The organism is Sphingomonas pruni NBRC 15498 (assembly GCF_001598455.1).
GTDB lineage: Bacteria > Pseudomonadota > Alphaproteobacteria > Sphingomonadales > Sphingomonadaceae > Sphingomonas > Sphingomonas pruni.
Window position 1 is genome coordinate 1 of the sequence record NZ_BCYZ01000039.1, and the last position, 41,296, is coordinate 41,296.

At 64.9% G+C, this 41,296-nt stretch carries 38 protein-coding genes and 1 tRNA gene; 21 read left to right on the forward strand and 18 right to left on the reverse strand.

What is annotated here, in order from left to right; translation table 11 throughout:
- Positions 1-68: 68 nt before the first annotated feature.
- Both SPR01S_RS12440 and SPR01S_RS12445 read right to left on the reverse strand, forming a co-directional pair.
- Complete coding sequence (locus SPR01S_RS12440) at positions 69-1,169, reverse strand: acyltransferase family protein (RefSeq protein WP_169803428.1); 1,101 nt, start codon at positions 1,167-1,169, stop codon at positions 69-71.
- 11 nt (positions 1,170-1,180) lie between these two features.
- Positions 1,181-2,452: a metal-dependent hydrolase family protein gene (locus SPR01S_RS12445; RefSeq protein ID WP_066590064.1), complete on the reverse strand. Its 1,272-nt coding sequence runs from the start codon at positions 2,450-2,452 to the stop codon at positions 1,181-1,183.
- A 34-nt stretch (positions 2,453-2,486) separates the two neighbouring features.
- Between SPR01S_RS12445 and SPR01S_RS12450 the strand changes: the two genes are divergently transcribed.
- Entirely contained in the window at positions 2,487-4,688 is a 2,202-nt protein-coding gene (locus SPR01S_RS12450; RefSeq protein ID WP_066590114.1) for a penicillin acylase family protein, read from the forward strand.
- 2 nt (positions 4,689-4,690) lie between these two features.
- On the opposite strand, the gene SPR01S_RS12455 is transcribed toward SPR01S_RS12450, so the two are convergent.
- Positions 4,691-5,257 carry a DUF2939 domain-containing protein gene (locus SPR01S_RS12455; RefSeq protein ID WP_066590065.1) on the reverse strand — a complete coding sequence of 189 codons (567 nt, stop codon included), beginning with the start codon at positions 5,255-5,257 and terminating at the stop codon, positions 4,691-4,693.
- A 172-nt stretch (positions 5,258-5,429) separates the two neighbouring features.
- Here SPR01S_RS12455 and ftsZ point away from each other — a divergent pair, with 172 nt between their 5' ends.
- The 3 genes from ftsZ (at position 5,430) to SPR01S_RS12470 (ending at position 10,450) form a co-directional block, all read left to right on the forward strand.
- Positions 5,430-6,989, forward strand: a complete 1,560-nt coding sequence (gene ftsZ / locus SPR01S_RS12460) for a cell division protein FtsZ (protein WP_169803429.1) — start codon at positions 5,430-5,432, stop codon at positions 6,987-6,989.
- A gap of 202 nt (positions 6,990-7,191) precedes the next feature.
- Entirely contained in the window at positions 7,192-9,855 is a 2,664-nt protein-coding gene (locus SPR01S_RS12465) for a PAS domain-containing sensor histidine kinase (protein ID WP_169803430.1), read from the forward strand.
- Positions 9,830-10,450, forward strand: a complete 621-nt coding sequence (locus SPR01S_RS12470) for a response regulator transcription factor (RefSeq protein ID WP_066590070.1) — start codon at positions 9,830-9,832, stop codon at positions 10,448-10,450. The genes SPR01S_RS12465 and SPR01S_RS12470 overlap by 26 nt, the downstream gene beginning before the upstream one ends.
- Here the strand turns inward: SPR01S_RS12470 and SPR01S_RS12475 are convergent.
- The 7 genes from SPR01S_RS12475 to infA form a co-directional block, all read right to left on the reverse strand.
- The gene (locus SPR01S_RS12475) at positions 10,434-10,775 is read right to left on the reverse strand and encodes a hypothetical protein (protein ID WP_066590071.1); all 342 of its coding nucleotides are present in this window, start codon (positions 10,773-10,775) and stop codon (positions 10,434-10,436) included. The two genes, SPR01S_RS12470 and SPR01S_RS12475, sit on opposite strands and share 17 nt — an antisense overlap.
- Before the next feature lie 269 nt (positions 10,776-11,044).
- The gene (locus SPR01S_RS12480; protein ID WP_169803431.1) at positions 11,045-12,181 is read right to left on the reverse strand and encodes a sensor domain-containing diguanylate cyclase; all 1,137 of its coding nucleotides are present in this window, start codon (positions 12,179-12,181) and stop codon (positions 11,045-11,047) included.
- 138 nt (positions 12,182-12,319) lie between these two features.
- Positions 12,320-12,395: transfer RNA gene (locus SPR01S_RS12485), tRNA-Phe, on the reverse strand.
- Positions 12,396-12,425: 30 nt separating this feature from the next.
- Positions 12,426-12,602: a DNA gyrase inhibitor YacG gene (locus tag SPR01S_RS21265; RefSeq protein WP_084251152.1), complete on the reverse strand. Its 177-nt coding sequence runs from the start codon at positions 12,600-12,602 to the stop codon at positions 12,426-12,428.
- Positions 12,599-13,537: a ribonuclease gene (locus tag SPR01S_RS12490; RefSeq protein WP_066590074.1), complete on the reverse strand. Its 939-nt coding sequence runs from the start codon at positions 13,535-13,537 to the stop codon at positions 12,599-12,601. The genes SPR01S_RS21265 and SPR01S_RS12490 overlap by 4 nt, the downstream gene beginning before the upstream one ends.
- Positions 13,538-13,833: 296 nt before the next feature.
- The gene (locus SPR01S_RS12495; RefSeq protein WP_066590078.1) at positions 13,834-14,418 is read right to left on the reverse strand and encodes a Maf family protein; all 585 of its coding nucleotides are present in this window, start codon (positions 14,416-14,418) and stop codon (positions 13,834-13,836) included.
- Positions 14,419-14,494: 76 nt separating this feature from the next.
- Positions 14,495-14,740 carry a translation initiation factor IF-1 gene (gene infA, locus SPR01S_RS12500; RefSeq protein WP_026325702.1) on the reverse strand — a complete coding sequence of 82 codons (246 nt, stop codon included), beginning with the start codon at positions 14,738-14,740 and terminating at the stop codon, positions 14,495-14,497.
- A 562-nt stretch (positions 14,741-15,302) separates the two neighbouring features.
- Here infA and SPR01S_RS21615 point away from each other — a divergent pair.
- The 4 genes from SPR01S_RS21615 to SPR01S_RS12520 all read left to right on the forward strand — a co-directional run bounded on the left by SPR01S_RS21615 (position 15,303) and on the right by SPR01S_RS12520 (position 20,518).
- On the forward strand, positions 15,303-15,932 hold the full coding sequence (locus SPR01S_RS21615; protein WP_157082227.1) for a hypothetical protein: 630 nt from the start codon (positions 15,303-15,305) through the stop codon (positions 15,930-15,932).
- A gap of 3 nt (positions 15,933-15,935) precedes the next feature.
- Positions 15,936-17,000 carry a helix-turn-helix domain-containing protein gene (locus SPR01S_RS12510; protein WP_066590084.1) on the forward strand — a complete coding sequence of 355 codons (1,065 nt, stop codon included), beginning with the start codon at positions 15,936-15,938 and terminating at the stop codon, positions 16,998-17,000.
- 692 nt (positions 17,001-17,692) lie between these two features.
- Positions 17,693-19,786: a PA5441 family protein gene (locus SPR01S_RS12515; protein WP_066590085.1), complete on the forward strand. Its 2,094-nt coding sequence runs from the start codon at positions 17,693-17,695 to the stop codon at positions 19,784-19,786.
- A 3-nt stretch (positions 19,787-19,789) separates the two neighbouring features.
- Complete coding sequence (locus SPR01S_RS12520; protein ID WP_157082229.1) at positions 19,790-20,518, forward strand: DUF3142 domain-containing protein; 729 nt, start codon at positions 19,790-19,792, stop codon at positions 20,516-20,518.
- A 111-nt stretch (positions 20,519-20,629) separates the two neighbouring features.
- On the opposite strand, the gene SPR01S_RS12525 is transcribed toward SPR01S_RS12520, so the two are convergent.
- The 3 genes from SPR01S_RS12525 to SPR01S_RS12535 form a co-directional block, all read right to left on the reverse strand.
- Positions 20,630-23,443: a hypothetical protein gene (locus SPR01S_RS12525; RefSeq protein WP_245661984.1), complete on the reverse strand. Its 2,814-nt coding sequence runs from the start codon at positions 23,441-23,443 to the stop codon at positions 20,630-20,632.
- A gap of 58 nt (positions 23,444-23,501) precedes the next feature.
- Positions 23,502-23,774 carry a DUF3297 family protein gene (locus tag SPR01S_RS12530; protein WP_066590086.1) on the reverse strand — a complete coding sequence of 91 codons (273 nt, stop codon included), beginning with the start codon at positions 23,772-23,774 and terminating at the stop codon, positions 23,502-23,504.
- A 91-nt stretch (positions 23,775-23,865) separates the two neighbouring features.
- Entirely contained in the window at positions 23,866-24,246 is a 381-nt protein-coding gene (locus SPR01S_RS12535) for a hypothetical protein (RefSeq protein ID WP_066590120.1), read from the reverse strand.
- Between the two features lie 138 nt (positions 24,247-24,384).
- Here SPR01S_RS12535 and SPR01S_RS12540 point away from each other — a divergent pair, with 138 nt between their 5' ends.
- The 4 genes from SPR01S_RS12540 to SPR01S_RS12555 all read left to right on the forward strand — a co-directional run bounded on the left by SPR01S_RS12540 (position 24,385) and on the right by SPR01S_RS12555 (position 26,825).
- Positions 24,385-24,786: an EVE domain-containing protein gene (locus SPR01S_RS12540; RefSeq protein ID WP_066590090.1), complete on the forward strand. Its 402-nt coding sequence runs from the start codon at positions 24,385-24,387 to the stop codon at positions 24,784-24,786.
- On the forward strand, positions 24,783-25,271 hold the full coding sequence (locus tag SPR01S_RS12545; protein WP_218016752.1) for a P-loop nucleotide/nucleoside kinase family protein: 489 nt from the start codon (positions 24,783-24,785) through the stop codon (positions 25,269-25,271). The genes SPR01S_RS12540 and SPR01S_RS12545 overlap by 4 nt, the downstream gene beginning before the upstream one ends.
- Before the next feature lie 64 nt (positions 25,272-25,335).
- Positions 25,336-25,935, forward strand: a complete 600-nt coding sequence (locus SPR01S_RS12550) for a sigma-70 family RNA polymerase sigma factor (RefSeq protein WP_084251153.1) — start codon at positions 25,336-25,338, stop codon at positions 25,933-25,935.
- Complete coding sequence (locus SPR01S_RS12555) at positions 25,932-26,825, forward strand: hypothetical protein (protein WP_066590093.1); 894 nt, start codon at positions 25,932-25,934, stop codon at positions 26,823-26,825. Before SPR01S_RS12550 ends, SPR01S_RS12555 begins: the two co-directional genes overlap by 4 nt.
- Positions 26,826-26,881: 56 nt before the next feature.
- On the opposite strand, the gene SPR01S_RS12560 is transcribed toward SPR01S_RS12555, so the two are convergent.
- Entirely contained in the window at positions 26,882-27,325 is a 444-nt protein-coding gene (locus SPR01S_RS12560) for a winged helix-turn-helix transcriptional regulator (protein WP_066590094.1), read from the reverse strand.
- 73 nt (positions 27,326-27,398) lie between these two features.
- On the opposite strand from SPR01S_RS12560, the gene SPR01S_RS12565 reads away from it, so the two are divergent.
- From SPR01S_RS12565 to SPR01S_RS12575, 3 genes are all read left to right on the forward strand, one after another.
- Positions 27,399-28,211, forward strand: a complete 813-nt coding sequence (locus SPR01S_RS12565; protein ID WP_066590095.1) for an SDR family NAD(P)-dependent oxidoreductase — start codon at positions 27,399-27,401, stop codon at positions 28,209-28,211.
- A gap of 113 nt (positions 28,212-28,324) precedes the next feature.
- Positions 28,325-29,752: a GH1 family beta-glucosidase gene (locus tag SPR01S_RS12570; protein ID WP_066590096.1), complete on the forward strand. Its 1,428-nt coding sequence runs from the start codon at positions 28,325-28,327 to the stop codon at positions 29,750-29,752.
- Between the two features lie 210 nt (positions 29,753-29,962).
- Positions 29,963-30,631 (forward strand): peptidylprolyl isomerase, encoded by a 669-nt coding sequence (locus SPR01S_RS12575; RefSeq protein ID WP_066590097.1) that lies wholly within the window; start codon positions 29,963-29,965, stop codon positions 30,629-30,631.
- A gap of 72 nt (positions 30,632-30,703) precedes the next feature.
- Here the strand turns inward: SPR01S_RS12575 and typA are convergent, their stop codons facing one another.
- Complete coding sequence (gene typA, locus SPR01S_RS12580) at positions 30,704-32,545, reverse strand: translational GTPase TypA (protein WP_066590098.1); 1,842 nt, start codon at positions 32,543-32,545, stop codon at positions 30,704-30,706.
- Between the two features lie 162 nt (positions 32,546-32,707).
- On the opposite strand from typA, the gene SPR01S_RS12585 reads away from it, so the two are divergent.
- The 5 genes from SPR01S_RS12585 (at position 32,708) to SPR01S_RS12605 (ending at position 37,006) form a co-directional block, all read left to right on the forward strand.
- A complete protein-coding gene (locus tag SPR01S_RS12585) occupies positions 32,708-33,418 on the forward strand; it encodes a DUF6058 family natural product biosynthesis protein (protein WP_066590099.1) in 711 nt (236 codons plus the stop codon).
- Between the two features lie 65 nt (positions 33,419-33,483).
- The gene (locus SPR01S_RS12590; RefSeq protein WP_157082231.1) at positions 33,484-34,053 is read left to right on the forward strand and encodes an NADPH-dependent FMN reductase; all 570 of its coding nucleotides are present in this window, start codon (positions 33,484-33,486) and stop codon (positions 34,051-34,053) included.
- A 19-nt stretch (positions 34,054-34,072) separates the two neighbouring features.
- On the forward strand, positions 34,073-34,963 hold the full coding sequence (locus tag SPR01S_RS12595; protein WP_157082233.1) for a motility-associated ABC transporter substrate-binding family protein: 891 nt from the start codon (positions 34,073-34,075) through the stop codon (positions 34,961-34,963).
- A 123-nt stretch (positions 34,964-35,086) separates the two neighbouring features.
- Complete coding sequence (locus SPR01S_RS12600; RefSeq protein WP_066590104.1) at positions 35,087-36,301, forward strand: toxic anion resistance protein; 1,215 nt, start codon at positions 35,087-35,089, stop codon at positions 36,299-36,301.
- Positions 36,302-37,006 (forward strand): hypothetical protein, encoded by a 705-nt coding sequence (locus SPR01S_RS12605; protein ID WP_066590105.1) that lies wholly within the window; start codon positions 36,302-36,304, stop codon positions 37,004-37,006. It abuts the gene before it with no gap.
- A 141-nt stretch (positions 37,007-37,147) separates the two neighbouring features.
- On the opposite strand, the gene trpS is transcribed toward SPR01S_RS12605, so the two are convergent.
- Genes trpS through secB form a run of 3 tightly spaced genes read right to left on the reverse strand, consistent with a single transcriptional unit; the run spans position 37,148 to position 40,313 of the window.
- Positions 37,148-38,155 (reverse strand): tryptophan--tRNA ligase, encoded by a 1,008-nt coding sequence (trpS, locus tag SPR01S_RS12610; RefSeq protein ID WP_066590107.1) that lies wholly within the window; start codon positions 38,153-38,155, stop codon positions 37,148-37,150.
- A 9-nt stretch (positions 38,156-38,164) separates the two neighbouring features.
- Entirely contained in the window at positions 38,165-39,769 is a 1,605-nt protein-coding gene (gene murJ, locus SPR01S_RS12615; RefSeq protein ID WP_066590108.1) for a murein biosynthesis integral membrane protein MurJ, read from the reverse strand.
- A 28-nt stretch (positions 39,770-39,797) separates the two neighbouring features.
- Positions 39,798-40,313, reverse strand: a complete 516-nt coding sequence (gene secB, locus SPR01S_RS12620; protein ID WP_066590110.1) for a protein-export chaperone SecB — start codon at positions 40,311-40,313, stop codon at positions 39,798-39,800.
- A 178-nt stretch (positions 40,314-40,491) separates the two neighbouring features.
- Here secB and SPR01S_RS12625 point away from each other — a divergent pair, with 178 nt between their 5' ends.
- Positions 40,492-41,139 carry a Tim44/TimA family putative adaptor protein gene (locus SPR01S_RS12625; RefSeq protein ID WP_157082234.1) on the forward strand — a complete coding sequence of 216 codons (648 nt, stop codon included), beginning with the start codon at positions 40,492-40,494 and terminating at the stop codon, positions 41,137-41,139.
- Positions 41,140-41,296: the final 157 nt, after the last annotated feature.

Consider the following 41,296-nt stretch of genomic DNA (forward strand, 5'->3'; position numbering starts at 1 on the left):
ATGTCGCGGTCGGAGCGATCAAACACGCCCTCCCCTAACCCCTCCCATAAATGGGAGGGGAATTTAGGTTAAACCCGCAACACCCACCCCCGCGCCCGCAACGCCAGCGCGATCGCGATCGATACGCCGCCCAATATAACCGCATACAGCATAGACACCCAATCGAGAGGCAAGCCGGTCGCCTCGATCGCCGCCAGCAACCTCGCACCCAGATGCGCGCCGCCCGCCGGCACCTTCATCATCACGATCGCCACGGCGTCATGGACAATATACAGCGTCAGCGACACCGCACCGAGCGCCGCCACCGTCCGCGCGACGCGCGACGCGCCGATCCGCGGCCAGACGATCTTGAGCAACGCCAGCAAGCCGAGCCCGATCGCCGCGTTGATCAGCGTGAAGGTCGGCGTCCACAAATTCTTGTTGATCGGCCAGAACCAGGCGGCGGCAAGCGTCAGGCCCAGGCACAGGACGGCAACCGCGATGATCATGATCACCGGCTTCTTGCGGCGCACCGACATGCGCTGCACCGCCATCCCGATCATCGTCGTGGCGATCGCCGACAGGGTCGACAGCGGCCCTTCGGGATCGAACGGCGGGCCGTTATCGGGATGGCCATAGAGCCGCGTGCCGCCCAGGATCGCGCGGTCGAGCCAGCCGCTCATCCCTTCGCCCGGTGCCATGCTGGCGATCAGGTCGCCGGGCGCGGGCAGATGGAGCAGCACGCCATGAACCAGCATCAGCACGCCGGCGGCGATGGCGGGCGCTTTCCAGCTCGTCGTCTGGCGGCAGGTGATCGCGCAGATCAGATAGACGATGCCGATCCTCTCAAGCACGCCGGTGAAGCGGATCTCCTCTAGCCTGAGGCTGAAATGGACGATCATGCTGATCCCGAAACCAATCAGCCACAACAGCGCCGATCGCCGCACGATCTTGGCGATCGACGGCCGCGGCATCCGCCCGTCCATCGTCAGCGGCAAGGCGAGGCCGACCGCGAGCAGGAACATCGGAAACACCAGATCGGCGAAGGTCAGGCCGTTCCATTCGGCGTGATTGATCCACCAGAAAGCGTGTTCCTCCGACCCCTGCAGGTTGGCGAGCACCATCCCGAAGATCGCAAAGCCGCGCAGCGCGTCGAGGGGTTCGTCGCGAATGCGCGTGGGTTTCGACATGTCCATTGCGATCAACCCGTTACCACCATGCCGCCCTTCATGACCATCCGTACATGGCGCACCGCGGCGATGTCGGCGGTCGGGTCGCCGTCGACCGCGATCAAATCGGCGAGCAGCCCCGGTTTGACCGCGCCCAGCTTGCCGTCGAGGTGGAACCAGCGCGCATTGCCCCAGGTCGCGGCGATCAGCACGTCGGCCGGGCTCATCCCGCTCGCCGCCATCAGCTCCATCTCACGCGCGTTCGTGCCGTGCGCGAACACGCCGACATCGCCGCCCATGCAGATACGGACGCCGGCCTTCAGCGCCATCTGGAAGCTCTTGCGGTTGATCTGCACGGCCTCGGGCGCCGGCTCGGCCCCGGTCCAGCCGCGATAGCGCGACGTCGCGTCCGACGCGGCCAGCGTCGGGCAGAGCGCGATGCCTTTCTTCGCCATCTCCGCGAAGATTTCGGGCGTGCCGCCATAGCCATGCTCGATCGTATCCACGCCCGCGGCGATCGCGCGGCGCATCCCTTCCGCGGTGGCGGCATGGACCGCGACCGGGCGGCCCGCATCGTGCGCGGCGGCGACCGCGGCCTTCATCTCTTCCAGGCTGAGGGTGGGGCGGCTGTCCTCGCCGGGGCGCCAGCGATAATCGGCATAGAGCTTCACCCAATCGGCGCCCCCCGCGATCTGCCGCCGCACCGCCGCGACGATCGAGTCCACGCCCGACACTTCCTCGGCGCCTTGCGGAATGGCGACGCCGGGCTCGAACCCCTTGGGGCCGTACGCACCGAGCGCGACGATCGCGCGTGTCGCGACGTTGAGCCGCGGTCCCGGCACGATTCCCTGATCGATCGCCGCCTTCAGCCCGACATCGGCATAGCCTGCGCCTTCGGTACCGAGATCGCGTTCGCTGGTGAAGCCGGCGAGCAATGTCGCCTTGGCGCTCGCCACCGCGCGCGCGGTACGCAGCGCAAGCGGCTCGTGCAGCACCTGATCGTCCCAACTCGTTTCGTTATAGGGGTGGAGGAACAGATGGCCGTGCCCCTCGATCATCCCGGGCATCAACGTCTCGCCGGGCAGGTCGATCACCCTGGCGTCGGCGGGCGCCGACAGGTTGGGCCCGACCGCGGCGATGCGGTCGCCTTCGACCAGAACTTGCCAGCCGGCGTGCGCCTTGCCGTCCATCCCGTCGAACACGCGCGCGGGCTTCAGCAGGACCATTTGCCTCGGCGCCTCGGCCGCGGGGAGGGCAGCCGCCGGTCCGAGCAACATCGCCAATATAAGAGCCAGCCAGCGCATGGTTTTCTCCCCGGTGTCGCGTTACGCTGCCTATATGGATAGAGCCCTCCGCTTCCCGCTCCTAGCCCCCGTACTACTGGCCGCTGTCCTGACCATGGCGCCGACCGCGCCCGACCCCGCTTCCGCCGACATGGCGCGATGGCGGGGCGAAGCCGCGCGCGTCACGATCACGCGCGACGATTGGGGCATCCCGCACGTTCGCGGGCAGAGCGACGCCGATGCGGTATTCGGGATGATCTATGCCCAGGCCGAGGACGATTTCTCGCGAGTCGAGGCCAATTACCTGACTGCGCTCGGCCGCACCGCGGAGGCGCCGGACGCCGATGACGACGCGATCTGGAGCGACTTGCGCCAGCGCCTCTATGTCGATCCCACCGAACTGAAGGCGCAATATGCGGCGAGCGCGCCCTGGCTCAAATCGCTGATGAATTCCTGGGCTGACGGGCTCAATTTCTACCTGGCGACGCACCCCGGCACGAAGCCCAAGGTGCTCACGCATTTCGAACCCTGGATGGCGCTGAGCTTCACCGAAGGCAGTATCGGCGGCGATATCGAGCGTATTTCTCTCAGCGACCTCAAGACCTTTTACGGCAAGCCGACGCCGCCGACGCCGGAGGAACTCGGCATGGTGCCGCGCGAGCCTTCCGGATCGAACGGCATCGCCATCGCGCCCAAGCTGACTGCGGGCGGCAAGGCGCTGCTGCTGATCAACCCGCATACCAGTTTCTACTTCCGCTCCGAAGCGCAAATGTCGAGCGCGCAGGGCCTCGACGCTTATGGCGCGTCGACCTGGGGACAATTTTTCATCTACCAGGGGTTCAACGCCAAAGCGGGGTGGATGCACACCTCGTCCACGGTCGACAATGTCGACGAATTCGCCGAGCGCGTGACGAAGCGCGGCGACAATTACGTCTATCGCTACGGCAGCGCCGAGCGGCCGGTGACAGGCAAGACGGTGACCCTGCGCTATCGCAAATCCGACGGATCGTGGGGGGAGCGGAGTTTCGCTACATGGCGAACCCATCACGGCCCGATCGTCGCGATCAAGAACGGCCGTTGGATCGCCGAGGCCTTGATGTGGAGGCCGGTGCCCGCGCTCGAGCAGAGCTGGCTTCGGACCAAGACCAGCGACCTCAAGACCTTCCTCCAAGTCGCGTCGCGCCGGGCCAATTCGTCGAACGACACCCTGTTCGCCGACAGCAAGGGCGAGATCGCGTTCCTGATGCCGCAATTCATGCCGGTCCGCGACAATCGCTTCGATTATACAAGGCCGGTCGACGGCAGCGACCCCGCGACCGACTGGAAAGGGCTGCACACGCTGCCCAGCTTGCCCAGCGTGCTCAACCCGCGCGTTGGCTGGGTGCACAATACCAACGACTGGCCATGGGACGCGGCGGGGCCGGACAGCCCCAGGGCGGCCGATTATCCGCGCTACATGGATCAGGTCGGCGCCAATGCGCGCGGGACGCATGCCGACCTGTTGCTCAAGGGCAGGGCCGGCTGGACGCCCGAGAAGCTGCGCACCGCGGCGTTCGACAGCTATCTGCCCGCTTTCGCGGAATTGATCCCGGGACTGGTCAAGGCATGGGACGCACTCCCCGCCGACGATCCGCGCCGCGCCAGGCTGGCCGATCCGATCGCGCTGTTGCGCGGCTGGGACTATCGCTGGGGCTATGATTCGACCGCGACCAGCCTCGCGGTGTTTTGGGGCGACCATCTATGGCGAGAGGTCGGCAGCTTCGCCCAGGCCGAGCGGATGAACGTGCCCGATTATATCGCGATGCGAGTCAAACCGGGCGACAAGCTCGACGCGCTGGCCGCCGCCGCCGACCGGCTCAAGCGCGACTTCGGCGACTGGCGCGTGCCGTGGCGGCAGATCAACCGCTTCCAGCGGCTCGACGATTCGATCGCGCCGCATTTCGACGATGCCCGAGACTCCACTCCGGTGCCCTTCACCTCGGCGCAATGGGGCAGCCTGGCCTCGTTCGGCGCCAAAACCTGGCCGGGGACCAAGCGCTATTACGGCACCAGCGGCAACAGCTTCGTCGCCGTGGTCGAGTTCGGCTCGCGCGTGAAGGCGATGGCGGTAATGGCCGGCGGCCAAAGCGGCGACCCCGCCTCGCGCCACTTCGCCGATCAGATCGGTCGCTATGCCGAGGGGCGGCTGCGCCCGGTCTATTTCTATCCGGACGAGCTCAAGGGCCATGTCGAGCGGCGTTACCGACCGGGCGAATGAGTTCAGCCGGCTGACGCGCCGGGATCGGGCGCAGTGTCGGTCAGGCTGCTCTGCGGGAGCGCGATGCGCACGAGCTTCCACGCGAACAAGCCGCGGCGCTCGAATATGAGGTTCACCGGATCGCCGACCGTGCCCTGACGGCGCACGGCAACCCCGAAGCGATCGCGAGTGATGTAGTGAAGGATATAGTCGACCCGCCGTGGCGCAGCAGAGTTCGTTTCTACGTGCCCGACCTTGCCGGCGCGGACCAGCGCCGCGATCCCCTCGGGCGTCACCACGCTGTCGATCATCCGGTCGAGGATCGACGGCATCAGCATCGCGCCGAGCCCGGCGAACGGATTGCCCCGCATCTGTGGATCGTGCTCCATCCGCGTGGTCACCGCCGCGGTCAGTTGCGGTTTCAGATCGGCGCGCACCGCCGGAAAGTCGACCGAGCCACGCAGCTTTTCCGCATCACCCTGTTTCGCGGCGGCGACGAAGCCCCGCACGGCGACGTAAGGCGATGCACCATAAGCCAGCGCGAACAATGCGAGCGCGACGCCGATTGCGATGATCCAGCCCTTGCGCATGCGATCCTTTCGGCCCCGCGCCTGATCTAGGGCGGCGGGTTCCTCCCGGCAATGTCGCTGCCCCCGTGCCACTGCGTTGCGGGATTCTACGATAGTAGATTCCCAGCGTGGCGCGTTAACCATGGATGCCGCGATACGAGTCCCCGACATTGCAGCGAGTCGGGGAACGGTCATGAGCTTTATGGACACTATCGAAATGGTGATGCCGCGGATCGCCGTCTTCGGCGTCGGCGGCGCGGGCGGAAACGGTGTCGCCGGCCTGGTCGATGAGAATTTGCCGAACGTCGAACTGGTCGTCGCCAATACCGACGCTCAGGCGCTGCGCATGCTGGGCGTCCGCCAGCAACTGCAACTCGGCCGGATGGCGACGCAGGGACTGGGAGCGGGTGCCTGGCCGGAGGTTGGTCGCGCTGCCGCGCAGGAAGTCATGGATGAAATCGACGCGGCGTTGGAGGATGTCGATTTCTGCTTCATCGCCGCCGGGATGGGCGGCGGCACCGGGACCGGCGCGTCGCCGATCTTCGCCGAGCGCGCACGGTTACGGGGCATTCCGACTATCGCGGTGGTGACGCGCCCGTTCGAGTTTGAAGGATTGCGGCGGGCGAGCAGGGCGGATCAGGGCATCGCCACGCTCGAGCCGCTGGTCGACGCCATCATCGTCGTTCCGAACCAGCGGCTGCTGGGCATCGGCGATCTCGCGATGACCTTCAAATCGGCAATGCTGGAATCCAACGCGGTGCTGGCCGACGCCGTTGGCGGGATCGCGCATTTGTTGGTCACGCCGGGACTCAAACAGATCGGCTTCGCCGAAATGCGCAACGTGATCGCGGAGATGGGTCGGGCAGTGATCGGGTTCGGCGAAGCGACCGAACGCACGGACCGTGCGATCCTCGCCGCGGAACGCGCGATGGCCTGCCCGTTGATCGACGACGAGATTGCGGGTGCGGGCAAGCTGATGATCTCGATCAGCGGCGGCACCGATATGTCGCTGATGGAACTGGACGCTATCGTCGCGACGATTGCCGATCAGGCATCGCCGGACGTCGAACTCGCTTGGGGAGCGTCGGTATCCGAGGCGCTCGACGGAGTCGTCCGCGTCGCGTTGATCGCGCAAGGCCATCGGCCCCAGATACCCGTGCAGGCGGCGCCCCTCCGTGCCGCGGTGGCACCCACGGCCGTCGCCTGCTCGGCGGTTGCCGAACCGAAACCGGCCGCTCTTGCGTCAGCCACGATTATTGCGGTGGAGAAGCCGGCAATGGTAACCCCGCTGATCGCGGCCGCGACTGCGGCGGCGGAGGCGGAGGCGGAGGCCCAGGTCGCGCTGACGCCGGTGGACGACATCGCCACGCCTTTGACCAAGGCTCCAACGCCTGCGCTGCCTTTCGGCACCGCGCAGGCGAGCGACCCTCGCGATCTCACCGAGGCGCTGGTCAAACCCACGGCGAGCGAGGCCCCGTTGCTCGACCTGATCGATCGGCTGCCACCGGCGTGGGAGCGCATGCCGGCCCGATCGCCTGACGACGCGCCACCTGCGGCCGTGAATCTCAAGGCCTGCACCATGGACGAACTCTGGCTCGGCGACTTCGAACTGGAGGACCCCAGGCGTGCAAGTCTGGTCGAGCGGATCGCCAACGCGGTGAAGGGCTTATTCCGCTCTATGACCTTGCGGCTGGGTTTCGGGCGCCACACCATGATTGCCTATCGCGGCACACGAGCTCCGCTGCCGGCGTGATGCCGACATTCAGACCATAATGAATTATTTTTCTTAGATTATTGTCGCGAGCTTATTGAAAAATCATCGACATTCCGGGATGCTGACCAGGATTAAATAATACCAGCCGCGCGGCGAGACCGCTGGTAAAAAGGATGGGGACAAAATGCCTGGTCGGATGCGTCGCTGGGGCGGCGCATTGAGACATGACAAAGTTGCATTGGTGTTGGCTGGAATTGCCGCGCTCGCTACATCTCTGTCGTTATTGGGCTGGGTAGTAAAAGTTCCAGAACTCGCCTCGTTCGGAGCGAGCTACGCGCCGGCCTGGCCGCTTACGACTGGGGGCTTTTTGCTGCTGTCGTTCGCGATGGTGATGGCTATCCTTGGCCGGCGAGCGGCAACGCCAGCGGCAATCGCGGTCCTGATTCTCGTGGCGATAGTGGTTGCCGAATCCGTGTCGGGAATCCGGCCGGGGATCGATCGACTGCTCTTTGCTGAGCAGCTTGCCCAATCGGCCGCCGCCCATCCCGGGCGTCCGGGATCCAATTCGCAGCTGTCGTTCGTGCTGCTCGCGGTGACGATATTGTGCGCACAGCGTCAGTCACCTCTGCTCGACCGGGCCGCGAACGTGCTGGCTGCTCTGGCGCTTTGCCTGGGTCTCTATTCGACGATCGCTTTGATGTGGGTCGGCCACGCGACTTCGCTCAACCAATTCTTCGTCGCTCCCTTGCCGGCGGGTCTGGCGTCACTGGCTATCGCGTGCTCTTTTTTGTGGTGGAAGCACGAGGCGGGGTGGACCGGTCTTCTGTCGGGCGATCGCTTGCGTCAGCCGTTGGGCTGGTTGGTGCTGCCGATCCTGTTCGTTCTGCCCGCCGTCCCGATCGTCCTCGAACACTGGGCGATCAGGACCGGCAATGCGCCCTTCGAAGGTGCCGCCTTGATCGCGATCCTGGTCAACATGCTGATCATCGGTACGATCCTGCTGCTCGTCGCCGATCGGCTGACTCGTCAGCGCATGGCGCTGGGCGATCTCAGCGACGCGCTCGACAGCGCGGCTATCGCGCTGGTCGGACCGGACGGCACGATCCTTCATTGGACGCGGGGATGCGCGGAACTCTACGGCTGGTCGGCCGACGAGGCGGTGGGACGCAACAAGCATGATTTGCTGCGATCGCGCGAGGTTGAGGGTCACACGATCGATATCGCCCAAGGCGGTGGGCCGTCGCCCGACCAATCGGAAGCCGAGTTCGTCGAACGCCGGCGCGACGGCACGGAATTGCGCGTGGTCGAGCGCCGCCGCTCGCTGCACCGCGCGGGGCGCAACGAGATGATCGTCCTGAAGATGCTCGACATCACCACGCGGGTTGAGGCCGAGGAGGAACTTCGGGTCAGTGAGAACCGCCTGGCAATCGCGGCGGAGGTCAATGAGATCGGCGTTTTCGATTGGAATGTTGCGAGCGGGCAGATCAGTTGGTCGCCCGGGTCGGAACAGCGTCTCGGATTGCCGGCCGGGGCGATCGACACCTTCGACAAATGGCGCGATCATGTCGATCCCAGGGACCTATCCGACGTGATGGCGTCGATCGACAGCGCGGTTGCCGACCAGCGCGACCGGTTTGCCTTCCAATACCAATTCCTTCCCGAAACCGGCCCACCGCGCATGCTCGAAGGAACGGCGCGTTGCCTTTACGACGAGCGCGGCAACCTGGTGCGGTCGGTCGGCTCGATCATCGACGTCACGCAGCGTAATCGTCGCGAGGCGGAAATGCGGCTCGATTCGATGATCGAGACGGTACCCGATGCGACGATCGTCATCGATGAACTCGGGGTCATCAAGAGCTTCAGCCGGGTCGCGGAAGCGATGTTCGGCTATTCGGCGGAGGCCGCGATCGGCTGCAACGTCATGATGCTGATGCCCGATGGCCTCGCGGCACAGCACAATAATGCGATCATCGACTATATCCGGACCGGCGAGCGCAAAGTTATCGGAAAGACCCGCGAACTGACCGCGCGGCGCGCCGACGGCACGCTCTTCCCGGTCGAGCTGAACATCGGCGAGACGCAGATCGGCGAGACGCGGATCTTCACCGGAATCATCCGCGACGTATCCCGGCGGCTGTTCGAGGAGCAGCGGTTGTCGGATCTCAGCGCGGAGCTGGCGCATATTTCTCGCCAGGGCGCGATGAGCGAGCTTGCCGCCGATTTGGCGCACGAACTCAATCAGCCGCTCAGCGCGACGGCGAACTTCATCGCCGCCGCGCGCATGCTGATCGAACAGGGGGCGGGGGGCGAACGCGTCGCCGATCTGCTCCACATGGCGGAGGAGCAAACGCAGCGGTCGGGTGACATCATCCGACGGTTGCGCGACTTCCTGGCAAAGCGCGATATCGAAATGCGCCCAGAATCGTTGGCCGATGTCATCAGCGATGCGGTCGCGCTGGTGTTTTTCGGCACCGGTCGCGAGGAGATCGAGCTCAACTATGATCTCGACCCGGCGAGCGACACGATCTTCGCCGATCGCGTGCAAATCCAGCAGGTCCTGGTCAATCTGTTGCGCAATGCCGTCGAGATATTGCGGTCGGTGGAAGCCGGTCGTCCGCGCCGGATCGCGATTCGATCGCGATCGAGAGACGACATGGTCGAACTGACGATCCAGGATTCCGGACCCGGCATTCCCGACGCACTGAGCGAACAACTCTATGCCCGCTTCTCGACCACGAAAGCGGGCACGGCGATGGGAATCGGCCTGTCGATTTCGCGGCGTATCGTCGAGGCGCATGGCGGCGCCCTGACGGCGGAGAACCAACCGGAAGGAGGAGCGGCGTTCTGCTTCACCCTGCCGGTGTTCAAGGAGGTGGAAGATGATCCGGAACATCTACCTGGTTGACGACGATGATGCCGTGCGGGCGTCGTTGCACGGCCTCTTGTCGCTGCGTTCCGATCTCGTCGTGCGGAATTTCCGCTCGGGCGACCAGTTTCTGGAGCGCATTCCCGAGTTGGAATCGGGTGTTCTGCTCCTCGATTATCACATGCCCGGAAAAAACGGGATCGAGGTTCTGCAGCAACTCGGTTCACCTTCGCCCGCGCGTTTCCTGACCATCATCCTGACGGGCGAGGGCAATATCGATATCGCGGTGCAGGCGATGAAGGCCGGCGCGTTCGATTTCCTCGAGAAGCCCTACAAGGCCGACGCCCTGTTGGAGGTGATCGACAAGGCGTTCGAGCGCGTGGAGCATGAAAGCGCGGGATCGGTGCAGGTCGAAGCCGCGCGCGCCAAGGTGGCGGTGCTATCGCCGCGCGAACGCGATGTCCTGACCGGACTGATCGAGGGCCGGTCGAACAAGATCATCGCCTATGATCTCGCGATCAGTCCCCGCACGGTCGAAATCTATCGCGCCAACCTGATGACCAAGATGGGCGTGCGCAGTTTGTCCGAGGCGCTCCGGGTTGCGTTCGCCGCCGGCCTCATTGCGATGGGCTAGACCTCCGCCAGCCGTCCAATATCTCGACGAGCCGGCGGATGGCACCGTTCCGCGAGAGTCGCACCGGTCGATCGTCGAGGCCGCCGCGCGTTCCATTGAGGATAACGACCTGCAACCAGGCCGGCGATACTTCGCTCGCGGCTTGCCCGATCGGCCCGTCGTCGGTGACGAGCACGGCGGTTTCGATCGCCGTACCTGGCATGCCTTGCATGAGCTGATCGACCCCGATCGTGACGACATTGATGCCAATCATGGTCAACCGCGCAGTGAGCGCACTGCGCAGGTCACTTTCGGAGATCAGCAGGACGATCAGATCAAGGGACAAGATGCGACATCCAGATGGAGTGGGGCTGCCGGGAGGCTAATCCGCTCTCGCCGATTAGTCGGCTAGGGAAAGTTACGTAGCAGCGCTCGTACGAAGTCATCTTGCTCGTCCGCAGTTACCACGCGGTACCAACAGCTTAGGTATTTGACCGCGCGGCGGAATGGTCTCCAAAGCGCGTATAGATGGCCTCGCGACGCGGCCGACAATTCGGGCGCAACGTCATGACGCGTGTGGTGGCGCGCCGGTGGCCGTGCCGGGCGAAAGGGAACTCAGGCGCTGAGACGAAGATCGGGTTCGACGTTGGCCGGTTCGAATTGCGCAATACCGCCGCCCTTGTTCTTGATGCCGCAAAGCGCTTCATCGGCTTGGGCGATCAGGCGATCGAGATCCGCGCCGCCCGCCGCCGCTTCGGCATAACCGATGCTCGTGCCGATCGAGATATCATGGCCGTCGATCGAATAAGGCTGAGCGATCGCCCTGGCGATCCTGCGCGCGAGAAGCTCCGCCTCTCCGGCATGCGCCATTTGGGTCTGCACCACGACGAACTCGTCTCCGCCGATCCGTGACGCGAAATCGCTCTTGCGCAAGAGCCCCTGCAATCGGCCCGACACCGCCTTCAGCAATGCGTCGCCGGTGGGGTGGCCATACCGATCGTTGACCGGCTTGAACCGGTCGAGATCCAGACAATGGACCGCGATCGTGTCGCGCGGGCCGCTCTTGGCAACGCAGATGTCGAAGCGCTCGCGCAAGCTCAGGCGGTTGGGCAGGTTGGTGAGATGGTCGGAGCGCGCCAACGTCGCGAACAACTGGCGCCGGGTGATTTCCGTCGCGGCCAGACGGTAACGGGCGAACACGCTCTGGATCCCGCCGGCGAGGAAGATCGCGAGCAAAGCTCCGGTCGCCCAAAAAGTGATGTCCGGGAAAGACCAGGCGACGATGATCGTTGGCACGATGGCGATCAGCATGCTCGGCACACTGATCCAGGGCCGCATCGACAAACCCGCCGCGACGCCCGCGCCATAACCGAACAACAGGCCCACGATCGCCATGCGAGTCGCCGGCGCGGCGATCATGAAGGCGCGCGCCTCGAACAGGCCGAAGATGAGCGCGAACGCGAGATAGGCCGTGGCGAAGTGCCGCTCGAAATATCGGGCCTTTTCGACGCTGAGCGCAGGGTCCGCCACGCGCCGGCGATAGAGCAGCACGACCGTGAGTCGCGCGGCGGCGGCGATCGACCCGGCGAACATCAGAAAGGTCAGCGCGCCGTCCGGCGTCTGGCTGGTGATCAGCACGGCGATCCCCAGGAACGACATTGCCATGATCGCTGTCGGCAACAGGGTCGAGAACAGGCTGGCAACCAACTCGATATAGGTGCCGTCCGGCACCCTTGCCCTGCTACCGTCCACGCGCGCCGCTCCTTTCCGGAGCGGCATGTTTCCACGGAGGCGGTTAATATTCGTCCTGCCGGCGGGCCGTCGCGGCTCCGGAATTCTACCTAGATCCCGCTAGATAGTGGCGGGATCATGCCCCGAAGCTGTAAGGAATGGTGCCCAAGGGCGGAATCGAACCACCGACACTGCGATTTTCAGTCGCATGCTCTACCAACTGAGCTACTTGGGCATATCCGGCGAAGCGCGGAAGACGCGGCCTCTAATCGCTCGAAACCTCGCTGTCCAGTGCTTCCGGATCGGCGGGACCCGCCGGAATGCGATATCCTTCGCCAAGCCATTTGAGCAGGTCGCGATCCTTGCAGCCGCGGCTGCAGAACGGCTTGAACGCCGGGTCGGTGGTATTGCCGCAGAGCGGGCAGCTATTGGCCTTGGTCATGACGTGAACGAGATGGGGGCGCCGGTCCGCCGCGACAACTCGTCGACCAGGTCGGGATGCGCGGCCAGCCAGGCGGCGACGCGCGGTCCGGCGGACTGGGCCGGCGGTACCGGCGGCGGCGTGCGTTCGATCGCGCGCAACAGGGCCAGTGCCGCGGCGGCGACCGGGTCGGCGCGTAGCAATTCCGGCAAGGAGGCACGGCGACGCGGACGGACGATCTGGAGGAATCCGAAGCCGTTGATCGCGGTGCGTTCGAACGGCGGGGGCAGGACGGCATCGATCGCCTCGGCCGCTGCTTGGCGCTCGGCCTTGTTGCCCAGGGTCGGGAAGTCGATCCCGATCGATCCGCCGATATCGAGCCGCACGATCGCCATCGCCGCCGCAAGCGCCGCGGCGAGCGCAAGCGGGGCGGCGGCTCCGGGGCCGTCGACGTCGAACAGGGTCATCGCCGGGGTCGGCGACATCCGCAACGCACCGCCGGCAAAGGCGATCTCGCCGGTCTCCGCCTCGTCGAGCACTTCGGACCAGCCCGCGGCCTCGAGCGCATCGGGCTCATGGGCGCGGAGCATACGGACGGGAAAGCCGCTTGCCCGGCACCGCGCCAGCAAGTCGTCGGCCGCGCGCGGCTCGGCCTCGCTCGCCGCTACCTTGGCGAGCTTTGGGCGGCCCGGTTCGGGAATGGCTTCGCGCACGACCTCGATCGTCAGCCGCGCGCCCAAGGTAATGCCAGGCGGTAAGCGCTCGATCACCGCGGCACCGAGCGGCGTTTCCACGCGGCTCAGCCCGGCGGCGACCCGCTCGATCAGCTGGCCTTCCAGCACCGCGCCGAGCTTCAATCCACCGGGCCGCTCGATCCGCGCTTTCAGGATGACGCCGTCCTCGACCAGAGCGGCGCGCGCTTCGCCGATCCCCGCTTCATACAGCCACTCAGCCACGCAGCATCTCCATACCGCGCCGACGCTCGGCCTTCCGGACTCCCCTCCCTGCCAGGGAGGGGTTGGGGGTGGGTGCGCGCGTCTGCGCGCCCTCTAAAGACTCGTGGGCCGGGCGGCAGAACAGCGTCGGGCGAGGCATCGAGGCTCCCCCGACGCTTAACCCACCCCCGTTTGCGAGATCGGCAGGTAAATCATGCCCCCGGCATGATTTAGAAATGCCTGGGGGGCATTTCGACCTGCCCATCTCCCAAGCGCCCCTCCCTTGCAGGGAGGGGAGATTAAGGGATCGATCCATCTCAGTCGGCCTGTGGCTGACTCAGCGGCAGGCCCGCCGAAGTCAATAACGCCCGCGTTTCGAACACCGGCAGGCCGACCACGTTGGAATGGCTGCCGGCCAGATAGCGGACGAAGGCTTCCGCCTTGCCCTGGATGGCATAGCCGCCGGCCTTGCCCATGCCTTCGCCGCTGGCGACGTACCAGTCGATCTCGGCCGGAGAGAGCGCCTTGAACGCGACGATCGTGTCGGCGACGCGGACGCGCGGCCGGCCATCGGCGCCGATCACGCACACGCCCGAATAGACATGGTGCCGCCGCCCCGACATCAGCCCGAGCATGCGGCGCAGATCGGCCTCGTCGACCGGCTTTTCCAGGATGCGGCGCCCGACCGCGACGGTGGTGTCGCCGGCCAGCACGATCTCGTCCGGCGCGCGCTCTACCGCCAGCGCCTTGTTCTCGGCCAGCCGCGCGACATAGGCACGCGGCGCCTCGGCCTTGAGCGGAGTCTCGTCGATATCGGGCGCGGCGAGGCGCGCGGGCACGATCCCGATCCGCGCGAGCAATTCGAGCCGGCGGGGAGACGTGGAGGCGAGGACGAGTTTCATTGTTAGGACGTCATGCCAGCGAAAGCTGACATCTCAAGCCGCATCAAACCCCGGCTTTCGCCGGGGCAACGGGGCATTATTGCGGCCCCGGTCCGCCGCGGCCCGGCATGAAGCGATAGGTGATGCGACCCTTGGTCAGGTCGTAGGGCGTGAGCTCGACGAGAACCTCGTCGCCGACCAGCACGCGGATGCGGTTCTTGCGCATCTTGCCGGCGGTGTGACCCAGGATCTCATGGTCGTTTTCCAGCCGGACGCGGAACATGGCGTTGGGCAGCAGTTCGACTACCTGGCCACGCATTTCGAGAAGTTCTTCTTTAGCCAAACAATGCCTCATGAGTATGCGGGCCGCGCCGCGTGACGCGCGCCCTTAGCGGATGGGGAGCGAAAAGGGAAGCTGCGCTGCCGGGTGGAGGGCGGTGTGCCTGAATTTGGCCGGTTGAAGCAACAGCCTTAACGGCCCATCTGCCCTAAGCTTGGCCGAAAGTATGGAGGCGAATTGAGCGAGCGCGAACAGTATATAGCCATTATCAAATGCAAGTGTGGCGTTTCGGGATCCGCTAGAGATTCAGAATGGACGTATCGTGTGCGGTAATTGTGGAGAGCGCGTTCGCGGTGTCTTGAGGTTCCGATGGAGAGAAGCGCGACCGAAGGAATCGCCTGGTGACGATAAACGGCAAGATCGCGACTGGCCATATTGAGGACAAATAGACACCCAGCCTAACGCGGTCGGAAAATGGGACGCAAGGGTGGCTAGAAGCGCGCCGAGAATTTGGCGGCAGAGCTTAGGGACGGCAATCGCAAAAGGCGATGCAGATGCTGGGAGGCTTGACTAAGTCGATTTTCTGGACCACGAGCGTGGTCGAGAAAATCGACGCGAGAGGCAAATGCAATACATTGAAACTGTCATTCGCCACGACCCGTGGGAGGTTGAACCTCGGCTTAAAGAGTTAGGCCTGACATCAGCCGGATTCCGCAGAGTTCGCGATGTGGCTGTCGCGGCGCGAAACAACGTGACGGGTTTTCACGCCTCGAACGCGGCGGGCACTTTCGCATATCAAGATGGCGTATGGTGTTTGCGCGACGAGTTTGTAGGCGATGTTTGGAAAATGGAACGCCCGGGCGGCGTTGAAGCTATTGTAAGTCATCAATCTAAATCACGGGTTGCATTCGCGAATGTGGATCGCTGCTGCGACGTGAACCATGACCCACTTCCCATTTCCGATAAGGGCGCGGGTGCCGAGCGTCTGTGCGAAGGCAATCTTTTTGATAGCCTCCCCACCTTTACCAAGGAGCAAAGTTCGCTCGGAATCCCTTTGTTTTATTGCATGGTTGATCCAGAAGGACGGGTCGAATTGTCGCGTCCGACCATTGAAGGAAAATCCTTCGGCCCCTGCGTCGAGCGTAACTTTATCTCGAACGGTGATGATGGCGACGACGGTAGCAGGCTTTCGATTGATCAGCAGAATGATAGCGCAGTCGAGATCACGCCGACGATCACCCGCAAAGTAGCTTGAGCGATGTTCAATCCGAAAAAGCTGGCGCTGGCGCGCATGCGACGACGCATGACTGGAAAGGCGTTGGCGGAGGAGGCCGGGATCACTGCCGACACTTTGTCGCGCGTCGAGAAAGGGCATAGGCCGCCTGACGACAGTACGGTGGTTAGGTTGGCTGGCGCTTTACGCTACCCGATTGAGTTTTTTTTTGGCGATGATCCGGCTGACATTGACGCAGACGGCGTGAGTTTTCGGAGCTTTTCGAAAATGAGTGCCCAAGAGAAATATGCCGCTACATCGGCAGGACAGTTAGGCGTGCAATTGGCGACTTGGGCTGAGCATCGTTTTAATCTCCCTGACCCCGATCTGCCCGACCTAAGTTATCAGAATGATCCGGAAAGAGCAGCGTTAGAAGCGCGACAATACTGGGGTATCGGCGAGCGGCCAATTGGCAATATGATCGGATTCCTCGAAAGCAAGGGTGTCCGGGTTCTTTCGTTGAGTGAGGATACTGCTAACGTAAATGCTTTTTCCTTCTGGCGGGATGGCAAACCATATATTTTCTTGAATAACTTCAAAACTGCCGAGAGCAGTATTTTCGATTCTGCCCATGAACTTGGGCACCTTTTGCTCCATTGTAAGGGTGATCTTCGGGGTGACCGGTTACTTGAACGCGAAGCAGATGGCTTCGCTGGCGCGTTTCTCATGCCGGCAAATGATGTGCGTGCGAGAGTCGACCGGCCTGTTACGAGCGATATCATTATTACGGTCAAGAAGAAGTGGCGGGTCTCTGCCTTTGCGCTTCTGCATCGCCTGTGGCGAATGAAGATTGTAAGTACCGAACATCACTATCGTTCGCTTTGCATTGATCTGAGCCGTCGGGGCTATCGCTCCGGTGAGCCGGTCGGAGTAGACCGTGAAATTTCAACGGTTTGGAAGCAAGTATTCTCATCTTTGTGGAATGAAAAGATTACCAAGGACGATGTTGCGAAGGAACTGAACATTCCTATCGATGAGCTGGAGGGATTGGTTGCGAATATGACAGCTAGTGGAGGCAGACCGTTAACCCGTACGCTTTCGGTCGTGTAAGTTATGCTTGAGGCTAAGGTTTGAGACGAGGAGGATTAACTAGCTTCATCACCGGCACCCGCTAAGCGTGGATCTTACGGAACGTGCGCAAATTTAATCCAAAATGGACTCTTAAAGATTCGGTTGCGCAGTAAATCGCGTTTATCTTCTCCGTTCTAACCGGAGAAACACTCATGGCTAAAGTCGCGGCGTTTAGGTCCAAGCTGCCCGGAACAGGTGTCCACCATAACGACGACAAATGCACCGTCGGCAACAACATTGAGACATACAACAGGATATCCGGCACAGGGGGCCTTCCGCTGTGCCAGACTTGTCGAAATCTCTGAGCGCTTTCGGCTAGGGTGTAGGACTTCAATTCTCACCGCGCGACCCGTCTGCACACCCATCGCGTGGCTTTCGACAAGCTCACGTGAACGGGCAAGGATGGTCAGGTATATCCGGTTGCTCTGGTGATCTAGGTCGCCGCGTCCCACGGACTTGGATCGAAAGATGTCGGTGGGGCTGTTTCCACCTGATCGCTGTCCAAGCAAGGCTTCCCGAATTGCCCGGCCCCAGCACAGGGCGAATGGGAGGGCGGCATTCGGAGCGGGCATGTCCATTGAGCAATCAGGCGCTCGGTGACGCAATCTTCCTAGGCAAGACGCTGGTCGCGTGTCATTTTTGCGGCCTGTCATCCATCGGGGGTCTTTGCCATGCGCCATCTTTGCGTTTCGCTTGCCGCTGTCGCCGCCTGTTTCGCCGTGCCCCTTCCCGCCGACGCCAGCGGCGATTTCGGCTGTTCGCCCTCCTGGCGGCTGAACCACGCCAACCTGACCGGCTGCGACGACATGGCGATGCTCGGGCCGGGCAACGACACGCGGACCAACCTCACGATGCTGCTGTTCGATCGCCGCGGGTCGCTGCCCAGGCCGGGCGAGGGCGCGCCGCCGCAGCCGCTCGGCGCCTTGTTCGACTGGCGCACCTTGTCGGGCTGGCTGGCGGTTCGCCCCGACAATAGCGACAGCGACTATTCTTCAGGCGAAGGGTCGCGCTGCCGGTCCAATGGCAGCGGCGCGGCGGCGTTCGAGGAGGCGGTCAATGCGGCCAAACTGCCGGGCGGCGAGGGCGCGGCGCTGATCGCGGCGCGCAAATCGCTCAATCCCGATTGCGCCAAGCCCGGCGCGAGCGTGAGCGCGGCGCTCGACGGGCAAGTGAAATCGCCCGCGGGCAAGGCGTTCGCCACCTATCTCGCCGGCGCGCAGGCTTTTTACGACGGCGATTTCGATGCGGCCGGCACGCGGTTCGCCAGCCTGGGCGGCGCGCGCGACGGCTGGCTGCGCGACACCGCGCGCTACATGGCGGCGCGGGTCGAGGTGAACCGCATCCAGGTCGGCCTGTTCGACGACTATGGCATTCCCAAGGACTTCAAGACGGTCGACCAGAAGGTCGTCGCCGCGGCCGATGCCGGCTTGCGCGGCTATCTGAAGGACTATCCCAAGGGGCTCTACGCGGCGTCGGCGCGCGGATTGTTGCGGCGGGTCTATTGGTTCGGCAGCAAGCGCGATCTGCTCGCCCAGCAATATGTCGCGCTATTCGCACAGCCGACAGCAGCGCGTGGGCTCAACGACGTCGATCTCGCCGAGGAGATGGACACCAAATTGCTGCCCGATCTGACCATCGGCGACACGCGCGACCCGACCCTGCTCGCGGTGCTCGACCTCAAGCGGATGCGGACGGCGGACGACGATGTCAGCGCGGGGTGCTGCACCAATCCGATCACGCTCGACGAGATCAACGGCCAGCGCGCGGCATTCGCCGGCAACCAGCCGCTGTTCGACTATCTGGTCGCCGCGCACCAATTCTATGTCGGCAGGAAGCCGGCCGAGGTGCTCAAGCTGATCCCCGATGCCGCGCGGCAATCGAGCTTCACCGAAGTCCAGTTCAGCCGCCAGATGCTGCGCGGCATGGCGCTGGACGCGGTCGGCGACCGCAATGCGCGCGGTTTCTGGCTGGAAATGCTGCCGGGGGCGAAGGTCGATGCGCAGCATTCGGCGATCGAGCTCGCCATCGCCTGGCACGACGAGCGGACCGGCGGGCTGGCGCGGGTGTTCGCCGCCGATTCCCCGGTCGACGATCGGTCGATGCGCGGCATCCTGTTGATGAATGTCGCCGATGCCGGGTTGCTGCGCAAACAGGCAACCGGGGCGAAGGCGGCGCACGAACGCCAGCTCGCGCTGTTCACCCTGCTCTACAAGGAGTTGAGCCGCGGCGCGTATCGCGATTACGCGACCGACCTCGCGCTGGTGCCGGCGGGTGCCGCCAGCGACACCAATTTCTACGATTTGCTGGGATCGGAAGCCTTGCCGTTGGGGCTGTTCCTCAAGCCGATCCAGCCGACCGATATCGACTGCCCGACGCTCAGGCGCACCGCCGCCGATCTCGCGGCAGCGCCCGGCAGCCCGCATGCGCGGCTGTGCCTGGCCGACTTCTTCCGCGCCAATGGGTTCGACCAGTTCGTGCTCGACAGCCAGCCGCCCAAACAGGATCTCGGCGGGACGAAGACGCTGTTCGCCGGGCCGGTCTATTCCCGGCTGGAGGTCTACAAGTCGATCGTGGCCGATCCCGGGGCGCCTGGCGACGACAAGGCCTATGCCTTGTTCCGCGCGGTCAATTGCTACGCGCCGTCGGGCAACAATTCGTGCGGCGGGACCGATGTCGACAAGTCGGTACGCAAGGGCTGGTTCGCGCGGCTGAAGAGCGATTACCCCAAGTCGCGTTGGGCGCGCGAACTGCGTTATTATTGGTAGGCGGTGATCCGCGCCGTCCTCGCCGTCGCGGCATTGGGCATTGCGCTGCTCCCCGTGCCGATCGCGCGCGACCGGCGGGTCGTGCCGGCTTACGACGCGGTGTGGCTGTGGGCAGGGGTGAAGGAGCAGCCGGCGCTCGGGGCGGCGAGGCGACTGTACCTGCTCCAGGGGCAGGTCGAGGCAACCGATCCGGTCCGGTATGTGGCGCAGCGCGCGGCGATTCCGCACCTCGGCAATCGCGACGTCTGGATGGTGGTGCGGGTCGAGACGCTCGCCTGGTCGCCCGCCATCTATGACCAGCTGCTCGCGGCGCTGGAACGCTGGCGCGCGGGGGGAAACCGCGTCGTCGGTGTGCAGATCGATTTCGACGCGCGGACGCGGCATTTGGAGGAATATGCGGCGTTCCTGCGGGGATTACGCGCGCGCCTGCCGCGCGACTGCCGGCTGGGAATCACCGGATTGCTCGATTGGAGCGCGAACGGCGATCCCCAGGGCCTCGATGCGCTGGCGGGCGTGGTCGATGAGGCGGTGCTGCAAATCTATCAGGGACGCCACGTCATCCCTGGCTATCAGGCGTATCTGGCCAAGCTAGACCGGCTCCGACTGCCGTTTCGGATCGGGTTGCTGCAAGGAGGCGAGTGGCAGCCGACGCCTGGGTTGGAGGCTAATCCGTATTTTCGAGGCTATGTGACCTTCCTGGTCAATCCGCTCGGGTCCCGCTCCGGAGAGTAAGCACCTCCCCGGCGAAGGCCGGGGCCCAGCTTCCGCGAATTAGAGACGGCGTCCCGCCGCCGAGAGCGCGTTGCGACTGGGCCCCGGCCTTCGCCGGGGAGGCGTAGAGATCTACGACGCCGGACACACCCGCCTGCCGGACGCTCTTTGCAGCAAGCTCGCCCGATCGCCCCTCAAATCCGCACCACTCCGCGCCTGCGGCTCCGGCCCATCCGCCAGCCCCTTCCACAACGCCGCATTGAACCGCGGCGTGTCGAGCCGGTCCTCGCTGGTGAAATCCTGGCCCTGCATCGCCGCCGCCCACCAGCCGGCATCGCGCGGCGGGCAGGTGTTAGCGGCGGTGGTCTTGGCGACGAAGCGATCGGCGGGGATCGGCAGCTTGGTGCCGCGCAGCACGTCGGCTGCCTTCGCGCGGAAGCTCCAGTCCTTCTGGTTCAGGTCGAACACATCCGCCATCGGCGCCGCGAGCGCGTCGTTGAGCCCGAGCGGCGGTAGGCCGAGCACCGCCTCGATCGTGCGCAGCATGCTGACGGTGGTGTAGCGGGTCGTGACCAAAGCGTGCTGTTTGACATACGGCCCGACGACGAACGCGATGCTGCGCCGCGCGTCGACATGGTCGCCGCCATTCTGGGCGTCGTCCTCGATCACGAACACCAGGGTCGAGTCCTTGAACGAACTGTTGGCGATGCGTTCGAGCACCATGCCGACCGAATAGTCATTGTCGGCCATCTCGGCCTCGACCGTGTTCACGCCGTCGACCGCTTCCTTGAAGTCGCCGAAATGATCGTGGCTGAGGCGGAGCAGGGTGAGGGCGGGCATCGTCCCGGCCTTGTCCTGCTGGTCGAACTCGCGCTGCCATTCGAGCATGCGCCAATAATCCGGCAGCTTCTGGTCGAAGCCGCGGAAATAGGGATCGCTGCGGCTGGCGAGGTCGCGGTCGGCAGGGGTCCAGATCGTGTGCTTGTCCTTGAACGGCTCGCGCAATAGCGGGACGAACCCCGGTGACTCGCTGTCGTATACCGAGGCATCGGCGAACCCGTAATTGCGCACGGTCAGCCCGGCGCGGATCGCGGCGTTCCACAAATAGCCCTGGCCCGGCAGCTTGTCGTCGTCGGCATCCGGCGCGTTGAGTAATGCGGGACCCGGCATCAGATCGGGATCGTCGGGATGGCGTGGATCGGCCTTGCGGCGTTCTGCCAGGCTGAGGCTGGTCGCGATGTTGCGATCCGCTTCCTCCGATTCATAGGCCAGGCCGCGCGACGCATAATTCACCGGCGCGGTCTTTTCGAGCAGATCGGGGACGCGTGCGGCGGTGGTCCAGGTCCAGCCGGTGCTCGATTGCTCGCCCGAATCGTAGAAATTGTCGAGCGTGACGAAGTCGCGCGCCATGTTGTGATGGTTGGGGCTCAGCGCCTCGCCCAGGATCGCCAGGCTGGGGTCGCCATTGCCGACCTCCAGGTCGCCGAGCACCTGATCATAGGTGCGGTTTTCCTTCACGATGAAGACGACATGCTTGATGCGCTTGGCGACCTCGGCCATCCGCGCCTCCGCCGCGCGGCGCGCCGTGGCGTTGGACAGGCCGATATTGTCGGCGACCTGCAGCGTGGTCTTCGCCAATGCCCGGCCGTCGGGCATCGGGAACTGCAACAGCCCCGCCTTTTCCAACTGGAAGATGTATTGGTTTGCCGCGCCGCAAGCGCTCGGCTGCGCTTTCTCGACCGCGAGTTTGGGCGCGCAGCCGCGCGGATTGGGGCCGGGCGGGCTCTTGCGATTGACGACGAACACGCGCGCGCCGTCGACGCTGGTCGCGACCGCGCTGGGATACCAGCCGGTCGGCACGACGCCCACCACCTCGGCCGACGTCGCGCCCGGCTGAACCATCGCCAGCGCGTTGATCCCGCCATACGTGACCAGCAAAGTACCCGTCGGCGTGAGCGCCAGGCCGTTGGGATTGAGCCCCTTGCCGAGCGGCCCTGCCGACAGGCTGTCGGGCAGGCCGAGCCTTGGCTCGCCGGCAAGCGTGTCGCTCGCCAGATCGACCATCGCCAGCCGATCGGCATTGTCCTCGGTCGCGTAGAGGCGGTGCGTGCGCGGGGCGATCAGCATCGCGGTCGGCTCGCCGATCGTGGCGATACGCTTGGCGACGCGGACTGAGCGCCCGGCGATATCGAGCGCGAGGATCTGGCGGTCGCGCGGCGCCGAGACATAAGCGCGATTATTGTCGCGCCACGCGATCGCGAAGGGGAATTCGCCGCCGGGCTGGCCGGCGGCGGCGGGGTCGATCTTGCCCGGCCGCAGATCCTGTTCGGCGACGATCGCGCGCGTGGCGAGATCGATCAGCGTGACCGAATCGTTATAGTAATTGGCGACCAGCAGGCGCTTGCCGTCGGGGCTGATCGCGACGCCGGCCGCTTGCGGCTTGACGTCGACGCCATTGCCAGTCGCGTGGCCGAGCTTGATCGGAGTGCCCGAGGGGAAGAACCCCGCTTTGCCGCGGCGGAACAGGTGAACGACGTCGTCCACCCCGCCGCCCACCGCGAAGCCGCGTCCGTCGGGCGTCCAGGCTACCCCCGAATAGGCGTTGGGCATGACTAATGTCTGCTCGAGGCGCGCGCCGGCGCGATCGATGCGATAGGCGAAGACGTACTGGCCCGATTGCGCGGCGACGATCTTGCCGTCGGGTCCGTTGAAACGATTGAACCCGCTGGTCAGCACCAGCATCTCGCGGCGATCGGGGCTGACCGCGATCGCGGCTGCGCCGTCGGCGACATAATCGGGGTGGGGGCCGACCCGCGACACAAGTGGCCGGAACACCGCGCCGGGCGCGGCGAGCGGCGAGAGCGACTGGCCGGTCGGCAATTGCTGGGCCGATGCCGCGGCGCCAAGCCCGGCGACCAGTCCGATTAACGCGCGCACCCTCATCATCGTCTCCCCTTCATCCGGGGCGGATAGGACGCGGTTGCTACGCTTCGATGACGATGCCTTATTCGGCTTCGTCGGCGCCCTCGTCCGATTCCGCCGCGGTGTGGAAATAGGCCTCTACCGGGCCGGTCAGCTTGATCGTCAGCGGGTTGCCGTGGCGATCGACTTTCTTGCCGAGCGCAACGCGGACCCAGCCTTCCGAAATCGAATATTCCTCGACATCGGTGCGCTCGGAACCCTTGAAGCGGATGCCGACGCCGCGCTGCAGCGCTTCCTGGTCGAAGAAGGGGCTGCGCGGATTGCTCGACAAATGATCGGGGGGCGTATCGGTCATGGCGCGGGCTATTGCCGCGACCTGCTTCAAAAAGCAAACGGCGCGGGAAAGCCGAAGCCTCCCGCGCCGTTCCGCTCAGTTCAGCGGCTGCTTAGTTGCAGACGCGGACCCGGACGCTGCGATCCCAGTAGGGGTCGTAACGGCGTTCGACCCAGCAATGGCGATAGTCGCGATAGCGATAGGCATAATAACCGTCGGTCGGATAATAGCCGCGCTGGCGATAATAATAGTCATCGTAATCGGGGCGATAGCCGCGGCTGCGATAATAATAGTCGCGGTCGTAACGGTCGTTGGCCGACGACGCGATCGCCGCGCCCAGTGCCAGACCGACGATGCCGCCCGCGATCGCGACGCCGGTGTCGTCATCGTGATGCCAGCGGCGATAACGCTGCGCGTCGGCCGGAGCAGCGACGGTCAGGGCAGTGGCTGCGAGCGTGGTGCCGAGCACCGCCTTGGTCAGGAACTTGTTCATGTGAAACTCCATCGTCAAGCACTCGGAAACCATGCATCAAACGCAGACTGTCCGAGCCTGTTGCATCCTTCTATGCGAGTCGTTCTGAATGGCCGCTGAGACGGGCGTTCACTTGGGATTTAGGTAGGGAGATAGCGGATGGCGTACTGGTTCCTGCGGTCGGAGCCCGAAGTCTATGGCTGGGATCACCTGGTCCGCGACGGCGCCACCGAATGGGATGGCATCCGCAATTACACCGCGCGCAATTTCCTCAAGGACATGCAGGTCGGCGACCAGGCGATCCTCTATCATTCCAACACCGAAAAGGCCTGTGCCGGGATCATGGAGATCACCCGCACCTGGAAACCCGACGGCGAGAAAGGCGACTGGGCATCGGTCGCGGTGAAGCCGGTGCGGCCGTTGCAGCATCACGTCACCCTCGCCGAAATGAAGGCCGAACCGCGCCTCGCCAAGATCGAGGTGCTGCGGCAGTCGCGGCTGTCGGTGACGCCGGTGCGCGACGATGAATGGGCGGTGCTGATGGAAATGGCGCAAGGGTGAGCGCGGGTGCCCTGCATCTGATCACGGGCAAGATCGCCGCCGGAAAGTCGACGCTCGCCGCGAAGCTGGCGGCGGAGACCGGCGGGCTGGTATTGGCCGAGGACCAGTGGCTGGCGACGCTCCATCCGGCGCGGATCACGTCGCTCGACGATTATCGCCGTGAGAGCGAGCGGCTGCGCACCGCCATCGCGCCGCTGATCGTCGATCTGCTGCGGCGTGGGCTGACCATCATTCTCGATTTTCCGGCGAACACCGTCGCCAGTAGGACCTGGATGCGCGGGCTGGCGGACGAGGCGGGAATTACCGCCACGCTGCATTTCCTCGACCTGCCGGATGATCTGTGCCGCCAACGCCTTCATGCGCGCAACGCCGCCGGCACGCATGCCTATCAGGCAAGCGATGCCGAATTCGACCAGTTCACCGCGCACTTCGTGCCGCCGCATGCCGATGAAGGCTTTGCGATCGTACGGTATGGGCCGGAATAATCTGCGCGAAGGGTTCGGCGCCATCGCGCGTTAAGCTGGCAGGAGCCAGACTGGATACGTGCTGATGCGGTTCACCAGCGCCGCGCGGGACGCCGCGCCGGCCGATAACGACGATGCGTTGATGGCGCGCATCGCCGGGCGCGATGCCGTGGCGTTCGGGCGCGTGGTCGATGCCCATGCCGCGATGCTCCACCGCATCGCCTATCGCATGATCGGCGACGCGGCGGAGGCCGAGGATATCGCGCAGGAGGCTCTGCTGCGCTTGTGGGCCTCTGCCGAACGCTGGCGGCCGGGGCAGGCGGGGATTGCGGCCTGGCTGACGCGAGTCGCGGTCAATCAATGCCTCGATCGCCTCAGGCGACGGCGTTTCGCCAGCGACGAGGAGCCGCCGGAACGCGCCGACGAAGCGCCGGGGGCGGAGGCCCAGGTCGAAGACGAGCAATTGCGCCGCGCGGCGCGGGCCGCGCTGGGCGATCTCAGCGAGCGGCATCGCGCCGCGATCGTGCTGACCTATTACGAGGAGTTACCCAATTCGATGGCGGCCGAGGCGCTGGAGATGAACCTGAAGGCGTTCGAGTCGCTGTTGTTGCGCGCGCGCGGTGCGATGCGCGCGGCATTGGCGGCGCGAGGGCTGACCTCGTTGACCGGGGAGACCGCGTCATGAGCGCGAACGAGATGGATTTCACCGCCACCGAACGTGCGGCGCTCGATCGCTTCACGGTGCCGGCGATGCGTTCCGGTTTCGCCGCGGACATGGTGTCGGCGGCGACCGCCGGCGCTCGCGTGCCGCCGCGGCGGACCGGACGCGTGGGCTGGCGGGCGCATGGCCGGGTCTTGATCGGCGCCGGCGCGCTGGTGCTGGCCAGCGCGACTGCCGCCGCGACGGGCTGGTTCGGCAAGCTGCCGATCGCGATCCCTGGCATCACCAGAACCGTCGAAGAGCCGGCGGGGAAGAAGCCGAAGCATGTGGTGCGCGTGGAGAAACCGAAACCAACGGTCGGGCGAGCCGAGGCGCTGGCCGCACCGCCGGAAGCCGCGCCGACATTGTCGCCCGACCCGGCGCCGCTCGACCGGTGGCGCGCGCAGCGCCAGGCACGGATCGCGGCGGGGTTGCCGATAAATCGGCCGCTGGTGCGTCGTGCGCTAATGGCCCGCTTCCGCGCCATGCCCGTGTCGCAGCGTCAGGCCGCGGTCGCCGAATGGCGACGGATCAGGGCACTGCCGCCGCCCGAGCGCAAGGCAGAGATCGCCAAGCTCAAGGCCGATTATCTCGCCACCCACCCGCGCGTCGCCGCGCAGGTGGAAAGGCGACTGGAAGCGAAGTCGGCCTTGGCTGCCTCCGCAGGCGATCCGGTCAAGCCGGACGCGGCACTTCCCGGAAGCGTGATCGAGTCGGGCACCGCGATGGCTAATCGGCTTACGCCGCAAGAACGGTTCGAGCGACGCCAGGCGCGCCGCCAATGGTGGTTGCAGCGTCGTGCGATGCGGTCGCAGTCTGGCCAGCCATCACCATCGAACGCGCCCGACGAAGGGCAGGGCGCGCCCGATCGTTGAAGGCCTAGACGGGGCTGCCTTCCTCCAATTTCGGCAGTTCCGTCGCCAGTTCTTGATCAGGCGTCGCCGGGCTGGCGCAGCGTCACCGGTATCTTCGATAGCGGCACGCCGGTCTCGGCATCGACGACCAGCGGCGTGATCGTCCGGCCGCTGCGCGCATCGACCAACTCGCTGATCGGTCCTTCGCCGAAATGCTTGCGTGCCCAGCCGCCCAGCGCCTGCAGCACGGGCAGATAATCGCGGCCTGCCTCGGTCAGGACATATTCGTCCCGTGGCGGGCGTTCGCTGTAGCGCCGGCGCTCCAGCATTCCCGCCTCGACCAACGTAGCCAGCCGCCGCGTCAGGATGTTGGGTGCGATCCCCAGACTCTTCTGAAAGTCGTCGAACCGCGTTCGGCCGAGCCCCGCGTCGCGCAGGATCAGCATGCTCCACGCATCGCCCGCTCGCGCCAGCCCGCGACCGACCGGGCAGATGCCAAAGGATAATTTCTCGATGTCCATTGCAAAATGATAGTCACATTACTATCAAAATGCAAGTCGCTCGACTCGGTGCCGGGCGTGAAGGAGAAATTCGATGACTCAAGCTCTCAACCAGACCGCGCTGATCACCGGTGGGTCGACCGGCATCGGCGCGGTCTATGCCGATCGCCTGGCACATCGTGGTTATGATCTGATCCTGGTGGCACGGGACCAGGCGCGAATGGAGGCGCTTGCCGAACGGCTGCGCGGCGAAACCGGCCGCGCGATCGAGGTGGTCCGCGCCGATCTCACCGATCGCGCCGATCTGGCGCGCGTGGCGGAGCGGTTTGCCAGCGATCCGGCAATCACCTTGCTGGTCAACAATGCGGGCCTGTCGATGACGGGGGATGCGATTTCGGTCGAGCCGGCCGAAATCGAGCGGTTGGTCGCGCTGAACATCACCGCTCCAACCGTGCTTGCAGGCGCCGCGGGCAAGGCATTCGTCGCGCGCGGTGAAGGCGCGATCATCAATCTCGCCTCGGTCCTCGCCTTGGTCCCGGAGATGTTCGACGGTGTATATTCCGGGTCCAAGGCCTTTCTGCTCAACTTGAGCCAGAGCCTGACGGCGCAATATGGCGCCAAGGGTCTCTATGTGCAGGCGGTGCTGCCCGGCGCGACGCGGACCGAAATTTGGGAGCGGTCGGGCAAGGACGTCAACGCGATTCCGCACCAATGGGTGATGGACGTCGACGATCTCGTCGACGCGGCGCTGACCGGGTTCGATCGTCGCGAGACCGTCACGATCCCGCCGCTCCCGGACGCCGATCTGCCGCAATGGGAAGCCATGCAGGCCGCGCGCGCGGCTTTGGCCGGCAAGCTCAGCAACCGCACGGTGGCCGACCGCTATCGCGAGACCGCGTTGGCCTGAGCAACCAGACGGGCGCCCGTTTGCCGGGCGCCCGTTCGCCGGCGCCCGCCGGCACTGGCATTTGCCGCCGGCCGTGTTTAGGCTGATCGCCATTCCGAGAACAGGAGAGGCGTATGGCAGAGTTTTCCCGGCGTGATGTCGGTGCGATTTTGGGAACGTTCTCAACGATGGCGGCGGCCAGCCCCGCATTGGCCGCCGGATCGCTCGCCGAGCGTCGGTTTCCCAAGGGGTTCAAATGGGGCTGCGCGACCGCCGCTTATCAGGTCGAAGGTGCGGTCAAGGAAGACGGCCGCGGCGAAACCAACTGGGACATCTTCTCGCATACGCCGGGCAAGGTCGCCAACGGCGACACCGGTGATGTCGCTTGCGACAGCTATCATCGCTATCGCGAGGACCATCAGCTGCTCAAGGCATTGGGCGTCTCGACCTACCGGATGTCGCTCGCCTGGTCGCGCATCTTTCCGGAAGGGCGCGGCCAACCGAACCAGGCGGGGATAGACCATTATAACCGGGTGATCGACGACCTGCTGGCCAACGGCATCACGCCGTACGTCACCTTGTTCCACTGGGATCTGCCCGCGGCATTGCCCGGCGGATGGCAGTCGCGCGACACCGCCAAGGCCTTTGCCGATTATGCGGGGTTCATGGTGGGCAAGCTCAGTGACCGCGTGAAACATTTCATGACGACCAACGAATTCGCGTGCTTCACCGATCTCGGCCATAAGGAAGGTATTCACGCGCCCGGGCTCAAACTCGACCCCGCCAGCGTCAACCAGGTGCGCCATCACGGCGTTCTGGCGCATGGTCTTGGCGTCCAAGCGATTCGAGCGAGCGCGAAGGCTGGAACGAAGGTCGGGCTCGCCGACAATCCCTCGATCACCGTACCGGTGATCGAGACCCCCGAGCATATCGCCGCGGCGCGCAAGGCGATGCGCGAGGTCAATGCCGCCGCGCTGACCGCGGTGATGGAGGGGCGCTATCTCGACAGCTACCTGACGGCGCAGGGCGCGGCGGCGCCGAAGGTCGAGGACGGCGACATGAAGGCGATCGGCAGCCGCCTCGATTTCGTCGGGATCAACGTCTACGCGCCGCAATTCGTCCGGGCGGATGCCAATGCGCAGGGCTATACGGTCCTGCCGATGCTTGCGTCGTCACCGCATATGGCGTCGCCCTGGCTGCGCGTCGGGCCCGAATCCGCTTATTGGGCGGTGCGTAATGCGACCGAACTCTGGAAGCCGAAAGCGATCTACATCACCGAAAACGGCTGTTCGGCGGACGATCCGGTGACCGACGGGCGGATCGATGATGCCGATCGCGTGATGTACCTGCGCAACTATATCGGACAGGCGCAGCGTGCCACGGCGGAGGGACTACCGCTGGCCGGCTATTTCCTGTGGAGCCTGATGGACAATTTCGAATGGGCCGACGGCTACGGCAAAAGGTTCGGGCTGCACTATGTCGACTTCAAGACGCAGCAGCGCATCCCCAAGCTGAGTGCTGCCTGGTATCGCGAACTCATCAGGCGCAACGCGCTGGTCTAGAGTCAGTTGGCCAGCCCCGGCGAAGGCCGGGGTCCAGCATCAATGACGCGGAGACGGCGTCCCGCCGCTATGGAGACAATGCGACTGGGCCCCGGCCTTCGCCGGGGAGGGAGCAATTCCCTCTTGCTGGATCTGCTGCTGCGAAGATCGGGGGTTTCCGGCGGCATCCGATGCGCTATCGGCGGCTCCTGTATATTCAGGAGACGTAACGTGCGGTTCGCTAAGCTGACGGTTCTGGCTTTGGCCTTCGGAGCGACGGTTTCCGCGGCGGCGCCGCAAAAGGCCGCTGCCCCGAACGAGCCGCCGGTGGTGCGCGTCCGGATGACCACCTCCGCCGGCGTGATCACGCTGGCCATCGACGTCCGGCACGCGCCGAAGACCGGCGCCAATTTCCTGATGTATGTCGATGACGGCCGGCTCGACGGCACGCGCTTCTACCGCGCGGCGCGGCGCAAGGGCGCGCCCAATCTCGGCTTCATCCAGGGCGGGATCGACACCGATGCGCGCCGCCGGCTGGAGCCGGTGCCGCTCGAGCCGACCAGCAAGACCGGACTGCATCATGTCGACGGCGCGATCTCGATGGCGCGCTACGACAACCCCAATTCGGGCACGGCCAATTTCTCGCTGATGGTCGGCGCGAGCCCGAACATGGACGCGCGGCCCGGATCGCCGGGTTACGCCGTGTTCGGCCGCATCGTCGGCGGCATGGACGTGGTCAAGAAGATCCTGGCGATGCCGACCAGCCCCGGCGGCGAAGGTGCGATGAAGGGCCAGATGCTGGTGAAGCCGGTGACGATCATCCGCGCGCAACGGCTCGACGGCACGCCCAAGCCTACCGGGCGCGCGAAAGTGTGGGAATTGTTCGCTGGCATGAAGTGACATGCAAAAGCCCCGCGCGATGCGAACCGCACGGGGCCTTGCTGACCGACAGATCGGATCGAAGGATCAGCTTTACGCTGCCTGCTTCGCCCGGCTGGCGCGCTTGCGCTCATGTGGATCGAGATAGCGCTTGCGCAACCGGATCGACTTGGGCGTCACTTCGACCATCTCGTCGTCGTCGATATAGGCGATCGCCTGTTCCAGCGTCATCTTCTTCGGCGGGGTCAGGCGGATGGCATCGTCCTTGCCTCCCGACGCGCGGAAGTTGGTCAGCTGCTTCGCCTTCATCGGATTGACCTCCAGGTCATCCGGCTTGGCATTCTCGCCGACGATCATGCCCTCGTACAGCGCCTCGCCATGTCCGACGAACAGGATGCCGCGCTCTTCCAGCGGGCCGAGCGCGTAGCTGTTGGCCTCGCCCGATCCGTTGGAGATGAGCACGCCGTTCTTGCGGCCCTCGATATTGCCCTTGTGGGGCCCGTATTTCTCGAACAGCCGGTTCATGATGCCGGTACCGCGCGTGTCCGACAGGAACTCGCCGTGATAGCCGATCATGCCGCGGCTGGGCGCCGAGAAGGTGATGCGCGTCTTGCCGCCGCCCGATGGGCGCATGTCGGTCAGCTCGGCTTTGCGGATCGCCATCTTCTCGACGACGGTGCCCGAATATTCCTCGTCCACGTCGATGATGACGGTTTCGTAGGGCTCGGTCTTCTTGCCGTTCTCATCCTCGCCGAACAGCACGCGCGGGCGGCTGATGCCGAGCTCGAATCCCTCGCGGCGCATCGTCTCGATGAGTACGCCGAGCTGGAGCTCGCCACGGCCGGCGACTTCGTAGCTGTCGCGGTCGGCGGCTTCGGTCACCTTGATCGCGACGTTGCTCTCGGCTTCGCGGAACAGGCGGTCGCGGATCATGCGGCTGGTCACCTTGGTGCCCTCGCGGCCCGCCATCGGGCTGTCGTTGACGGCGAAGCGCATCGACAAGGTGGGCGGATCGATCGGCTGCGCGTGAAGCGGCTCGGTCACTTCGGGGTCGCAGATCGTGTTGGACACCGTGGTGTGCGTCAGGCCTGCGATCGAGATGATGTCGCCCGCTTGCGCCTCGTCGGTCGGCACGCGTTCGAGCCCGCGGAAGGTCAGGATCTTCGACGCGCGGCCGGTCTCGACGACGTTGCCGTCATTATCGAGCGCGTGGATCTGCTGGTTGGTCTTGACCGAGCCCGAAAAGACCAGGCCGGTCAGGATGCGGCCGAGGAAATTGTCGCGGTCGAGCAGGGTGACGAGGAACTTGAACGGCCCGTTCGGATCGGCCGAGGGAGGCGGGACATGCTCGACGATCTTTTCGAACAACGGAGTGAGCGTGCCTTCACGCAGGCTCGGGTCTTCGTTCGCGTAACCGTTGCGGCCCGAGGCGTAGAGCACCGGGAAATCGAGCTGTTCGTCGGTCGCTTCGAGGCTGACGAACAAGTCGAACACTTCGTCGAGCACTTCCTGGATGCGCTCGTCGGGACGATCGACCTTGTTGACGACGACGATCGGGCGGAGGCCGAGGGCGAGCGCTTTGCCGGTGACGAACTTGGTCTGCGGCATCGCGCCTTCGGATGCGTCGACCAGCAGGATGACGCCGTCGACCATCGACAGGATGCGCTCGACCTCACCGCCGAAATCCGCGTGGCCGGGCGTGTCGACGATGTTGATGCGGGTATGCTCGCCGCCGCCCGGAGGCGCCCATTCGACCGAGGTGCACTTGGCGAGAATCGTGATGCCGCGCTCTTTTTCCAAGTCGTTCGAATCCATCGCGCGTTCCTCGACGCGCTGGTTGTCGCGGAACGTGCCGGACTGACGGAACAACTGGTCGACGAGCGTGGTCTTACCATGGTCGACGTGGGCGATGATCGCCACGTTGCGGAGGCTCATGAGATATCCTGATTGGGGCGCCCGAAGGCGGGTTCGGGGGCGCGCATAGCGTAATTTGTGCGGTGCGGGAAGGGGCGTGGGCATGTGCGCCATCATTCGGCGGGTGCCAAAGCATCGGGCAACGCGGCTCAGCTATCCGCAAAGCCTTTCAAAGGATGACCCATGCACGCTGATGACGACGCCCGCCGCTATGTCGAACGCTGGTTCTGGACGCTCGACGATCTCGCCGAAGCCGTTGGCGTAACGCCGGTGCGGATCGAGCAATTGATCGCCGCTCGATGCGCACCCGGACCGATCTACGCCCGGGGCGCCGATGGCTGGTGGAGCGCGCTCGGCGCCGACGGCGCAGCGCCCGCGGGCGAGCATTGGTACAGTCCTGGTGCCGCCTGGGGATTGCGCCAGGCGGAACTGGCGACGCGTGGCGGGAACTCGCCAGCGGCGGCAGCGGCGGCAGCGGCGGCAGCGGCAATGCTGCGCGACACTTTCGCGGACCGTTTCGCGAAAGCGCTCAGCCATCAGCGATATGCGCAGGTCGCCTTCGCTTCCTGCTTCTCGCGCGACGCGGTCGATCCTGACGCGGCATGCGCCACGGCACGGGACGAATGGGCGTCGTGGATCCAGGGCGGCTATGGGGTTTGTCTGCGCGTCTTCACCGCGGAAACGTGCGTCGCCAAGGAATCCTTGGGAGCAGGGCTGAAGGCGGCGTTCGCCGCACCGGATTACGATGCAGCCGCCTTGCTCGCCGATGCGGAAATACTGGCGGGACTATTGCTACCCTTCGCCCCTTGGCAGCGCGAGGCCGGAACGCCAGGCCGCACGATCGATCGCCTGCTACGCGAACTGCGCCTCGGCGACGACCGGCCTTATGCCTGACAGCGGCTGACGCTTGATCCTTTGGCGATGCCCGGCGATGACGGGCCGTTAAAGGAAAGGTGATCATGGCGCAGCTCAGGATTTCGGTACTTGTCGGCAGCGTCCGCGAAGGGCGCATCTCGCTGCCGATCGCCAAGTGGGTGATGGATCGGATCGGCGCGCGAGGCGAGTTCGATCCCGAACTGCTCGACCTGGCCGAATGGAATCTGCCGATGTTCGCCGAGCCGAATCCGCCCGCGACCGGGCGCTATACGGGCGAGAAACAGCGCGCTTGGGCGGACAGGATCGGTGCCGCGGACGGCTATATCCTGGTCGCTCCGGAATATAATCACGGCATGAGTGCGGTGCTCAAGAACGCGCTCGATACCGTTTATGCCGAATGGGGTCGCAAGCCGGTGGCGTTCGTCGCGCATGGCGGCATGGGCGGCGCGCGATCGGTCGAGCAGCTTCGGCAAGTGACCGCCGCGATGGAAATGGCGCCGCTCAGCGCCGCAGTCCATCTGCAGGGCGCGGCGAAGCTGCGCGACGGCGATCGGTTCAATGCGGGTGAAATAGAGGATCGGCGCCTCTCGGCATTGTTCGACGAATTGCTATGGTGGGGCAATGCGCTGAAGGCGGCGCGACAGGGGGATTGATACCGATATGCAAAGGATCATGCGTTTCGCCCTGGCCGCGGCGCTTGCCATCCCTGCCATGCCGGCGCTGGCGCAACAGGTCGTCGATCCCGATGCCGACACCAAGGTCGCCGACCCGGCGTTTGCAGCGGGCAAGGGACCGTCCGTGATGGTCGATTCGGGCCATGGCGAATTCCAGACCCTGGCGACGGATTATGCGCCATTTGGCGCGCTCTTGACCCATGATGGCTATGTCGTCCGCGATTTCGACCAGCCGATCTCCGCTGCCAGTCTCGCCAAGTCGGACGTTTTGGTGATCGTCGATCCGGCAAATCCGAAGGATCCGCCCAACCAGCCCAAATACCAGTCGACCTCCGCCTTCACGCCCGAGGAGATCGCGACGATCACCGATCGGGTGAAAGGCGGCGGCGCGCTGTTGATGATTGCCGATCACCCGCCCTATGCTGGCAGCCTGCGTGCTCTGGCCGCGTCGTTCGGCTTCGAAATCGAAATGTATGCCGCGCAGCATGTTCCCAGGGAGGAGTTCTTTAGCTTCGCCAATGGAGGCCTGGTCGACGGGCCGTTGACTCATGGCCTGCCGCAGATTCAGACCTTTTACGGAGCCGCCTTTACTGCACCTGCGGCCGCCACGCCGCTGTTGCGCTTCGATAAGAGCTGGACGATGCTGGTCACCGACAAGCCGCCGCGGCCGATGTCGGGAAGCGACTTGCGCGGGGCTACGCTGTCGGTCGGGAAGGGGCGGGTCGTGCTGTTGGCCGAGGCAGGCGCGTGGTCGGCGCAATTGTTTGGGCCCAAGAAAAGACCCATGGGATTCAATGCGCCGAGCGCCGAGGGTAACAAGCGTTTCATCCGCAACGTGGTCCATTGGCTCGCAACCGGTGCTGCGCCGGCCGTCGAAGCCGCCAAATAGCGCCGGAGCCTGGGCACCAAGCGGCCCTTGTCTTTCGGCATGGGCGTGTTACATGTGCAACACACTTGAACGCGCGAGCATTCGTGGCCAGACTCCACGGACCATCGCGAAAAGGGATTGAGAATGGCGACGACCCCGACCGAAACCGTCACGGCCGAACCCGATCTGGTACTGACGCCGCCTGAACCCGTTGCCGCGGTGTCGGCGACCAAGGCGGCCGGGCTGGTGCCCGTCGATGACGCAAAGCGGAGCGAGCTCGAACGGCGTGTCGATGCCTTCGTCGATGATCTCGTCGCGCAGGATGTCGACTCGCCCGAATTCGGCAAGCGCGTCGATGCGATCACCAGCATGGGGCAGAAGGAAATCCGCGAGGCGGCGTCGCAATCGAACCGCTTCCTCGATCGCCCGGTGCGCGCAATGGATAAGGACACCGGCGTCGGCGCCGACCTGATTCAATTGCGCCAGACGATCGAAAAGCTCGACCCGGGTAATAACGGCAAACTGCTGACGGGCGGGCGCGGGCTGCTCGACAAGATCTTCGGTGGTGGCCTCAACACCTATTTCGACAAGTACAAATCGTCGCAGACGCACATCTCGTCGATCCTCAAGAGCCTCGGCTCGGGCAAGGACGAGTTGTTGATGGACAATGCCGCGATCGAGACCGAGCGCGCAAACCTGTGGGCTGCGATGGGCCGGCTCGAACAGATGATCCATCTCGCCAAGACGATGGACGCCAAGCTCGAGGACAAGGCCAACGATCTCGACGCGACCGATCCGGCCAAGGCCAAGGCGCTGCGCGAGAGCGCTTTGTTCTATGCGCGCCAGCGTACCCAGGATTTGCTCACCCAGATGGCGGTGACGGTGCAGGGCTACCTCGCGCTCGACCTGGTCAAGAAGAACAATGTCGAGCTGATCAAGGGCGTCGACCGCGCATCGACCACCACCGTGGCTGCGCTGCGGACCGCGGTTACGGTCGCGCAGGCGCTGACCAGCCAGAAACTGGTGCTCGAACAGATCACCCAGCTCAACACGACGACCGCCAACATCATCGATTCGACGGGCGCGCTGCTGAAGTCACAGACTGCGGCGATCCACGAACAGGCTGCCGCCTCGACTATTCCGGTCGAGACGCTGCAGCGCGCGTTCCAGAATATCTACGACACGATGGACGCGATCGATGCCTTCAAGATGAAGGCGCTCGATTCGATGAAGACGACGGTCAATACGCTGTCGACCGAAGTCGAGAAGTCGAAGGGCTATATCGCCCGGGCCGAAGGCCAGTCGCGTGCCGCGCTCGAAGGCCCGCAGGCCGACAGCTTCAAGCTCGAGGCAGTGTAAATGTCCTCTACCGACGATGTGATCGCGCGGGCGCGTGAGACGCTGGACCGGACCTCGGAGCGCTATCGCGCCGGTCCGGGGCGGAGCGTGCGGGTCAACGACGTCGGCCAGCGGCTGACGCGCGCGGCGATCGCCGATGCGGCGATCGTCGGACTGGCGGTGGTGTTCGGGCTGGTGGTCGGGCCGATCGGCATGTTCGGCTTCCTGCTGATGATCGTCGCGATGGTGGTCGCGACGATGGCTCTACTGGCGACCCCGGCGCAGCGTGCGCCGACCTTCGAGAAATTGCGCCAGGTCGAGTTGAAGGCATTGCCCGCGCAGACTGGGCGCTGGCTCGATTCGCAGCGGCCCGCGCTCCCCGCGCCGGCGATCAACCTGGTCGACCAGATCGGGATCAAGCTCGACGCGCTGACGCCGCAATTGGCCGGATTGGACGAGAACGAGCCGGCGGCGGCGGAAATCCGCAAGCTGGTCGGCGAGCAATTGCCCGAATTCATCAAGGGCTATGAGCGCGTCCCCGCGGCGCTGCGCGGCGTCGAGCGCAACGGCAAGAGCCCCGATCAGCAATTGGTCGAAGGGCTCGGCGTGATCGGCCGCGAGATCGACGAGATGGCGGCGCAACTCGCGCAAGGCGACCTAGACGCCCTGTCGACACGTGGGCGCTATCTCGAGATCAAATACCAGGGCGACAAAAGCACGGTGTAGCCGAGCAGAACAGAATCAACGCCTCCCCGGCGAAGGCCGGGGCCCAGTCGCGATGCGCCATCAGCTGCAAGGCGCCATCTCCAATCTTTTGGCACTGGACCCCGGCCTTCGCCGGGGAGGCGTATTTCGATTGAACTGCTCTTAAAGCTGCAGCCCCATCGCGTCCTGAGCCTCGCGCAGCACCGGTCCGGCGATCGCCCGCGCTCGCTCGCTGCCGCGCTCCAGCACGCGAATAACTTCCCCGCGGTCGTCGAGCAGGCGGACCAGCCGGTCGCGGATCGGTCCCAGCTTCGCCACCGCCAGGTCGGCGAGCGCCGGCTTGAACTGGCCGAACCCCTGGCCGCCATATTGCGCGAGCACTTCGGCCGGTGCGATATCGGCCAGCGCGGCATAGATCGTCACCAGGTTGCGCGCCTCGGGCCGCTCTTCCAACCCCTCGACCGTGTCGGGGAGCGATTCCGCATCCGACTTCGCCTTGCGGAATTTCTGCGCGATCTCGTCGTCCGAATCGTTGAGATTGACGCGCGTCATGTCCGACGGGTTCGACTTGGACATTTTCGCGGTCGCATCGCGCAGGCTCATGATGCGGGGCGCGGCGACACTGATCATCGGCTCGGGGAGCGGGAAGACCTCCACCCCATAGTCGCTGTTGAACTTGGTCGCGATGTCGCGGGTGAGCTCGAGGTGCTGCTTCTGGTCCTCGCCCACCGGCACATGCGTCGCCTTGTAGAGCAGGATGTCGGCCGCCATCAGCACGGGATAATCGTACAGCCCGACGCTGGCGCCTTCGCGGTCCTTGCCGGCCTTGTCCTTGAACTGGGTCATGCGGTTGAGCCAGCCGACACGCGCGACGTTGTTGAGCAGCCAGGTGAGCTCGCTATGCGCCGGCACGCGGGCCTGGTTCCAGATGATCGACTTTTCGGGGTCGAGCCCGGCGGCGAGCACCGTTGCGGTCATCTCGATCGTATTGTCGGCCAGTTCCTTGGGCGCGACGCGATCGGTCAGCGCGTGCAGATCGGCCATGAAGTACATCGACTCGCCGCCGGCCTCGGCGACCTGGTCCTGCATCGCCACCCACTGCTTGATCGCCCCCAGATAATTGCCGAGGTGAAGGCGACCGGTGGTCTGGATGCCGGAAACGACGCGCATGAGAATCCCTTAAAGTTGTTCCTGGCCGGTCGCCTTGGCCGGACGGCGGCGGCCGAGCAATGCTTTGATGTCGCTGAGGCGATAGGCCCCGGTGACGAAGCAGGCGACCGCGTACACCGCGCCGCCCGCCGATACCAGCGCGGTCAGGCCGAGGGCACGACGGATCAGGCTGCCGGTCAAATACGGGTTCACCAGCGGTCCAACCTGCCACAGGACCAGACCCATCAGGATCGCGGCGAGCAGCAGGCGGGGAAGGCGGCGGCGCAGCCGGGCATCGGTGACGAAGTGGCCGCGCTTCCTGAGCGTCCAATAGAGCATGCCGACATTGACCGTGGACGAGATCGCGGTCGCGAGCGGCGGGCCGACATGGTGGATCGTCGGGATCAGGATGAGATTGCCGACCAAATTCACCGCGACCGAGATCATCGCATAGCGGACCGGCGTCTTGGTGTCCTCGCGGGCATAGAAGCCCGGGGTGAGCACCTTGACCAGAACGTAGGAGGGCAGGCCGATCGAGAAAGCGGCGAGCGCCCAGGCGCTGGCGCTGGTCGCCTGTGCGGTGAAGGCACCGTGCTGGAACAGCCCGCGGATGATCGGTTGCGCGCTGACCATGAACGCGACGGTCGCCGGGAGCGTCAGGAACAGCGCCAGCTCGATACCGCGATTCTGCGTCTCCATCGCCTCGTCATATTTGCCGGTCGAGAGCAGGCGCGAGACGGTGGGAAGCAGGATCGTGCCGAGGCCGATACCGATCAACCCCAAAGGCAATTGGTTCAGCCGATCGGCGTAATAGATGTACGAGATCGATCCCTGGTCGAGCAGGCCGCCGGCCAGCGAGCTCGAGATCGCCAGATTGATCTGCACCGCGCCCGCGCCCATCGCCGCCGGCAGGATCAGTTTCAGTAGCTGTCGCATGTCGTTGCTGATGACGGGCTTGCGAATGCGCAGGCTGACGCCGGCCTGGCGGCAGGCGAACATCAGCCAGGCAAGCTGCAGTGCGCCGCCGACCGTGACCGAGATCGCCTGTGCGCGGGCGGTCTCGAGCGTCGCTTCCGCGCCCTTGCCGTGGAAGAACCACAAGGCCGCGACCATCGAGATGTTGAGCAGGATCGGCGCCGCCGCATTGACCCAGAAGCGGTTGAGCGAATTGAGGATCCCGCCGAGTAGCGAGACCAGCGAGATCAGCATCAGATAGGGAATCGTCCAGCGCGACAACTCGACCGCGAAGGCCAATTGGTCGTGGGTCGGATGCTGATGGGTGAAACCGCCCGACAGGCCCATGGTGATCGGCCATGCCGCGATCAGCATGACGACCGTCAGCACCGCCAAGATCGGAAAGAGGACCGACAAAGCCGCTTCGGCAAAGGCGATGCCGGCCGCCAGTTCACCCTTTTCCGCCACCTTGCGATTGAACATCGGGATGAATGCGGCCGAAAACGCCCCTTCCGCGAACAAGGCGCGGAACATGTTGGGCAGGCGGAACGCGACGAAGAAGGCGTCGGACGCGAAGGTGGCGCCGACATAAGTCGCCTGCAACGTGTCGCGGACCAGCGCCAGGACACGGCTGACGAGCGTCAACCCGCCGACCGATCCCAGCGATTTCGCCAGATTCATCTTTTTATCCCCGCCGGACCGGCGAGCGTCAGGCGTTGCCTATGACGCCCTCGGCCTGCTGTTCCTGCGCCTCGAGCTGCTGCTGGTACAAGGTGCCGAAATCGATCGGGTCGAGCAGCAGCGGGGTGAAATTGCCGTCGCGGGTCACGTCGGCGACGATGCGGCGGGCGAACGGGAAGAGCAGGGTCGGCGCCTGGGCGAGCAGGAACGGACGCAGATGCTCCTCCGGCACGTTGCGCGCGCCGAACAGGCCGGCATAGGTCAGATCGACGATGAACGCGGTCTGGTCACCCATTTTGGCGCGAACCTCGATCTTCAGCGTGACTTCGTGGAATTCGTCGCCGACCTGGGTGGTGCCGATGCCGAATTCGACGTCCATCTGCGGCGCCTGCTGCTGATTCTCCGAGCTGAAGACCGCCGGCGCGGTCGGGCTCTCGAACGACAGGTCCTTCACATATTGCGAGATCATGCCGATGGCCGGGCCGTTATCGGCACCGTTGGGGAGCGTGGCGTCGGTCGCGCCGGTGATGTCCTGTTCGTCCATGAGTAGCTGCTTTCTCGTCTTGAATGGGTATTTCGCGTGGGGTCAGGCCCGTGGGCTCGCGCGAAGTGAGCGGCGACTAGCAGGGGGATCGTGGCAGTTCAACGGCGGGTCGCATAGGGAACATTTGAATAGCGCGTTTCTTGTGCCTATGTTGCAAGGCGGTCAAACTGGAGGCCCGGTGGTTTATATCGTTATCCTTGCCATGGTTGCCCTGTTCCTGGGCCTGCGTCTGTATGCCGTGCTCGGCAAGCGGACCGGGCACGAGCCGGTGCTGCGCAATCCCGCCGAGGAACGCCCCGGCCCGCCGCTGACCCTGGCCCGCAATGCCGAACCGCGCCCCGACTTCCGCGACGCCGGCCCGCGCGCCATCGAAAGCGCGGCGCAGACCGGATTGCGCGCGGTGATCCATGCCGATCCCTCGTTCGACGTCGCCGGCTTCCTGGATGGCGCCAAGAATGCCTATCGCATGGTGCTCGAAGCCTTCTGGAAGGGTGACGAGGAAACGCTCGGCTGGCTGACCGAGGACCATGTCCGCGATGCCTTTGTCGAGGCGATCCGGGCGCGCAAGGAAGCCGGGCACGTGCTCGACAACCGGCTGGTGACGATCGAACGTGCGATCATCACCGACGCATCGGTCGACAACAAGATCGCGCGCGTGACCGTCGCGTTCGACGCCGACATCGCCGCGGTGACGCGCGATGCCGAGGGCAATGTCGTCGCCGGATCGCTGACCGATGCCGTCGAGACGCACGACGTCTGGACCTTCTCTCGCCCGCTCAAGAGCGGCGACCCCGACTGGAAGCTCGCCGACACCGACGAGGCGTGAGGGCTGTTTAGCTCCCCTCCCTGACTAGGGAGGGGCCGGGGGTGGGTGCGCGCGTCTGCGCGCTAAAAAGACTCATTGGCGGTGTAGCAAAACAGCATCGGACGAGGCATCGAGCCTCGCCCGACGCTGCACCCACCCCTTAATCCCCTCCCTTCCA

What these genes read in the sequence shown, in the direction of transcription:
- SPR01S_RS21265 (WP_084251152.1), bottom strand. Translation starts at nt 12,602, where the DNA reads ATGACCAAGGCCAATAGCTGCCCGCTCTGCGGCAATACCACCGACCCG.
- SPR01S_RS12565 (WP_066590095.1), top strand. Translation starts at nt 27,399, where the DNA reads ATGACTCAAGCTCTCAACCAGACCGCGCTGATCACCGGTGGGTCGACC.
- typA (WP_066590098.1), bottom strand. Translation starts at nt 32,545, where the DNA reads ATGAGCCTCCGCAACGTGGCGATCATCGCCCACGTCGACCATGGTAAG.
- SPR01S_RS12515 (WP_066590085.1), top strand. Translation starts at nt 17,693, where the DNA reads ATGCGCCATCTTTGCGTTTCGCTTGCCGCTGTCGCCGCCTGTTTCGCC.
- SPR01S_RS12555 (WP_066590093.1), top strand. Translation starts at nt 25,932, where the DNA reads ATGAGCGCGAACGAGATGGATTTCACCGCCACCGAACGTGCGGCGCTC.
- SPR01S_RS12455 (WP_066590065.1), bottom strand. Translation starts at nt 5,257, where the DNA reads ATGCGCAAGGGCTGGATCATCGCAATCGGCGTCGCGCTCGCATTGTTC.
- SPR01S_RS21615 (WP_157082227.1), top strand. Translation starts at nt 15,303, where the DNA reads ATGCAATACATTGAAACTGTCATTCGCCACGACCCGTGGGAGGTTGAA.
- murJ (WP_066590108.1), bottom strand. Translation starts at nt 39,769, where the DNA reads ATGAATCTGGCGAAATCGCTGGGATCGGTCGGCGGGTTGACGCTCGTC.
- SPR01S_RS12600 (WP_066590104.1), top strand. Translation starts at nt 35,087, where the DNA reads ATGGCGACGACCCCGACCGAAACCGTCACGGCCGAACCCGATCTGGTA.
- SPR01S_RS12605 (WP_066590105.1), top strand. Translation starts at nt 36,302, where the DNA reads ATGTCCTCTACCGACGATGTGATCGCGCGGGCGCGTGAGACGCTGGAC.
- SPR01S_RS12440 (WP_169803428.1), bottom strand. Translation starts at nt 1,169, where the DNA reads ATGTCGAAACCCACGCGCATTCGCGACGAACCCCTCGACGCGCTGCGC.
- SPR01S_RS12525 (WP_245661984.1), bottom strand. Translation starts at nt 23,443, where the DNA reads ATGATGAGGGTGCGCGCGTTAATCGGACTGGTCGCCGGGCTTGGCGCC.
- secB (WP_066590110.1), bottom strand. Translation starts at nt 40,313, where the DNA reads ATGGACGAACAGGACATCACCGGCGCGACCGACGCCACGCTCCCCAAC.
- SPR01S_RS12470 (WP_066590070.1), top strand. Translation starts at nt 9,830, where the DNA reads ATGATCCGGAACATCTACCTGGTTGACGACGATGATGCCGTGCGGGCG.
- SPR01S_RS12495 (WP_066590078.1), bottom strand. Translation starts at nt 14,418, where the DNA reads ATGAAACTCGTCCTCGCCTCCACGTCTCCCCGCCGGCTCGAATTGCTC.
- SPR01S_RS12445 (WP_066590064.1), bottom strand. Translation starts at nt 2,452, where the DNA reads ATGCGCTGGCTGGCTCTTATATTGGCGATGTTGCTCGGACCGGCGGCT.
- SPR01S_RS12590 (WP_157082231.1), top strand. Translation starts at nt 33,484, where the DNA reads ATGGCGCAGCTCAGGATTTCGGTACTTGTCGGCAGCGTCCGCGAAGGG.
- ftsZ (WP_169803429.1), top strand. Translation starts at nt 5,430, where the DNA reads ATGAGCTTTATGGACACTATCGAAATGGTGATGCCGCGGATCGCCGTC.
- SPR01S_RS12540 (WP_066590090.1), top strand. Translation starts at nt 24,385, where the DNA reads ATGGCGTACTGGTTCCTGCGGTCGGAGCCCGAAGTCTATGGCTGGGAT.
- SPR01S_RS12585 (WP_066590099.1), top strand. Translation starts at nt 32,708, where the DNA reads ATGCACGCTGATGACGACGCCCGCCGCTATGTCGAACGCTGGTTCTGG.
- SPR01S_RS12510 (WP_066590084.1), top strand. Translation starts at nt 15,936, where the DNA reads ATGTTCAATCCGAAAAAGCTGGCGCTGGCGCGCATGCGACGACGCATG.
- SPR01S_RS12550 (WP_084251153.1), top strand. Translation starts at nt 25,336, where the DNA reads ATGCGGTTCACCAGCGCCGCGCGGGACGCCGCGCCGGCCGATAACGAC.
- SPR01S_RS12450 (WP_066590114.1), top strand. Translation starts at nt 2,487, where the DNA reads ATGGATAGAGCCCTCCGCTTCCCGCTCCTAGCCCCCGTACTACTGGCC.
- SPR01S_RS12595 (WP_157082233.1), top strand. Translation starts at nt 34,073, where the DNA reads ATGCGTTTCGCCCTGGCCGCGGCGCTTGCCATCCCTGCCATGCCGGCG.
- SPR01S_RS12530 (WP_066590086.1), bottom strand. Translation starts at nt 23,774, where the DNA reads ATGACCGATACGCCCCCCGATCATTTGTCGAGCAATCCGCGCAGCCCC.
- SPR01S_RS12570 (WP_066590096.1), top strand. Translation starts at nt 28,325, where the DNA reads ATGGCAGAGTTTTCCCGGCGTGATGTCGGTGCGATTTTGGGAACGTTC.
- trpS (WP_066590107.1), bottom strand. Translation starts at nt 38,155, where the DNA reads ATGCGCGTCGTTTCCGGCATCCAGACCACCGGTCGCCTTCACCTCGGC.
- SPR01S_RS12535 (WP_066590120.1), bottom strand. Translation starts at nt 24,246, where the DNA reads ATGAACAAGTTCCTGACCAAGGCGGTGCTCGGCACCACGCTCGCAGCC.
- SPR01S_RS12560 (WP_066590094.1), bottom strand. Translation starts at nt 27,325, where the DNA reads ATGGACATCGAGAAATTATCCTTTGGCATCTGCCCGGTCGGTCGCGGG.